This is a genomic window from Halomonas sp. MMH1-48 (assembly GCF_022348105.1).
In the GTDB taxonomy this organism is placed as follows: domain Bacteria; phylum Pseudomonadota; class Gammaproteobacteria; order Pseudomonadales; family Halomonadaceae; genus Vreelandella; species Vreelandella piezotolerans.
On the sequence record NZ_JAKRFL010000004.1, the window covers coordinates 223,615 to 279,553 of the forward strand.

Annotated in this window: 52 protein-coding genes and 1 tRNA gene (2 of these 53 running past the window's edge); 34 read left to right on the top strand and 19 right to left on the bottom strand. The window is 59.8% G+C overall.

All coding sequences use genetic code 11. From position 1 onward, the window contains the following. Positions 1 to 41, top strand: partial view of an urease accessory protein UreG gene (ureG, locus tag MHM37_RS06145; RefSeq protein WP_239296821.1) — the end only. The gene continues 592 nt to the left of window position 1, outside the view; 41 of the gene's 633 nt are visible here — the last part of the coding sequence; the start codon falls outside the window, past its left edge; the stop codon is at positions 39 to 41. Positions 42 to 337: 296 nt separating this feature from the next. Further along, positions 338 to 2,125: a methyl-accepting chemotaxis protein gene (locus MHM37_RS06150; protein WP_239296822.1), complete on the top strand. Its 1,788-nt coding sequence runs from the start codon at positions 338 to 340 to the stop codon at positions 2,123 to 2,125. Here MHM37_RS06150 and MHM37_RS06155 read toward each other — a convergent pair. The 3 genes from MHM37_RS06155 to MHM37_RS06165 are packed head-to-tail and all read right to left on the bottom strand — an operon-like array spanning position 2,122 to position 6,264. Then, complete coding sequence (locus tag MHM37_RS06155; RefSeq protein WP_239296823.1) at positions 2,122 to 4,086, bottom strand: aconitate hydratase; 1,965 nt, start codon at positions 4,084 to 4,086, stop codon at positions 2,122 to 2,124. The genes MHM37_RS06150 and MHM37_RS06155 overlap by 4 nt on opposite strands. Positions 4,087 to 4,146: 60 nt before the next feature. Next, the gene (locus MHM37_RS06160; protein ID WP_239296824.1) at positions 4,147 to 5,055 is read right to left on the bottom strand and encodes a hydroxymethylglutaryl-CoA lyase; all 909 of its coding nucleotides are present in this window, start codon (positions 5,053 to 5,055) and stop codon (positions 4,147 to 4,149) included. Positions 5,056 to 5,067: 12 nt separating this feature from the next. After that, the gene (locus MHM37_RS06165; protein ID WP_239296825.1) at positions 5,068 to 6,264 is read right to left on the bottom strand and encodes a CoA transferase; all 1,197 of its coding nucleotides are present in this window, start codon (positions 6,262 to 6,264) and stop codon (positions 5,068 to 5,070) included. 182 nt (positions 6,265 to 6,446) lie between these two features. Here MHM37_RS06165 and MHM37_RS06170 point away from each other — a divergent pair, with 182 nt between their 5' ends. The 6 genes from MHM37_RS06170 (at position 6,447) to MHM37_RS06195 (ending at position 13,169) form a co-directional block, all read left to right on the top strand. Continuing rightward, the gene (locus MHM37_RS06170; protein WP_239296826.1) at positions 6,447 to 7,358 is read left to right on the top strand and encodes a LysR family transcriptional regulator; all 912 of its coding nucleotides are present in this window, start codon (positions 6,447 to 6,449) and stop codon (positions 7,356 to 7,358) included. After that, entirely contained in the window at positions 7,355 to 8,080 is a 726-nt protein-coding gene (locus tag MHM37_RS06175) for a haloacid dehalogenase type II (protein ID WP_239296827.1), read from the top strand. The genes MHM37_RS06170 and MHM37_RS06175 overlap by 4 nt, the downstream gene beginning before the upstream one ends. Continuing rightward, a complete protein-coding gene (locus tag MHM37_RS06180; RefSeq protein ID WP_239296828.1) occupies positions 8,077 to 8,985 on the top strand; it encodes a LysR family transcriptional regulator in 909 nt (302 codons plus the stop codon). The genes MHM37_RS06175 and MHM37_RS06180 overlap by 4 nt, the downstream gene beginning before the upstream one ends. Positions 8,986 to 9,187: 202 nt before the next feature. Further along, the gene (locus MHM37_RS06185; protein WP_239296830.1) at positions 9,188 to 10,165 is read left to right on the top strand and encodes a TAXI family TRAP transporter solute-binding subunit; all 978 of its coding nucleotides are present in this window, start codon (positions 9,188 to 9,190) and stop codon (positions 10,163 to 10,165) included. Between the two features lie 98 nt (positions 10,166 to 10,263). Beyond that, positions 10,264 to 12,219, top strand: coding sequence for a TRAP transporter fused permease subunit (locus MHM37_RS06190; protein WP_219862186.1), 1,956 nt, complete (start codon positions 10,264 to 10,266; stop codon positions 12,217 to 12,219). Further along, positions 12,219 to 13,169 (top strand): D-2-hydroxyacid dehydrogenase family protein, encoded by a 951-nt coding sequence (locus tag MHM37_RS06195; RefSeq protein WP_239296832.1) that lies wholly within the window; start codon positions 12,219 to 12,221, stop codon positions 13,167 to 13,169. Before MHM37_RS06190 ends, MHM37_RS06195 begins: the two co-directional genes overlap by 1 nt. Before the next feature lie 73 nt (positions 13,170 to 13,242). Here the strand turns inward: MHM37_RS06195 and MHM37_RS06200 are convergent, their stop codons facing one another. The 5 genes from MHM37_RS06200 to MHM37_RS06220 are packed head-to-tail and all read right to left on the bottom strand — an operon-like array spanning position 13,243 to position 19,274. Next, complete coding sequence (locus MHM37_RS06200; RefSeq protein WP_239296834.1) at positions 13,243 to 13,488, bottom strand: formate dehydrogenase subunit delta; 246 nt, start codon at positions 13,486 to 13,488, stop codon at positions 13,243 to 13,245. Between the two features lie 11 nt (positions 13,489 to 13,499). Continuing rightward, positions 13,500 to 14,420: a formate dehydrogenase accessory sulfurtransferase FdhD gene (gene fdhD, locus MHM37_RS06205; protein ID WP_239296836.1), complete on the bottom strand. Its 921-nt coding sequence runs from the start codon at positions 14,418 to 14,420 to the stop codon at positions 13,500 to 13,502. Continuing rightward, positions 14,345 to 17,230 (bottom strand): formate dehydrogenase subunit alpha, encoded by a 2,886-nt coding sequence (fdhF, locus tag MHM37_RS06210; RefSeq protein ID WP_239296837.1) that lies wholly within the window; start codon positions 17,228 to 17,230, stop codon positions 14,345 to 14,347. Before fdhF ends, fdhD begins: the two co-directional genes overlap by 76 nt. Further along, positions 17,227 to 18,783: a formate dehydrogenase beta subunit gene (locus tag MHM37_RS06215; RefSeq protein ID WP_239296838.1), complete on the bottom strand. Its 1,557-nt coding sequence runs from the start codon at positions 18,781 to 18,783 to the stop codon at positions 17,227 to 17,229. The genes fdhF and MHM37_RS06215 overlap by 4 nt, the downstream gene beginning before the upstream one ends. After that, positions 18,780 to 19,274 carry a formate dehydrogenase subunit gamma gene (locus MHM37_RS06220; RefSeq protein WP_239296878.1) on the bottom strand — a complete coding sequence of 165 codons (495 nt, stop codon included), beginning with the start codon at positions 19,272 to 19,274 and terminating at the stop codon, positions 18,780 to 18,782. Before MHM37_RS06220 ends, MHM37_RS06215 begins: the two co-directional genes overlap by 4 nt. A 138-nt stretch (positions 19,275 to 19,412) precedes the next feature. On the opposite strand from MHM37_RS06220, the gene MHM37_RS06225 reads away from it, so the two are divergent. Beyond that, complete coding sequence (locus MHM37_RS06225; RefSeq protein WP_239296839.1) at positions 19,413 to 20,489, top strand: substrate-binding domain-containing protein; 1,077 nt, start codon at positions 19,413 to 19,415, stop codon at positions 20,487 to 20,489. A gap of 46 nt (positions 20,490 to 20,535) precedes the next feature. Next, complete coding sequence (locus MHM37_RS06230; protein WP_239296840.1) at positions 20,536 to 21,588, top strand: GlxA family transcriptional regulator; 1,053 nt, start codon at positions 20,536 to 20,538, stop codon at positions 21,586 to 21,588. A gap of 18 nt (positions 21,589 to 21,606) precedes the next feature. Here the strand turns inward: MHM37_RS06230 and MHM37_RS06235 are convergent, their stop codons facing one another. From MHM37_RS06235 to MHM37_RS06245, 3 genes are read right to left on the bottom strand one after another with little or no spacing between them, the layout of a single operon-like run. Further along, positions 21,607 to 22,869: a TRAP transporter large permease gene (locus MHM37_RS06235; RefSeq protein ID WP_239296841.1), complete on the bottom strand. Its 1,263-nt coding sequence runs from the start codon at positions 22,867 to 22,869 to the stop codon at positions 21,607 to 21,609. After that, positions 22,866 to 23,387 (bottom strand): TRAP transporter small permease, encoded by a 522-nt coding sequence (locus MHM37_RS06240; RefSeq protein ID WP_239296879.1) that lies wholly within the window; start codon positions 23,385 to 23,387, stop codon positions 22,866 to 22,868. Before MHM37_RS06240 ends, MHM37_RS06235 begins: the two co-directional genes overlap by 4 nt. Further along, positions 23,387 to 24,385, bottom strand: a complete 999-nt coding sequence (locus MHM37_RS06245; RefSeq protein WP_239296842.1) for a TRAP transporter substrate-binding protein — start codon at positions 24,383 to 24,385, stop codon at positions 23,387 to 23,389. Before MHM37_RS06245 ends, MHM37_RS06240 begins: the two co-directional genes overlap by 1 nt. A 154-nt stretch (positions 24,386 to 24,539) precedes the next feature. On the opposite strand from MHM37_RS06245, the gene MHM37_RS06250 reads away from it, so the two are divergent. Further along, a tRNA-Arg gene (locus MHM37_RS06250) sits at positions 24,540 to 24,616 on the top strand. Between the two features lie 159 nt (positions 24,617 to 24,775). Here MHM37_RS06250 and MHM37_RS06255 read toward each other — a convergent pair. Next, the gene (locus MHM37_RS06255) at positions 24,776 to 25,048 is read right to left on the bottom strand and encodes an antitoxin (RefSeq protein WP_239296843.1); all 273 of its coding nucleotides are present in this window, start codon (positions 25,046 to 25,048) and stop codon (positions 24,776 to 24,778) included. An 868-nt stretch (positions 25,049 to 25,916) separates the two neighbouring features. Here MHM37_RS06255 and MHM37_RS06260 point away from each other — a divergent pair. Then, complete coding sequence (locus MHM37_RS06260; protein ID WP_239296844.1) at positions 25,917 to 26,738, top strand: 3-keto-5-aminohexanoate cleavage protein; 822 nt, start codon at positions 25,917 to 25,919, stop codon at positions 26,736 to 26,738. 39 nt (positions 26,739 to 26,777) lie between these two features. Then, on the top strand, positions 26,778 to 27,179 hold the full coding sequence (locus MHM37_RS06265) for a nuclear transport factor 2 family protein (protein ID WP_239296846.1): 402 nt from the start codon (positions 26,778 to 26,780) through the stop codon (positions 27,177 to 27,179). Positions 27,180 to 27,249: 70 nt separating this feature from the next. Here MHM37_RS06265 and MHM37_RS06270 read toward each other — a convergent pair whose 3' ends face one another. The 3 genes from MHM37_RS06270 to MHM37_RS06280 are packed head-to-tail and all read right to left on the bottom strand — an operon-like array spanning position 27,250 to position 30,230. Next, positions 27,250 to 28,551 (bottom strand): amidohydrolase, encoded by a 1,302-nt coding sequence (locus MHM37_RS06270; protein WP_239296848.1) that lies wholly within the window; start codon positions 28,549 to 28,551, stop codon positions 27,250 to 27,252. Positions 28,552 to 28,570: 19 nt separating this feature from the next. After that, on the bottom strand, positions 28,571 to 30,025 hold the full coding sequence (locus MHM37_RS06275) for a sodium:solute symporter family protein (RefSeq protein WP_239296850.1): 1,455 nt from the start codon (positions 30,023 to 30,025) through the stop codon (positions 28,571 to 28,573). Next, complete coding sequence (locus MHM37_RS06280) at positions 30,018 to 30,230, bottom strand: DUF3311 domain-containing protein (protein WP_139525930.1); 213 nt, start codon at positions 30,228 to 30,230, stop codon at positions 30,018 to 30,020. Before MHM37_RS06280 ends, MHM37_RS06275 begins: the two co-directional genes overlap by 8 nt. Positions 30,231 to 30,397: 167 nt before the next feature. Here MHM37_RS06280 and MHM37_RS06285 point away from each other — a divergent pair, with 167 nt between their 5' ends. Further along, the gene (locus tag MHM37_RS06285) at positions 30,398 to 31,285 is read left to right on the top strand and encodes a LysR family transcriptional regulator (RefSeq protein ID WP_239296852.1); all 888 of its coding nucleotides are present in this window, start codon (positions 30,398 to 30,400) and stop codon (positions 31,283 to 31,285) included. A 40-nt stretch (positions 31,286 to 31,325) separates the two neighbouring features. Here MHM37_RS06285 and MHM37_RS06290 read toward each other — a convergent pair whose 3' ends face one another. Continuing rightward, the gene (locus MHM37_RS06290; protein WP_239296854.1) at positions 31,326 to 32,231 is read right to left on the bottom strand and encodes a LysR family transcriptional regulator; all 906 of its coding nucleotides are present in this window, start codon (positions 32,229 to 32,231) and stop codon (positions 31,326 to 31,328) included. A gap of 203 nt (positions 32,232 to 32,434) precedes the next feature. Here MHM37_RS06290 and salA point away from each other — a divergent pair, with 203 nt between their 5' ends. The 19 genes from salA to MHM37_RS06385 all read left to right on the top strand — a co-directional run bounded on the left by salA (position 32,435) and on the right by MHM37_RS06385 (position 52,022). Continuing rightward, complete coding sequence (gene salA / locus MHM37_RS06295) at positions 32,435 to 33,733, top strand: salicylate 1-monooxygenase (RefSeq protein WP_239296856.1); 1,299 nt, start codon at positions 32,435 to 32,437, stop codon at positions 33,731 to 33,733. 339 nt (positions 33,734 to 34,072) lie between these two features. Then, positions 34,073 to 35,188, top strand: coding sequence for a muconate/chloromuconate family cycloisomerase (locus MHM37_RS06300; protein ID WP_239296858.1), 1,116 nt, complete (start codon positions 34,073 to 34,075; stop codon positions 35,186 to 35,188). Positions 35,189 to 35,236: 48 nt separating this feature from the next. Further along, a complete protein-coding gene (gene catC / locus MHM37_RS06305; RefSeq protein ID WP_189463586.1) occupies positions 35,237 to 35,527 on the top strand; it encodes a muconolactone Delta-isomerase in 291 nt (96 codons plus the stop codon). A gap of 63 nt (positions 35,528 to 35,590) precedes the next feature. Beyond that, entirely contained in the window at positions 35,591 to 36,565 is a 975-nt protein-coding gene (gene catA, locus MHM37_RS06310; RefSeq protein WP_096921903.1) for a catechol 1,2-dioxygenase, read from the top strand. 80 nt (positions 36,566 to 36,645) lie between these two features. Continuing rightward, the gene (locus tag MHM37_RS06315) at positions 36,646 to 38,013 is read left to right on the top strand and encodes a Rieske 2Fe-2S domain-containing protein (RefSeq protein WP_239296860.1); all 1,368 of its coding nucleotides are present in this window, start codon (positions 36,646 to 36,648) and stop codon (positions 38,011 to 38,013) included. Between the two features lie 32 nt (positions 38,014 to 38,045). Beyond that, complete coding sequence (benB, locus tag MHM37_RS06320; RefSeq protein ID WP_096921910.1) at positions 38,046 to 38,534, top strand: benzoate 1,2-dioxygenase small subunit; 489 nt, start codon at positions 38,046 to 38,048, stop codon at positions 38,532 to 38,534. 24 nt (positions 38,535 to 38,558) lie between these two features. Beyond that, complete coding sequence (gene benC, locus MHM37_RS06325) at positions 38,559 to 39,584, top strand: benzoate 1,2-dioxygenase electron transfer component BenC (protein WP_044630806.1); 1,026 nt, start codon at positions 38,559 to 38,561, stop codon at positions 39,582 to 39,584. Continuing rightward, positions 39,581 to 40,381, top strand: coding sequence for a benzoate diol dehydrogenase BenD (benD, locus tag MHM37_RS06330; protein ID WP_231125687.1), 801 nt, complete (start codon positions 39,581 to 39,583; stop codon positions 40,379 to 40,381). Before benC ends, benD begins: the two co-directional genes overlap by 4 nt. Positions 40,382 to 40,455: 74 nt before the next feature. Further along, a complete protein-coding gene (locus MHM37_RS06335; protein ID WP_239296862.1) occupies positions 40,456 to 41,703 on the top strand; it encodes a benzoate/H(+) symporter BenE family transporter in 1,248 nt (415 codons plus the stop codon). Between the two features lie 503 nt (positions 41,704 to 42,206). Then, complete coding sequence (catA, locus tag MHM37_RS06340) at positions 42,207 to 43,181, top strand: catechol 1,2-dioxygenase (RefSeq protein ID WP_096921903.1); 975 nt, start codon at positions 42,207 to 42,209, stop codon at positions 43,179 to 43,181. A gap of 80 nt (positions 43,182 to 43,261) precedes the next feature. After that, positions 43,262 to 44,629: a Rieske 2Fe-2S domain-containing protein gene (locus MHM37_RS06345; protein ID WP_239296860.1), complete on the top strand. Its 1,368-nt coding sequence runs from the start codon at positions 43,262 to 43,264 to the stop codon at positions 44,627 to 44,629. A 32-nt stretch (positions 44,630 to 44,661) separates the two neighbouring features. Beyond that, on the top strand, positions 44,662 to 45,150 hold the full coding sequence (gene benB, locus MHM37_RS06350; protein WP_096921910.1) for a benzoate 1,2-dioxygenase small subunit: 489 nt from the start codon (positions 44,662 to 44,664) through the stop codon (positions 45,148 to 45,150). A gap of 101 nt (positions 45,151 to 45,251) precedes the next feature. Continuing rightward, a complete protein-coding gene (locus MHM37_RS06355) occupies positions 45,252 to 46,424 on the top strand; it encodes an ABC transporter substrate-binding protein (protein WP_239296864.1) in 1,173 nt (390 codons plus the stop codon). A 64-nt stretch (positions 46,425 to 46,488) separates the two neighbouring features. Then, positions 46,489 to 47,349 carry a branched-chain amino acid ABC transporter permease gene (locus MHM37_RS06360; protein ID WP_044630589.1) on the top strand — a complete coding sequence of 287 codons (861 nt, stop codon included), beginning with the start codon at positions 46,489 to 46,491 and terminating at the stop codon, positions 47,347 to 47,349. Between the two features lie 12 nt (positions 47,350 to 47,361). Further along, positions 47,362 to 48,417, top strand: a complete 1,056-nt coding sequence (locus MHM37_RS06365) for a branched-chain amino acid ABC transporter permease (RefSeq protein ID WP_239296866.1) — start codon at positions 47,362 to 47,364, stop codon at positions 48,415 to 48,417. A gap of 2 nt (positions 48,418 to 48,419) precedes the next feature. Continuing rightward, complete coding sequence (locus tag MHM37_RS06370; protein WP_044630591.1) at positions 48,420 to 49,187, top strand: ABC transporter ATP-binding protein; 768 nt, start codon at positions 48,420 to 48,422, stop codon at positions 49,185 to 49,187. Continuing rightward, a complete protein-coding gene (locus tag MHM37_RS06375; RefSeq protein WP_239296868.1) occupies positions 49,184 to 49,915 on the top strand; it encodes an ABC transporter ATP-binding protein in 732 nt (243 codons plus the stop codon). The genes MHM37_RS06370 and MHM37_RS06375 overlap by 4 nt, the downstream gene beginning before the upstream one ends. A 78-nt stretch (positions 49,916 to 49,993) precedes the next feature. Beyond that, positions 49,994 to 51,181 (top strand): benzoate/H(+) symporter BenE family transporter, encoded by a 1,188-nt coding sequence (locus MHM37_RS06380; RefSeq protein WP_139525919.1) that lies wholly within the window; start codon positions 49,994 to 49,996, stop codon positions 51,179 to 51,181. A gap of 34 nt (positions 51,182 to 51,215) precedes the next feature. Further along, positions 51,216 to 52,022, top strand: coding sequence for a universal stress protein (locus MHM37_RS06385; protein ID WP_139525918.1), 807 nt, complete (start codon positions 51,216 to 51,218; stop codon positions 52,020 to 52,022). Between the two features lie 20 nt (positions 52,023 to 52,042). Here MHM37_RS06385 and MHM37_RS06390 read toward each other — a convergent pair whose 3' ends face one another. Next, entirely contained in the window at positions 52,043 to 52,945 is a 903-nt protein-coding gene (locus MHM37_RS06390) for a LysR family transcriptional regulator (RefSeq protein WP_096921917.1), read from the bottom strand. A gap of 174 nt (positions 52,946 to 53,119) precedes the next feature. Between MHM37_RS06390 and MHM37_RS06395 the strand changes: the two genes are divergently transcribed. Beyond that, positions 53,120 to 53,560 carry a universal stress protein gene (locus tag MHM37_RS06395; RefSeq protein ID WP_044630596.1) on the top strand — a complete coding sequence of 147 codons (441 nt, stop codon included), beginning with the start codon at positions 53,120 to 53,122 and terminating at the stop codon, positions 53,558 to 53,560. A gap of 128 nt (positions 53,561 to 53,688) precedes the next feature. Here MHM37_RS06395 and MHM37_RS06400 read toward each other — a convergent pair whose 3' ends face one another. Beyond that, the gene (locus tag MHM37_RS06400) at positions 53,689 to 54,732 is read right to left on the bottom strand and encodes an ABC transporter substrate-binding protein (RefSeq protein ID WP_239296870.1); all 1,044 of its coding nucleotides are present in this window, start codon (positions 54,730 to 54,732) and stop codon (positions 53,689 to 53,691) included. Next, positions 54,732 to 55,939: the 3' portion of a sensor histidine kinase gene (locus tag MHM37_RS06405; protein WP_239296871.1), read on the bottom strand. The gene runs 202 nt beyond the window's last position; only the last 1,208 of its 1,410 coding nucleotides appear in the window; the start codon falls outside the window, past its right edge; it ends in the stop codon at positions 54,732 to 54,734. The genes MHM37_RS06400 and MHM37_RS06405 overlap by 1 nt, the downstream gene beginning before the upstream one ends.

The following is a 55,939-nucleotide window of genomic DNA, read 5'->3' on the forward strand; positions in this document are numbered from 1 at the left end:
GCATGCTGGAGGAGCGACGCCCGCAGGTGGCCACGGCCTAACTGCTCACGACGCTCGACGCATAAAAAAGCTGCCCAGCCCGGGAAACCCGGTGCTGGGCAGCGTTGTTTCGTGGCTGGCACCGCGCCAAAACGGGCCGTCCCTGGCCACCACTCCGTCACAGTGAACCGATAATCGATCGATAACCTTAACCCATGTTATGAAACGGCTGTTCATACGCTAATTTACTGTCCATAAACTAAAAAACGCATCCCAAGCTAAAGCTGATGGCAAGTAGGTCGATAATGAATTTACAAAAATTCAAATATCTGACCACGACTCCATTGGAAGAAACGTCATGACGAGTAATCCCCCCTCCACGCTGAAAAAGCGCCGTTCGAGTCTGCAAACCAAAGTACTGATGTTGGTGCTCCTTCCTTTGCTGCTGGTCACCGTTGCGCTGGTGTCGTTTGATGCGTATAGCCGCACGCAAGATACTCAGGAGATGTTGGCCGAACAGCGCAACATGTTGATCGAAGAGCGCCGAGCAGCCGTCCAAGACATTGTCCAAGTGGCCATGACGGCCATTGCCCCCATCTATGAGGCAGCAGGGCCTAACGATGAAGCGGCGAAACAGGAAGTGGCCAGTATCATCCGTGCTATGCGGTTTGAAGATAACAACTATCTCTTCATTTATGACTTCGACGGTAACAATATCGTCACGGCACCCGCTCCAGAGCGAGAGGGAACCAATATGATCGATGCGCAAACGCCCGATGGCACCTATTTGATTCGTGACATCATCGAGCTTGCTCGTAGCGGAGGTGGTTATTATAGCTACGTATGGGATCACCCCGGCACGCAAGCCATGGAAACGAAGCACTCGTTCGTGGGGCGCCTCGAAAAGTGGGATTGGCTGATCGGTGCGGGGGTCTACGTGGTGGATATGGAAAACGCCTTGGCCGAGATCGAAACACGGGCGATGAGCGATTTACGTGACTCTATCGGGATCACTGTCCTGATGGCGGCTGCCTTGTTCATCGCGATAGCCATGCTGACGTATGCTTTCGTTCGTCGTTTGGTAGGCCCGATCAAACGTGCTGCTGATGCCATGCTTGATATTGCCCAGGGTCGTGGTGACCTAACCCGTCGTCTTACCATAGAGAGCAACGACGAAGTGGGGAATCTCGCTGTCCAGTTCAACGCCTTTGCTGGCCGCATGCAGGATACCCTGCGCGACGTACGCCGCAGCACCGTAAGCGTCTATCACTCGGCGGGCGACATTTCCCACAGCTCGGAAGAACTGGCGACGCGCACCGAGCAGGCAGCGGCCAACTTGCAAGAAACCTCGGCTTCCATGGAAGAGATCACGTCCACCGTGAACCACAGCGCCGATAATGCCCAGCAGGCCAACAAGTTAGTGCAGTCCACCGCCGAAGTGGCGCACCAAGGCGAAGAGGCCATGGGGCAGGTCGAGCGCACCATGCGCGATATCAACGACTCCGCCTCGCGTATCAGTGACATCATCACGATGATCGACGCGATTGCCTTCCAGACCAATATTCTGGCGCTTAATGCCTCGGTCGAAGCCGCCCGCGCAGGGGAGCACGGTCGTGGGTTTGCGGTGGTGGCTCAGGAGGTTCGCACGCTAGCCAGTCGCTCCAGTAACGCGTCGAAAGAGATCCGCGAGCTGATCGATGCATCCGTACAGCACACCCACACCGGTGCGGAGCTGGTCCGCAGCGCAGGGGCCACCATGCGTGACATCGTCGAAAGCGTCTCGAAGGTCACTGACGTGATCGGTGAAATCAGCGCGGGGGCCAAAGAGCAGAGCAGTGGTATTGGTCAGATCAACACCGCCGTGGCCGAGATGGACACCATGACGCAGCAAAACGCCGCCATGGTGCAAGAGGCCACCACCGCCGCAGCGGACATGCGCCGCCACGCCGAGCACCTGAACGAACTGATCAACTCGTTCGTGCTGGGAGAAGACAGCGCCTCAGCGCCGTCACGCAGCGGGGCGCGCCAAGCGGTGCCCGCCAACGGCGCCAACGGCAAGGGCGCGGCCCAGGAGCTCAAGCGTCCAGCACTGGCCGCCAAGCCGTCGTCTGCCGATCACAGCGCAGACGACTGGGAAGAGTTCTAAGCGTGACGCTGGCGCAGGTGGTTGATCACGCCACCTTGGGTTATTAGCTCACGCTGGCGGGGGCTGAGCCCATGATGTAGCGTCAGCTCGCCTTTACCGGGGACATGCGCGGTCAGCGTGTCCCCGCACTCCAGTTGCCCATAGAGATCTTCGATCACCAAGCGGTCGCCCTCTGCGAGTTGGGTACTGTCTTGCTCGCGGGTAAACGTCAGTGGTAGAGCCCCGAAGCAGATCAGGTTTTGCCAGTGAATCCGCGCAAAACTCTTCGCGACCACCACCTGTAGCCCCAAATAGCGTGGCACCAGTGCGGCATTCTCGCGGCTGGAGCCTTGCCCGTAATTCGCCCCGCCAATAATTGCGTGCCCGCCCTGGGTGCGGGTGCTGTCTGCGCGCTCGGCGTAGGTCGGGTCGACCGCCTCGAACGTGAACGGCGCCGACGCATACACGCTGCTCCAATACGGCAGCACCCGCTGTCCGGCGGGCATGATGTCGTCGGTGGAGATATTGTCTCCCGTGACCAGCAGGACGGGAATGTCGAGACGATGGGGCAGCGGGCTGAGTTCTGGCAGCGCGGGGGTGTTGTCGGTTTTCTGCAGCGCTTTCAACCGGGCTTCTTCAAGGGGAAGCGGAGCCTTGAACATGTCACGGTCCACCTTGACCTGGACGGGCTCCTGGGGGCGGGGGTAAGGCATGTCGAGGGTTCGCGGGTCGGTGATGACACCCTGGATGGCCGAGGCCGCCGCTGTTTCAGGGCTGCACAAGAACACGCTGTCTTCCCGCGTGCCGGAGCGCCCGGGAAAATTGCGCGGCACGGTACGCAGACTGTTGAGCCCCACGGCGGGTGCTTGGCCCATCCCGATACAGCCATTACAGCCCGCCTGGTGCAGCCGAGCGCCGCTGGCGACCAGGTCGGCCAGGTAACCCTGCTCGATGAGCGAGGTCAGCACCTGGCGGGAAGAGGGATTGATATCGAGCGAAACTCCGTCGGCCACCTGCTTGCCGCGTACAATCTCGGCCACCACGGCAAAATCTCGAAACCCCGGGTTGCCCGACGACCCGATGTAGGCCTGATGCAGCGGCTGGCCTGCGGCCTCGCGCACGGTGACGACGTTATCGGGGCTAGATGGTAGCGCAATCATGGGTTCCAACTGGCTGAGATCGAGCGTTTCGTGCAGGTCGTAGTGGCAGCCGGGTTCGGCGGCCAGCGCCACCCAGTCGGCTTCCCGGCCTCGGGAGGCTAAAAAGCGCCGGGTCTCTTCGTCACTGGGGAAGACCGTGGCCGTGGCCCCCATTTCGGTGCCCATGTTGGCCAATACATGGCGGTCCATGGCAGAAAGATGCGCAAGCCCCGGTCCGTAATACTCGATCATGGTGTTTTTGCCACCCGCCACGCCGTGGCGTCGCAGCAATTCCAGCACGATGTCCTTCGCCGAGACCCAATCGGGCAATTGACCTTCCAGTTTGATGCCCCAAATTTTCGGCATGGTGATATACAGCGGTTCGCCCGCCATCGCCATGGCCACTTCGATACCCCCCGCGCCAATCGCCAGCATCCCGAGCGCACCCGCCGCCGTGGTGTGGCTGTCGCAACCGACGATGGATTGGCCCGGCACGCCAAAGTTTTCCATATGCACCGGGTGGCTAATGCCGTTGCCGGGGCCTGAATACCACACGCCAAAGCGCTCGCAGGCGCTTTTCAAAAACAAGTAAGTTTCGGCGTTCAGGTTATCGGCCTGCACCAAGCCGTGGTCGATGTACTGCACGCTGGGCTCGGTATGCACACGATCGAGCCCCATGGCTTCTAGTTCTAACATGACCAGCGTGCCTAACACGTCTTGCAGCAGGGCTTGGTCGATGCGAAGGGCAATTTCACTGCCTGGGGTTAGCTCGCCGCTGACGAGATGGCGTTGGAGCAGTTGCTGGGCAAGATTTAACGGTTGAGCAGAGGAGGTTGAGGTCATGGTCAGTTATCCGATTGTCGTTGTTATCGAAAGCTCAGAGGAGGTAGGGGAAAAACGTATTCAAGGCAGGGCGTAACGACGATCTGCGCTGCCGGCTTTCACCACTTGTCCGGGCGTTTCATGGCCAATCAATGCCGGTAGCGTGGCGGATATGTCCAGCAAGGCAGGCAAATTCACGCCGGTGGCAACGTCCATTTGCTCGAACATATGCACGAGGTCTTCGGTGCACACATTGCCCGTGGCACCAGGGGCAAACGGGCAGCCGCCCAAGCCGCCCAGCGAGGCATCGAACCGGGTAATGCCCGCTTGCCACGCCGCTAAGGCGTTGGCCAGCCCCATGCCGCGGGTGTTGTGAAAATGCAGCGTAAACGGCACGCCGGGAAAGCGTTCCAGCACTTGGCGGCAAAGCGCCTCTACCTGGGCGGGGTTTGCCACGCCGGTGGTATCGCACAGCGTGACGCCCTCGACGCCCAGCGCTAGCTGCTGCTCGACGAGGGAGAACACGCGTGCCTCGGGCACTTGCCCCTCGAACGGGCAGCCAAAGGTGGTGGAGAGCGAAGCGTTGATGAAGACGCCGCTACCGCGCACCGCCTGAAGGATGGCGCCGAACTGTGTCAGCGACTCTTCCGGGGTCATGCGCAGGTTGGCGCGGCCGTGGGCGTTGCTGGCCGACATGACCAGGTTGATCTCGTCCACGCCACACGCCATTGCCCGCTCGGCCCCTTTGAGATTGGGCACCAGCACGGTCACGTCCACGCCCTCGCGGCGCTGGATGGCGCTCACCACGTCGGCGGCATCGCGCAGGTTGGGAATGGCTTTGGGCGAAACGAAAGACGTCGCTTCGATACGCGCAATGCCGGTGGCGGTGAGGGCATCGATCAGCGCAATTTTCTGCTCGGTAGGGATGAAGCGCTCTTCGCTCTGAAAGCCATCGCGCGGGGCCACTTCGTTGATTTGTAACGTCGTCATGGGGGTCTCCACTTAGATGATGCCCGCTTGGCGTAGCTTGTCGCGGGTGGCGGCATCGATGCCCAGCTCGTCGAGTACGTCATCGGTATGCGCGCCGAGCGACGGCCCGCCTTGCCCCAGCCTGCCGGGCGTGGCACTTAATTTGGGCAGCACGCCCGGTACCTTGAGCGGGCGGCCATCGGCGCGGGTGACGGTTTGAATCATCTCCCGGGCGAGGTAGTGGGGGTCGTTGGCGATATCGGCGGCGGTGTAGGGGAAGCCCGCCGGTACGCGGGCGTCGTCCAAGGCGCTGAGAATATCGTCGCGGCGGCGGGTCTGGGTCCAGGCTTCGATGGCCGCGTCGATCTCGTTGGCGTGCTGGCTGCGGCCATCGTTGTGGGCCATGGCAGGATGGTTGGCGAGGTCGTCACGGCCAATCACGCCCATCAAACGCTTGAAGATGCTGTCGCCATTACCAGCAATCAGTACATACTCGTTTTCGCAGGTGCGATAGGCGTTGGAGGGGGTAATACCGGGCAGCGCGCTGCCGCTCGGTTCCCGCACCTGGCCGGTGGCATCGAACTCCGGCAGCAGGCTCTCCATCATGGCGAACACGGATTCGTACAGAGCGACATCGATCTCTTGCCCTAGGCCGCTGCGCTGGCGCTCTTGTAGGGCCAGCAGCGTGCCAATGACCGCGTAAAGTGCCGAGAGCGAATCGCCAATGCTCACGCCTACGCGTACCGACGGCTCACCCGCGTGGCCAGTTAAATAGCGCAGCCCGCCCATGGCTTCACCAATGACCCCAAAGCCTGGCTTGTTGCGGTAGGGGCCGGTTTGGCCAAATCCGGATACGCGCACCATAATCAGTTTAGGATTGATCGTGGAGAGGGCCTCATACCCCAGCCCCCAACCCTCTAGCGTGCCCGGGCGAAAGTTTTCGACAATGACATCGGCCTCGGCGGCCAAGCGGCGCACCATCTCTTGCCCCTCTTCGCTGCGCAGATCCAGCGTGACCGAGCGCTTGGTACGGCTTTGCACATGCCACCACAGCGAGGTGCCCTCTTCGAGAATACGCCATTTGCGAAGGGGATCGCCGGTGCCGGGCGGCTCGATTTTGATCACGTCGGCGCCAAATTCGCCCAACAGCTTGGTGGCGAACGGCCCGGCGATGAGCTGGCCAAGCTCTACGACTTTAAGGCCATCGAGAGGAAGCTGGCGGGTGGTCATAATGAACGCTCCTGGTAATGCTGAGCCGTCGCGTCAGCGTGTCTGTATGCCTTGTTGTTCCTCAAGCATCTGTGAGCCTGCTGAGCATCACAATTAGGCAATCAGGAACTAGACGTTCGCCAGCGACGAACCCTTTCGCAGGCGACCGGTACGGCCTACTCCATAACGACGTGGTAAACGTGATGCTGCGATTCGATTTTGTAACGTTGAGGCTGTTCGTCGCGATTGCCGACGAAGGGCGATTGACCGCCGCTGCCGAGCGCGAACACCTGGCGCTGGCGGCCGTGAGCAAGCGGGTGAGCGATTTAGAAACGCTGGTGGGCACCGAGCTTCTCTATCGCCGCCCCCGCGGCGTGGAGCTGACCCCGGCGGGGCGCGCGTTTCTACACCACGCCCGACGTATTTTGGAAGACGTGGCACGGCTACAGGCGGAGCTGAGCGAGTATGGGGAAGGGGTGCGGGGGCATGTGCGCATTCACTCCAATACCTCGGCCATCATTGCGTTTTTGCCGCAAGACTTGAGCGCCTTTGCCATGGAGTACCCGCAAATCAAAATCGATTTGCAGGAGCGCACCAGCAGCGAGGCGATTACTGCCGTGCGCGATGGCGTGGCGGATATTGGCATCTTCGCCAGCCACGTCGCTGCCGACGAGCTGGAAGTGCGTCCTTACCGGCGCGATCAGCTGGTGCTGGTGACTCCCCACGACCATCCGCTGGCGGTGCATGACAAACTCTATTTACATCAGGCCGCTGAGTACGATTTTGTCGGTTTGCAGCAGGATGCCTCGCTGCAATCCCTGCTCCACGAGCAAGCGAGCCAAGCGGGACGCACCCTGCGCATGCGTATACAGGTGCGCAGCTTCGATGCCATTTGCCGCATGATTCATTACGGGATGGGCATCGGCGTATTGCCGCAGCGCACGCTGTACCGCGATTTGAACGATCTCAAGCTGCGCATGATACCGCTGGCCGACGACTGGGCCACCCGCGAGCTGGTGATCGGTATGCGCCACTACGCAGCGCTGCCCGTAGTGGCTCGCCACTTGGTCGATCACTTGCTCACTTCCACAGGCACCATCGGAGAGACTCCATGACAACAACAGGCATTGCCCACGAGATTAAAGCGCTCACTTTCGATGTGTTCGGTACGGTGGTGGATTGGCGCGGTAGCGTCATCCGCGAAGGTGAACGGTTGAACCAGGCCAAAGGGCTGACTATCGACTGGGCGCGGTTTGCCGACGAGTGGCGAGCTGGTTACGCCCCCGCGATGAACCGCGTCCGCCAAGGCGAGCTGCCCTGGACCAAATTGGATGACCTGCACCGCATGACCCTCGACCGACTGCTGGTCGCCTTTGATATTGCCGAGCAGTTGGATGACGCCGAAAAAGCGCATCTCAACCGCGTGTGGCACCGCTTGAGGCCCTGGCCAGACAGCGTGGACGGTCTAATGCAACTCAAACAGCGCTATATCTTGGCTACGCTCTCCAACGGCAATGTTTCGCTGCTAGTGAACATGGCGCGCCATGCGGGGCTACCCTGGGACTGCGTGCTCTCCTCGGAGCTTGCCGGGCACTATAAGCGCGACCCGGAGGTGTACCACATGGCGGCCAATCTCCTCGACCTGAAGCCGTCGCAAATATTGATGGTCGCCGCCCATCAAGACGATTTGCAGGCCGCTCACCGGGAGGGTATGCGCACCGCCTTCGTGAAGCGCCCGTTGGAGTTTGGGCCCGATGCCACGCCGGACTTGAGCGTCGACCCCTGCTTCGATTTGGTCGCAGAAGACTTCCTCGACTTGGCGCGGCAGCTCTCATGAAACTCGATCCCACCTCGCTCAAGCTGTTCGTGAAAGTGGCCGAGCTGGGCACCATCACTGGCGCGGCGGATGCATCGTTCATGGCGACCTCTGCGGTGAGTAAGCGCCTGAGCGAGCTGGAGGCGTACTTCAATACGCCGTTGCTCAAGCGCAATAACCGGGGCATCGAGCTAACGCCTGCGGGCAGCGCACTGCTCAATCTTTCCCGAGGCGTTCTGCACAACTTAGAAGACCTCGACCTGCAGATGCGCGATTACGCCAGCGGCCAGCGAGGCATCGTGCGGGTCTTCGCCAATATGTCGGCGATCACCCAATACCTGCCCCATGAAATGCGTGCCTTTTTCGAGCGGCATCCGGATATTGGCGTGCAGTTGGAAGAGAAGGTCAGCCCGATCATCACCCGTGAAGTGATGAACAACAACGCCGACATCGGGGTCTGCGCGCAGATGCTGCACGGCTATGACCTGATCGAGTTCCCCTACCATGTCGATGATTTGGTGCTGGTGGTGCCCCAGCATCACCCGTTGGCCACGCGGGAGAAGGTGTTTTTTCAAGAATGTTTGGACTACCCCCACGTGGGTCTACACACCGCCAGCGCAATTAACTTAGAGATCATGCGGGCGGCCAGCCTAGCCAACAAAACGCTACGTATTCGTATTCAGGTGACCAGCTACGATGCGCTCTGCCTGATGGTTCAGGCGGGGCTAGGCGTCGGCGTGCTGCCTCGTGGGGCGATTCGTCAGTACGTGGATGGGCTCAACGTGACCGTGTTACCGATCGAGGACGACTGGGCACGGCGCAAGCTGAGTATTTATGTCAAAGATTTAGACCGACTTTCCATGGCGGCGCGAGTGCTGGTGGAGCATTTGACTCAGGCCGCCAACGGCGCTTCAACGACGCTTTGACGCCACGTTGGTGGCGCTGCTTTCGCGTTTGGAGAAGGCAGGTTCATCAATGACCAATGTACAGCTCTCTGGATTGGCGGTATCACTTTAGTCACCGTTAAGCGACTCCCCTTGCTGACTCGGTTCTCGGGAGAGGTGCAGTTCAGGCCTCCCACAGCACACAACATCACAACATGCTTCCCGACGCTTTGAGGACATAACAATGATGACGCTAAAATTACGCCACGTACTTCCTGCTTCTCTGCTGGCCGTCAGCGCGCTGACCGCTGCGACTGCCCAAGCGCAAACGGCACTCAACATGGGTTCGGTGCCGACGGGCACGGGTTGGTTCTTTGGTATTTCTGAAGGCGCACGGGTGATCAGCGCCAACACGCCTTACGAAATTACCGTGCGGGAAACCGGCGGCACCCGCGAAAACGCCATACGCCTCACCAACGGTGAACTGGATCTGGCCTTCACTGAGGCGTTAGTGGGCTACGAACAGTACAACGGAGAAGGCCGCTTTGCCGATATGCCCAACCCCGATGTGCGCTTGGTGTACTGGATTGCGCCTTCGACCATGCACTGGGCCGTTCGTCAGGACAGTGGCATCGAGACCTTCGAAGACCTCAACGGTGAGCGCTTCAACCCCAGCAGCATCGGCGGGGGTGGCGAGTACATCACCGAGCAGGTGTTCGGCATCCTAGGCATCGAGCCCGATTTCCAGCGCATGCGCGTCAACGATGCGGCGGAAGGGGTCACCGATGGTCGTTTAGTGGGCTTTAGCTATAACGGCGTACCGCCCATTCCGCTGTTCACCGAAGTGCACTCCTCGCGGCCGCTACAGCTGCTGTCACTCACCGATGAGCAAGTATCGACGGTGACCGCTGAGCTGCCCTTCCTGTCGCCCGCCATCGTGCCGGCCGACACCTACACCGGCATGAGCGAAGCGCAGTCGCTGGGCATTTACATGGGCATTGCGGCCACCACCGACCTCGATGCCGACACCGTGTATGAACTCACCAAAGCCTACTGGGAAAATCACGACGAAGTGGCTGCTTCCTTCAAACCTGCGGGCAGCGTCGATCCTCAAACCGTGGTCGATACGGCCACCTTCCCGCTGCATGCTGGCGCGCTGCGCTACTACCAGGAATTAGGGCTGGAGATCCCCGCCGACATCATTCCACCTGAAGCGCAGTAACCCGCCCATGCCCCCCGCTCCTCTACGGGCGGGGTGGTTTGCTACTAGCCTGACGCGCCGCCTAGCCTCCCCTTGATAGGCGGCGCGGGAGTTCCCCCATGGAAACCGCAAAAGAATCAGTCGTCGAAAAATACCAGGAGGATGCAGGCAAGCGGCAGCTTACCGGCGCCTGGTTTATGGTGGCCCGCACGGCGGCGGTGGCAATGGCCATTTTCCACCTCTATACCGCCGTCACTGGGCCGGTGAACACCCAAAATGCGGTGCATTTGCTGTTTGCGCTGCCGTTGATCTTTCTGGCGTACCACTGCCGCGTGCGGGATACCCAGCGCATTCCGTGGTTCGATGTCATTCCGATTTTATTGAGCGTGGTGATCAGCGCCTATTACGTTTATCACTTTGATCGCATCATTTATCAGCTGGGCTACTTAATGCCCACGACGCTGGATCTTGTCTTCGGCGTGAGCGCGATTCTACTGTTGCTGGAAGCCTGCCGTCGGGCGATTGGCCTCGCGTTCCCCATTTTGGTGTTGATTGCGTTGGCCTATGCCGCCTTTGGGCAACATCTGCCTGGCGTCTGGGGGCACGGTGGGTTCCGCTGGGATGACCTCGTTGCCACCTTCTATTTAGGGCCGACCGGCATTTTCGGCAGTCTGATGCGCACCTCGTCTACCGTCATTGTCGTGTTCATCATGTTTGGCGCGCTTTTGGTCACCACCGGTGGCGGTGACACCTTCATGCGTCTCTCCAATGCCGCGACGGGCGGTATGGCAGGTGGCCCTGCCAAAGCCGCTACGCTGTGTAGCGCGATGTTCGGCAGCATCAGCGGCAGTACCGCCGCCAACGTCGCCACTACCGGCGTATTCACCATTCCGCTGATGAAGAAAAACGGCTACAGCGCGCGCTTTGCGGCCGCCACGGAGGCCTCTGCCTCGACGGGTGGGCAAATCCTACCGCCGATCATGGGCGCCGCGGCGTTCGTGATGGCCGATGTCATCTCCACGAGCTATTTGGATATCATCAGCGCCGCGCTGATTCCTGCGCTGTTGTTCTACCTTGCCATTTGGATGAGCGTTCACTTCGAAGCCAAACGCCTGGGGTTGAACCCGATTCCGAAAGACCAGCGCCCGACGCTGCGGGAGGGGCTTTTCAATGTCGAAACCCTGCTGCTGCCGCTGGTGGTGCTGATTACCATGCTGGTGCTGCGCTACACGCCCACTACCGCCGCCGTGGCGGCTTACTTCACCGCCATGGGGCTGTACCTGGTGTCGCCGCGCAGCCAAGGCACGCTCTGGGAGCGGGTGAAATCGCTACCGGCCGCGTTGGAAGCCGGGGCAATGACCGCGGCGATGATTGCGGTCATCATCGGCAGCGTAGCGATCATTGCGGCGGTGATCAGCATCACCGGGCTTGGGCTGAAAGTCTCCTCGCTGATTTTGATGGTGAGCGGCGGTGACGTGCTGGTCACACTGCTACTAGCGATGGTGGTGGCCATCATTCTCGGTATGGGCTTACCCACCGTGGCCGCCTATATGCTGGCGGCGTCAGTGGTCGCCGCTGCGTTCGTCGAGGCGGGCTTGCCGAGCCTCTCTGCTCACCTCTTCATTCTCTACTTTGCGATTTTGTCGGGTGTGACGCCTCCGGTGGCGCTGGCGGCCTACATTGGCGGGGCGATTGCGGGATCCCACTGGTTCCGTACGGCACTGACAGCGACGAAAATTTCCTTGGGCGGTTTCCTGATTCCGTTTATGTTTATCTACCATCCGCCGCTGCTCGGGCAGGGCTCCAAGCTGGACATCGCCATGGCGGTGGCCTCGGGAGTGCTGGGCATCATCGCCTTGGCGGCCTCGACGATCGGCTACTTTGCCCGCCCCTGCTCCTGGATAGAGCGCGGTTTGCTGCTGTTTGCCGCGCTGATGCTGATCAACGGTCAGGTCATGACGGACGTCGTAGGTATTGCCGTCATCGTCGGCATCTTCGCCTGGCAGCGGTTTTTCAGCCATGCCGCTAAAGGGGATCGCTCTTTAGCGCGTTCACCGAGCAAGGAGCCGCTTTGATGCACATCGTCATTCCCGATGATTACCAGGATTGCGTGCGTGAACTCGATGCCTTCGCCAAGCTGGCGGGGCACCGGGTCACCATTTACAACGACACCGTCAGCGAGGAAGACGCGCTGGTCGAGCGCTTTCAAGACGCCGACGCGCTGGTGCTGATTCGCGAGCGCACGCCGATCACCGCGTCGTTGCTGGCGCGGCTACCCAAGCTCAAGCTGATCAGCCAAACCGGCGGCGGCGCGGCCCATGTGGACATGGCCGCCTGCCGCGAGCACGGTGTGGTGGTACTGGCCGGTACCGGCTCGCCCTTTGCGGCGGCCGAGCTGACCTGGGGGCTGGTGCTCTCGGCCATGCGACGCATTCCCGAAGAGATGGCAAACCTCCAGGCAGGCCGCTGGCAGCGGACCCTGGGCACTGGCTTGAAAGGGCGCACGCTGGGCGTATTTGGCTACGGCAAAATTGGTCAGTTGGTCGCCCGCTACGGCCAGGCGTTTGAGATGAACGTGCTGGTATGGGGACGTGAAGGCACCCGCCAGCGGGCCGCTGCGGCGGGGCTTGAGGTCGCGGCCTCGCAAGAGGATTTCTTCCAGCGCAGCGATGTGCTCAGCCTGCACCTGCGCTTGAACCCGGAAACCCGCGGCATCGTCACGGCCGCGAATTTGGCCAGCATGAAGCCAACCGCCGTGCTGGTGAATACCAGCCGCGCGCCGTTAGTGGAGGCGGGCGCGTTGGAAGCAGCGCTGAAAGCGGGTCGCCCTGGCATGGCCGCCGTGGACGTGTTCGATGAAGAACCGGTGGTGGAACATACGCTGCTGGCGCTGCCCAACTTTCTGGCCACGCCTCACCTGGGCTATGTAGAGAAAGATAGCTACGAGCTCTATTTTGGCGATGCGTTCAATAACGTACTGGCGTTCGACGCAGGCCAGACCGGGCATAATTTGGCTGAGGCTTGATCTGTCCCATCATGACGACGCAAACGGGGGTGGTCGACTGGCCACCCCCGTTTGTATCTGCGCGCCCGATTTACTACCCCGCCTGGCGCTCGGCGAGCCGCTCACTGAGTAGAACGACGGCACGTTTCGCCAGTGGAGAGAGCTCGGTATCGTCGTGCTCCAGGGTGGCGACCAGGCGCTGCTTCATCGAGCGCGCCCAGAACGTCTCCAGATGACGGCAGGTGGCGGCAGCGGCAGCCTCCTCATCGCGGCCGCCGCCCAGGTTGGCGGCGATCTGATTGGTCATGTTGACCAGCTGCATTTCGTGGTTCGACGACATGGTGTGGCTCCTTAGCCATGGGCCACCGCCGCCGTGGCGGGGCGATGATAGATCAAGTGGCGGCCGGGCCGTGCAAAGCCTGCCAGAAAGAGCCCTGCGGTTTGGGCCTGCTCAACGGCCAGCGACGTCGCCGCCGAGACGGCCACCAGGGCGCCGATGCCCACGCTGGCACATTTATGGACCATCTCGTAGCTGGCACGGCTGGTGACCAGTACGAAGCCGCTGGCCAAAGGCGCGTTCTCGCGCGCTAGGGTACCGATCAGTTTGTCGAGGGCGTTATGGCGCCCCACGTCCTCGCACACCCGCTGAACGCGTCCCTGCAGATCGCACCAGGCCGCGCCGTGGCTGGCGCCCGTCACGGCCTGGAGCGGCTGGTGGGCGAACAGCTCCTGAAGCGCGCGCTGGATGGCGGCGTCGCTCAGCGACGGCGCGGTGACCGCTGGAATCGGACGGATGGCCTGCTCCAGCGCTTCGGTGCCGCACAGCCCGCAGCCGGTCCGCCCGGTCAGGCTGCGCCGCCGCTGCTTGAGCTCGGCCATTCGCTGACTGGCAATGGTGAGGTGAATGGCCAGGCCGCCGGATGCTTCGTGAACCTCTAGGTCGTAGCACTCGTCGACGCTGTGCAGAATGCCTTCGGTCAGGCTAAACCCCAGCGCGAACGCCTCCAAATCCGTCGGGCTGGCCATCATCACCGCGTGCGAAATTCCGTTGTAGACCAGCGCGACCGGCTGCTCCAGGGCCAGGCCATCCTCGTGGGTGTCGGCATGCCAGCCGTTGCTGCCGCGGCGCTCCTCCACCGGCAGGCGCATGAGCGCGGCCTCGGCCGAAGCCGAGGCATGGCGGGCGTCCGCTGCGCTCATGACGCCTCCTGGTGCGCCTTGGCCAAATGGTCGCGCTGGGCCTGATCGAAGGCGTTGAAACGCTGTTGCCAAGCCGATGGCTGGCTGACTTTTTCTACCTGCACGGCGGTCACTTTGTATTCGGGGCAGTTGGTGGCCCAGTCCGAGTTGTCCGTGGTGATCACGTTCGCCCCGCTACCTGGATGGTGGAAGGTCGTATAGACGACTCCGGGCTGCATACGTTCGCTGAGTCGGGCGCGCAGCACCGTCTGGCCTGAGCGGCTGGTAATACCCAGCCAGTCGCCGTCGCGCACGCCGCGTACCTCGGCGTCAGACGGGTGTAGCTCCAGCACGTCCTCGTCGTGCCAGTACTGGTTGTCGGTGCGCCGGGTCTGGGCGCCCACGTTGTACTGGCTGAGAATGCGGCCGGTGGTGAGTAGCAGCGGGAAGCGGCGGTTGGTGCGCTCTTCCGTCGCCACGTACTCGGTGATCGCAAAGCGGCCCAGGCCAATGGGGAATTCGTGCTCGTGCATGGTCGGCATGCCCAGCGGGTAGTCGGCGTTACATGGCCACTGCAGGCTGCCGTGCTCCTCCAGCTTGGCGTAGCTAACGCCCGCGAAACTCGGGGTGAGCTGCGCGATCTCATCCATGATCTCGGAGGGGTGGGTATAGTGCATCGGGTAGCCCAGGGCGTTGGCCAGCGCCTGGGTGACTTGCCAATCTTCCATACCGGCTAAGGCGGGCATCACTTTACGTACCCGGTTGATGCGCCGCTCGGCGTTGGTGAAGGTGCCGTTCTTCTCCAGGAAGCTCGATCCCGGCAGCAGTACGTGGGCGAACTTGGCCGTCTCGTTGAGGAAGATATCCTGCACGATCAGGCAGTCCAGCGACGAGAGCGCTGCCTCGACGTGCTGGGTGTTGGGGTCGGACTGGGCAATGTCCTCGCCCTGTACGTAGAGCGCCTTGAAGCTCCCTTCGATGGCGGCATCGAACATGTTGGGAATGCGCAGGCCCGGCTCGTCGTCGAGCTTCACGCCCCACACGGCCTCGAAGCGGCCACGGGCGATGGGGTCGGCGACGTGCTGGTAGCCCGGCAGCTCGTGGGGGAAAGAGCCCATGTCGCAGGAGCCCTGCACGTTGTTCTGGCCGCGCAGCGGATTCACACCCACACCTTCACGGCCGATGTTGCCGGTGGCCATGGCGAGGTTGGCGATGCCCATCACCATGGTCGAACCCTGGCTGTGCTCGGTGACGCCCAGGCCGTAGTAGATCGCGCCGTTATCGGCGGTGGCGTAGGTGCGTGCCGCTTGGCGAACGGCCTCGGCGGGCACGCCGGTGATGTTTGCGCTGGCTTCCGGCGAGTGGCGCGGGTCTTCGATGAAGGCGCGCCAGCTCTGGTACGCCTCGCTATCGCAGCGACGGGCGACGAATGCCGTGTCTTCGAGGCCTTCGCTGATCACCACGTGGGCCAGCGCGTTGACCAGCGCGACGTTGGTGCCCGGGCGCAGCGGCAGGTGCTGCGCCTCGCCCATGTGCGGCGTTTTCAAGAGATCGATACGGCGCGGGTCGGCGACGATCAGCTTGGCGCCCTGGCGCAGGCGCTTGCGCATTTGCGAGGCAAACACCGGGTGGGCGTCGGTGGGGTTGGCGCCGATCACGATGATCGCGTCGGCCTTCATCACCGAGTCGAAGGTTTGCGTGCCGGCCGACTCGCCCAGCGTGGTCTTCAGGCCGTAGCCGGTGGGCGAGTGGCATACCCGCGCGCAGGTATCGGTATTGTTGTTGCCGAACGCCGCACGAATCAGCTTCTGAACCAAATAGGTCTCTTCGTTGGTGCAGCGGGAAGAGGTGATCCCCCCGATGCTTTCGCGACCGTAGCGCGCCTGGGTCTCCTGTAGGCGGCGGGCGGCGAAACCGATGGCCTCCTCCCAGGAGACGCTGCGCCAAGGCTGGTCGATGCTGTCACGGATCATGGGCTCGCGGATGCGATCCTTGTGCGTGGCGTAGCCGAAGGCGAAACGTCCTTTGACACAGGAGTGACCGTGATTGGCGTCGCCGCCTTTGTAGGGCACCATGCGGATCAGCTTGTCGCCCTTCATCTGCGCTTCGAAGGAGCAGCCCACGCCACAGTAGGCGCAGGTGGTCACCACGCTTCTGTCCGGCACGCCCTGGTCGATCACGCTCTTCTCCATCAGCGTGGCGGTGGGGCAGGCCTGCACGCAGGCGCCGCAGGAGACGCAGTCCGAGTCCATGAAGGCGTCGTTCTGGCCCGCCGACACCTTGGAGTCGAAGCCCCGGCCGTCGATGGTCAGCGCGAAGGTGCCCTGCACCTCGTCACAGGCGCGCACGCAGCGCGAGCAGACTATGCACTTGCTCGGGTCGAAGGTGAAGTAGGGGTTGGATTCGTCCTTGACGGCTTCCAGGTGGTTCTCGCCGCTGAAGCCGTAGCGCACCTCGCGCAGGCCGACGCTGCCCGCCATGTCCTGCAGCTCGCAGTCGCCGTTGGCCGGGCAGGTCAGGCAGTCCAGCGGGTGGTCGGAGATGTAGAGCTCCATCACGTTGCGGCGCAGCTTGGCGAGCCGCGCGTTTTGTGTCGTTACCCTTATGCCTTCCGCTACTGGCGTGGTGCAGGAGGCGGGCAGGCCACGACGCCCTTCGATTTCGACGGCGCACAGACGGCAAGAGCCAAACGCCTCGAGGCTGTCAGTGGCGCAGAGCTTGGGGATGCTGATATCGGCAAGGGCGGCGGCGCGCAGTACGGAGGTGCCTTCCGGCACGCTAAGGGTGACACCGTCGATCTCGAGGTTGACGCTGGCCGCACCGGCGGCTGGCGCGGGGGTGCCGAAGTCGCGGCTGAAGTCGACGCTGTTGGCCTGACGGCGGGGATCGAAATGTTGGATCATGAGTACTCTCCATTCGCCGGGCGCTGGAAGTCGCCGGGGAAGTGTTTCAACGCGCTCTGTACCGGGAAGGGGGTCATGCCGCCCATGGCGCAGAGCGAGCCATCCACCATCGTGTCGCAAAGGTCGCTCAGCAGCGCGAGGTTGGCCTCACGATTGTCGTCCGCGCGAATGCGGTCGATCACCTCCACGCCACGGGTCGAGCCAATGCGGCAGGGGGTGCACTTACCACAGGACTCCACCTTGCAGAACTCCATCGAGAAGCGCGCCTGCTCGGCCATGTCGACGCTGTCGTCGAACATCACCACGCCGCCGTGACCAATGCCTGCGCCTACCTCGGCGAAGGTTTCGTAATCCAGCGGCATGTCCCACTGGCTCTCGGGCAGATAGGCGCATAGCGGGCCGCCTACCTGGACGGCGCGCAACGGCTTACCGGTGAGCGTGCCGCCACCAAACTCCTCCATCAGCGTGCGCAACGTGGTGCCAAAGGCCAGCTCCACCAGTCCGCCGCGCTTGACGTTGCCCGCTAGCTGCAGGGCCAGCGTGCCTTTCGAACGGCCCATGCCGTAATCCGCGTAGGCGCTGCCGCCCTCGGCAAGAATGAACGGCACGGCGGCCAGCGAGAGAACGTTATTGACCACGGTGGGGCGGCCGAAGAGCCCCTCGATGGCGGGTAGCGGCGGTTTGAAGCGCACCAGGCCGCGCTTGCCCTCCAGGCTTTCGAGTAGCGAGGTTTCCTCGCCGCAGATATAGGCACCGGCCCCCAGGCGGACTTCCAGATGGAAGGTGTGGCCGCTCTGGCGAATGTCGTCACCCAGGTAGCCCGCTTGTTCGGCGCGGGCGATGGCCTCGTCGAGCACTTTTTTCGCCAGCGGGTACTCCGAGCGCAGGTAGATATATCCCTGGGTGGCGCCCACGGCGAGCCCGGCGATGGTCATGCCCTCGATGAGCATGTAGGGGTCGCACTCCATGGCCAGTCGGTCGGCGAACGTACCGGAGTCGCCCTCGTCGGCATTGCAGACGATGTACTTCTGGTCGGCGGGAGCATCCAGTACCGTTTGCCACTTGATGCCGGTGGGGAACGCCGCCCCGCCGCGCCCGCGTAGCCCGGACGCCTTCACTTCATCAACGATGGCCTGAGGCGTCAGCGTTAGCGCGGCCTCCAAACCGGCGAAACCGCGGTGGGCTTGATAGTCGTCGATGGAGAGCGGGTCGGTGATACCGATACGGGCAAAGGTCAGGCGCTGCTGACGGGCGAGGTGCTCGATCTCGTCGACCGGCCCCAGCGCTAGCGGGTGACTAATGCAGCCTTCCAGCAGGCCGCTATCGAGCAGCTCGGGGACGTCGCTAGGCGTGACCGGCCCGTAGGCGAAGCGCCCTTTGGGGGTCTCCACCTCGATCATGGGCTCTAGCCAGAACAGCCCTCGCGAGCCGTTGCGCACCAGCGTAATGCCCTCGTGCCGGGCGGCGGCGTCGCGCTCCAGGCGGCGCGCGATGGTATCGGCACCCAATGACAGCGCGGTGGTTTCACGGGGAACGAAGACGCGCACGCTCATGAGATCATCTCCAGGGGTTGCGTCTGTAGCTCGTCCATCAGGTCATCGAACGCCTCGGGCGTGATGCGGCCGCGTACCTCGTCATTCACGCGGACCGACGGGCCGCAAGCGCAGTTGCCCAGGCAGTAAACGGCTTCCAGGGTGATCTCTCGATCCGGGGTGGTCTGGTGGTAATCGACCCCCAGGCGCGCCTTCACGTGGGCCTCGAGCGCCCGACCGCCCACCGCCTGGCAGGCTTCGGCGCGGCACACCTGTACCACGTGGCGGCCCGGCGGAGTGGTGCGAAAATGGTGATAAAAGGTAATGACGCCGTGCACCTCCGCGCGGGTCGTGTGCAGCGACTCGGCGATCAGGGGAATGGCGTCGGACGGCACGAAGCCAAAGCGATCCTGCAGCGCGTGGAGGATCGGCAGCAGCGCGCCTGGTAGGTGTTTGAGCGCATCGATCTCGGCTTGGATCGACGGCAGCGACCATTTTGGAGACCCGTTCATCATGTCTCTCCCCGGTGCAAATTGTTGATTATAAATATGCACGTTTTTGCCTATATTTGAATGGTCATTTCGCGTGCATCACGGTTAATTTCACGCTAGCATCAAGTTACGAGCTAAAAAATATGAAAGTTTGTGCCAATGAAAAAAATCTCCGTCATCCCTAGCTGGTGCTTTCGAGACGAAGCGGGAAATCAGCTCGATTTACAGCTACTTCGCCTGCTGGGCGCGGTATATCGATGGGGTAAGTTAACCCAGGCGGCCGAAGAGGTGGGTATCTCATACCGGCATGCCTGGAACTTATTGCGTCAGGGGGACGATTTTTTTGGCGTGCCGCTCGTGGAACTCCAACGGGGACGCGGCGCCAAGCTATCGCTGCTCGGCGAAAAACTGCTGTGGGCCGAACAGCGCGCGATGGCTCGTCTAGGGCCACAGCTGGAGAGTCTCGGCTCGGAGCTCAACCTCACCATTCAGCAGCTTTGCCAGGGAGCCTCGTCGGTGCTGCGCCTGCACGCCAGCCACGGCTTTGCGGTGGAGCTGTTGCCCAAGCACCTGGAAGCGCTGTCGCTGGACCTGCAGTACTGTAGCCCCCATGAGTCGCTGGCCGCGCTCGAACGGGGGGCGTGCGACGTGGCTGGGTTTCACCTGCCGCGCGGCTCGGTCGGTGAGCGCGTGCGGGCCACCTATGACGGTCTACTCAAGCCCCAGCAGCATCAGGTGATCGGCTTCATCGCCCGCACCCAGGGGCTGATGGTGGCCCCAGGAAACCCGCTGGGTATCGACGCGATCACCTCGCTGAACGCGAGTGGCATTCGCTTCGTGAACCGTCAGCTCTCGTCCGGCACGCGTTCGCTGCTAGACTGCCTATTGGAAGAGTCGCAAGTACCTAGCCACCAGATTCGCGGCTTCGATATCGAGGAGTACACCCACTCCGCCGTCGCCGCCTACGTGGCAGCGGGCATGGCCGACGTCGGTTTTGGGGTGGAGGCGGCCGCGCAAAAATTTGGTCTCGATTTCATTCCGCTGGCCACCGAGGATTACCTGCTGGCCTGCCACCACCGTGCATTGAAAGAACCCCGCGTTCAGCTCTTTCTGAAAACGCTGCGCGGGGCGCCTTTCCGAGAGGCCGTCAGCCAGCTACCGGGCTACGCTCCTAGCCGGTGCGGTGAGGTGATGTCGGTAGACGAAGTGCTCGACGCGATCGACCCTCCTTCGTAAACGAGGTTCGAGAAAAACCACGGCTGCCAATGAACATCGAGGCCACATGCGAGACCGGTTCTCCAGCACGTTAAAGAGCAAGAATTTGCCCTACATTACACCTTCCGATGAGCGTGACACGCCCCATGGCACGCGTCGCGTCGCGTTCGTGTTGCTGGAGCACTTCTCGATGATGGCGTTTACCGGCGCGGTGGATGCGCTGGTGACCACCAATCTGATGAAAGCCGCCACGCTGTACGACGTGGTGGTGGTGGGCGGCGAGTCGGGTGCCACGGTGTCCGATTTGGGCATCGAGGTGGCCACCGACCTGTCGCTCGACGCGTTCGATAGCGCCGCACCGCCGGTCGATGTGTTGATCGTTTGCGGGGGGCTGCGCGTGCAGCCCAAGTCGACGCCGCTGCTACGCAACCGGCTGAGAAGCGCCGATGCTCAGGGCATCGTGCTGGGTGGGCTGTGGAACGGTGCCTATTTTCTGGCGGAGGCGGGACTGCTGAGCGGTTATCAGTGCGCTTATCATCCGGATGGCCGGGCGATGATGGCCGAGCAGTTTTGGGATGTCGCCGTGACCAGCCGTAGCTTCATCGTGGACCGCAACCGGCTGAGCTGCGCCGGTGCCAGCAGTTCGCTGAGCATGATGCTCGAGGTGGTGCGCGCGGACTGCGGCAACGCCGTGGTCGCGGCGGTGGAGGAGATGTTGAGTTGCGACAAAGGGCTCGATTCGCCGGATATTTCGACGCTCAACGTCGACCAAAACCCGACCCTGCCCGAGAAGCTCAAAGTCTCCTTGCAGCTCATGAAAAACAATATCGAAGAGCCGCTGACGATTGCCGAAATCGCCAACTGGGTCAACATTTCGCGACGTCAGTTAGAGCGTATGTTTTGCACGTACGTCGATGCCAGCCCCTCGCGCTACTACATGGAGCTTCGCTTGACCCGCGCGCGGCAGCTGCTGCAGCAAACCAACAAGCCCGTGGCCGAGGTGGCGGTGGCCACGGGCTTCGTCAGCATCTCCCATTTTCGCAGCTGTTTTTATCAACTGTTCGACGTCACGCCCGGCCAGTTTCGGAAGTCGTGCCAAGCCAGCGGCCACGCGCAGTAAATCGCGCGGTGCTTGGCGTCAGCTTCCCGACCAGCCCAGCAGGATAGGCACGTAAACCACCAGCAGCAGCACGCCAATCAGCCCTAGCAGATAAGGGATGATGGCGCGGGTGATCCGCTCCAGCGGCAGTTGGGTCACGGACGACGCCACGTACAGGTTGATCGCCACGGGCGGGGTAATCATGCCAATCGATAGCCCCACCACGATGATCAGCCCGAAATGGATCGGGTCGATGCCCAGCTGCAGCACCAGCGGCAGCAGTACCGGTGTGAGGATGATCAAAGCGCTGGCCGTTTCGATGAATACCCCAGTGAGCAGAATGATTCCCACGATCAGTAGCATGATCACGTAAGGGTTGGTGGAGAGCGACAGCACCGCTTGGGCAATCGCGCCGGGCACCTGCCAGCTAGAGAGCGTCCAGCTCAGCACCGCTGACATCGCAATCACCAGCATGATCACCGCCGTGGTCATCGCCGAGCGAATCAACAGCTTGTACACCTGTGGCAGGGTCAAGTCGCGATACACGAAGAGCGACACCAGCAGGGCGTAGTTCACCGCCACCACGGCGGCTTCCGACGGCGTGAAAATCCCCGAAAAGATGCCCCCTAGAATGATCACCGGGGTCATCAAGCCCCAGCTCGCGGCCTTGAGCGTGCGCCACATGGTGGCCAGCGACAGCGGGGTTCCTTTCGGGTACTGGCGTTTGTACGCCTGGGTAATGGCGATGGCCATGAGGGCCACGCCCATCGCCAGCCCCGGCACAAAGCCGTTCAAGAACAGTTCGGAAACCGACTGCTGGGCGATGACCGCGTAGATGATCATCGGCACCGACGGGGGGATCACCACGCCAATGGTACCGCTGGCGGCAATCAGGCTGGCCGCCGAGGCGGGGTCGTAGCCTTTGCGCTTGAGCTCCGGCACCAGGCTCGAGCCCACCGCCGCCGTGGTGGCCGCGCCGGAGCCGGAAATGGCCGCGAAGAACATGCCCGCCATGACGGACACCACCGACAAGCCGCCGCGCATGAAGCCCACCAGCGAATCGGCAAAGCTCACCAGACGCTCGCTAACCTTGCCCTGGGCCATTAAATCCCCGGCCAGGATGAACATCGGAATGGCCACCAGAGCAAAGGAGTTGATGCCCTGGAACATCTGCTGGGTGACCACCATCAGCGGCACGCCGGATTGATACAGCGCGTAGAGCGTGCTGGCGCCAATCGCAAAGGCAATCGGCACGCCTAGCAGCATGAACAGAAAGAACAGCCCGAACAGCAGCAGGGTCATAACGACGCCTCCTGGGACGGGGGCAGCTCGCCGTTCACCAGCAGCTCGACCATATCGACCAACGCATACCACGCCATGATCGCCGCGCAGACGGGCATCACGGCGTAGACATAGGTCATCGAGAGCCGTAGCGAAGCGGATTTCTGGAAGCTCTGCACCTGCATGTAGCGGTAGCCGATGACGATCAGCGTGATCATGAACGCCACCACGATCGCCAGCGCCGCCAGCCTGGCCAGCTTGCGCATCGGGAGGGGCAAGGCATCCACCGCGAAACTGACCGCGATATGTCGCCCGCGCTGAAACGCCAGCGTGGCCGCTAAGAAGGTGATCCACACCAGCAGAAACCGCGCGACCTCTTCGGTCCAACCCACGGCGCTGAACAGCACCCGCGAAACGATCTGTAGCGTGATCACACCGATCAACGCCGCCATGCCCGCAAACACCACGGGCTGGATGATGGCATCCAGCCCGCGTTCAATGCGTTGCAGCAGCGTCAACAGAGGCTGTGCAAACGATATCACTGTTGCAGCGCCTCCTGAATACGCGGCAGGTAGTCACCGAACTGCTCACCGTACTTCTCGTACACCGGCGCAACGGCGGATTGGAAGGCTTCCATGTCCGGCGTGTCGTTGATCTCCATGCCCGCGTCGCGCAGCGCCTGCAACTGCTCCGCTTCCATCTCTGCGTTCACTTGGCGCTCGTGCTCGGCAGCTTCCTGGGCGGCTTCTTCCAGCACCGCTTGGGCAGCCTCGGGGAGCTGGTTCCAGGCGGGCATGCCCATCACGAAGATCGCTGGTGCGTAGGTGTGGCGCGAGAGCGTCATGTAGTTCTGGGTTTCATCCAGGTTGAACGAGTGGATCACGTTCACCGGGTTCTCCTGGCCGTCGATGGTGCCCTGCTGCATGGCGGTGAGCGCTTCGGTCCAGGCCATGGGGATCGCATTGGCCCCCAGCTCGCGGAAGGTGTCGGTGTAGACCGGGTTTTCCATTACGCGGATGCGCAGGCCGTCCAGGTCTTCCGGCGAGTTAACGGCGCGTTCGCTGTTGGTCAGGTTACGAAAACCGCGTTCGGCGTAGGCCAAGCCTTTTAGGTTCACGTCCGCCAGCTTATCCAACAGCTCCTGGCCGATGGGGCCATCCAGCACGCTATAGGCGGCTTCCGGGGAAGGGAACAGGAACGGCAGTTCGAAGACCGCCATCTCTTCGACAAAGTTGGCCACCGGCCCGTTGGTGATCACGCCCATGTCCACGGTGCCGATCTGCATGCCTTCCAGCAGCGTGCGCTCATCGCCCAGCGAGGCGTTGGGGAAGATCTCGATATTCACCTTGCCATCGGTGCGCTCTTCCACCAGCTCTTCGAACTTGGTGGCGGCGATATGGAAGCCATCCTGCTCGTTGACCACGTGGGCCAGGCGCAGCGTGACCGGGTCCATATCCGCAAAATCGTTGGCGTTCGCGGCGCTGACCAGCGCCAGTGAGATGCCCAGTGCCAGCGTACTACGTGCAAATGTTTTCATTTATTATGTTCCCAATATGACCAAGGGGGTTAAGAGGTGCAAAAGTGCCCACAGAGCATGCACCACCGCAGGGAAAACGGTCAATCACAAGGCGGCCTAAAACCGCCCCGCCGCTAGACACGGCCCGCCCACACGGGTACGATACGCACCCAAAGCGCCCGTAGCTCAGTTGGATAGAGTGTCGGCCTCCGAAGCCGAAGGTCGCAGGTTCAATTCCTGCCGGGCGCGCCAAATTGACAAAACGGCCTGCGATTTCTCGCAGGCCGTTTTTGTTTGGCTGGCTTCGCTTATGAGCGATTATTTAGAATAATCCCATGCAGCCCTTGTAGCATGTGCCCCATGTAATGAAACCTAAGGCGCTACGTCATAGGCGCCGCAACAGTGTATTAGTTACCGATCCTCATGTAAGCGGCCTTCCACGTACTTGTGAAGGATACTGGCAACCAGTGTTTGATAGGGAATACCTTCGGCCAGCGCCTTCTTCTGGAGCCCCCTGAGATCCTTGGAAGAAAGCCTGATGTTGATACGGGCATCTTTTTTGAACATAGCGTCGGCGTACTGTTGATGCCGCGCTTTCCTATCCTTTACATCTGGTGCGCGCTGTATTTCATCTGCTTCAAAAGCATCCAGAATTTCCAGCTCTTCTTTATCCAACCTGCTCATTTCGGACCTCCCAAATAGGTTTTGGTCGCCTTCCGGCTCGGGATGATCGTTTTCAGAAAAACCTCATCCTCTGACTCCACGAAGGGTACGAGGTATACATACTCCTCTATCTCAATCACATGGATTTGTTGACCCGGATACCGCTCCTGATTCGGATGCTCAAACGTATCTAGGATACCTCCGATCGAGATGTGAAAAACCACATCCTCAAACGAGATATCCCTTTCCACTTGGAGAAGTTTGTTCTTCTCTGGGTTCCATGTGATCGTTTTCATAGGTGGAGCGTAGCACGTTGTGTGCTTTTTGTACTCAATTCCTGGCACCTCGTTAGGAATTTTTACCACTCAGTTGGGCCTTTATTGCCTCAACCTGTACCAAAAGGGAGCGCTTTGATACGTCAATGGCCCTCGCTCGGCAATAAGGACTAATCGTGAAATCCATTAGTCGTAAGCCATACGTCGCACGGACGAGCAAGAATACGAGGTGTTGGCAGCCTTCTCCCAAAAAGATGGGGAGTGGATAGCCCCTGGAAGCTCGGTTCATCGTTTCTGTTATGTAGGGAGGGTGTGTGCTTGGGCGGTGCGGTTTGTCCGGGTATGCACATCAACCTGAGAGGTATTGGCGGCATTGTGCGTCCGTCGTGACACTGATCTGCACGTTATTTCATGCAGGTCATTGCCATGTCGCACTCCACTGGGGACGTTGAGCCAGCGCCCTCTACTGAAGCCTCGGCTTTCAAGCCGATGTCTCTTTCTAACCCGTGACACTCGATGTCGTTGGTCGCCCTGCCGATTTGACGATTCCAGATAGACGGCCTAGAGTGTTCGTTATGCAAATTAATGTTCGCGATAAGAACAAAGAGGCTTCTATGTCCCAGCCCTGTATTATCTGTGTCGCCATTACCGGCAGCCTGCCACGCAAAGAGAACAACCCAGCCGTACCGATTACGGTCGAGGAGCAGGTTGAGAGCACCCAGGCAGCGTTCGAAGCAGGGGCGACCATTGCCCACTGCCATGTGCGCAACGATGACCAAACCCCCTCATCTGACCCAGAAAAGTTTGGCCGCCTGATGGAAGGGCTTAAGAAGCACTGCCCGGGAATGATTATTCAGCTCTCCACCGGCGGGCGTTCCGGGGCAGGAGAAGCCCGGGGTGGGATGCTCCCGCTGAAGCCTGATATGGCCAGCCTCTCGGTGGGCTCCAATAATTTCCCCAATCGTGTCTACGAGAATCCGCCCCAACTGGTGGAGTGGTTGGCCGATGAGATGCTCAAGTACGGCGTCAAGCCTGAAATCGAAGCGTTCGACCTGTCGCATATCCACCAGGCAGTGAGTCTTTCCCAGCAAGGCAAGCTAAAGACGCCGCTCTATGTGCAGTTTGTCATGGGTGTGAAAAATGCGATGCCAGCGGACAAACCCACCTTCGATTTCTACATCGAGACGCTCAAGCGGCTGGCGCCGGATGCGCAGTGGTGCGGTGCAGGCATTGGAGCCAACCAATACCTACTCAACGAGTGGTCGATTGCGGCTGGCGGCCATACGCGTACGGGGCTCGAAGATAACGTGCGCTTGGATAGTGACACCTTGGCGCCCTCCAACGCGGCCTTGGTCGAGCGCACCGTAGCCCTTTGTGAAAAGTATCGGCGCCCGGTGGCCACTTGGCAGCAAGCGCGTGAGATGCTCGGGCTATAACGATAAAAAAACAACCACTTGATAAGCAGGAGTGACGAGATGGCGGATACCACTGTGGTCGGTGATGCACCTGACATCGACGAGATCAAACGAGTCGTGCAGCTATATGTCGGTGGCTTTCGAGGCAGTAGGCAAAAGCTGGAGGAGGCGTTTCATCAGGAGGCGTGGATTTTTGCGCTGGACGCGGAGGGTGCCTTGGCGACCGATCTCATTAGCGACCGTTTTGAGCGATGGGCGAATAGCCAGCGGCAGGTCAAGAGCCGTTTCATTGCCATTACCCAGGCCGGAGAGGTCGCCAGTGTGCTGCTAGGCTTCGATAATAGCGACAACCTTGAAGATTCTTGGGTCGATGTGATTGCGCTGATCAAAATCGATGGTAAATGGAAAATTACCAATAAGACGGCTGCGCACAGCAGCCGCGCATCCTGGGCCCAGCCGTAAACGCGCGGCAAAGGCATACCGACGGAATAAAACGGCAGGGCCTCGCACTGCCGTTTCGTTTTTAACGCTGCTACGTTAGATATGCCATTGCGCCTACGACCATGGCTTCGATACCTGTGCGCAGTGTTACGTCATTGCCTGGGAAGTAGTAGGGCGAATGAGGCATTTCTAGATGACGCATTTTCTGTGAGACGTTCGTTCCTGGGGTGTTTGCCCAGCGTTCTGCGGGGGTGGCGCCAATAAACCAGTACACGTATGGAATATCCCCGCCACCAAAACCGGCTGCTTTTGCATTCCCAAAAAACGGAAAATCTTCGCTGCCGTTAAGCCGTGGCATGTCATAAAGGTTGGCGTCACCGAAATGCTCTGCGTGGGCGCGACGTACATGCTCAGCCGCTATAGCGTCGTTGTTCAAGGCGATGGTTTCATTGAGCACTTTTAATGTCGGTGGCTTGGGTGCTCTTCCCGCATCGCACTCCGCACGAACGATACGCTCGATCGACTCAACCACTTGGCTGTGTAATGCGTCATCAAAGCTGCGGATATTGATCTCAAGCTCTGCCGAGTGCGGAATGATGTTGGCCTGGGTGCCTGCGTGAAGTTTGCCGACCGTGACCACCACGGTCTCCTCCGGCGGAACCTCGCGAGCAACGACGGTCTGCAGGCGAGTGACCACATGGGCGGCAATGACCACGGGATCCACCGTTTGGGCGGGCATGGAGCCGTGGCCCCCGTTGCCGTGTATGGTAACGGCCAAATTGGTGCAAGCGGCCATAGCGCTACCCGGACGGTGTCCAACGGTGCCTGCAAGAGCGGGCATATTGTGCTGGCCAAGAATAATGTCTGGGCGAGGGAAGCGCGTATAGAGACCGTCATCAAGCATTGCTTTTGCCCCGCCAAATATCTCCTCGGCGGGCTGACAAATCAGCATCAAGGTGCCGGCCCATTGCTCTCTCAGTCCTGCCATGACGGCCGCGGTGCCGACCATGCAACTGCTGTGTAGGTCGTGTCCGCAGGCATGCATCAATGGCACTTCGCTACCATTTTCTGAGATAGCCGTTTCACAGCTGGCAAAATCTAGTCCCGTCTCTTCCTTGATGGGTAAGGCATCCATATCGCCGCGGAGCATGACCGTGGGGCCCTTGCCGTTGCGCAGCAATGCCACGACACCCGTACCCCCAACGTTGCGGCTCACCTCATAGCCAAAACTTTCCAAAGCGTCGGCGAGCCGTGCGCTGGTCTTATGTTCCTGAAAGGGCAGCTCGGGCGTTTGGTGTAACTGGCGGTAGAGCGACTGAATATCGTCGAATGCTGCCTCTAGTTGAGAGGCGATGGCTCTCTTTAACTCTAAGTGGCCTGTCTGGATACGCATGCTGTTCTCCTGGCACTTATTAAGTATGGGAAGGGGTGGGATCGGTAACAGTGGGCTTGGTGAGCCACTGCCAAACCACCACGACAGCGACGTTGAGCAGCATCGCCCAGACGCCAGCGTGCCAGCCAAAAGGAGAGCTCCAGGCGAACTCCATCAACAGGTAGGCCACGCTGCCAAAAAGAGCACCCGCCATCACGCTGGCGCGGCGCAGCTGTGGCATGAACAGCGCTCCGATCACCATAGGGAATAGCTGGACAATCAACCCGTAAGCGCCGAGTAGCAGCAGTACCAGGGATGAGGGGTTAGCCAGTGCAAACAGGTAGGCAATCAGCGACAGGGCGAGTACGCTCCAACGTGTTGCGCTGACGACCGCCTTCTCGCTGGCGTCTTTCATCATGGTGGGGCCGACCACATCGCGGACTAATACCACCGCCGCGGTATGCGCTAAGTTGGCGCCGGTCGACATAGCGGCGGCCAGCGCGCCAGAGAGCATTAAGCCGATAACCCAGGGCGAGAAGTTGGCCACGTCCATCACCATGCGCAGTAGCACTGTGTCGGAGCGCTCTAATGGTGTGTCAGCAAACACTAAGATGCCAGCAAAGCCAATAAACAGCAGCGGTACCAGTAGGTAGGCGTAGAGGGGGTAAAAGACGCTGACTTTGCGCAGCGTTTTGCCGCTATCAGCCGAGTAGAACTTCATAAACAGATGCGGCCACATGGCGCCGCCGAACGCGCTGACCAATACCGCCGTGCTGAAGTAGCCCCAGTTCATGCCCGTCGCGCCTGGCATGGTGAGGTACTCGGGCATCGTCAGTTGTATTTGGCTGAACATGTCGCCCACACCGCCGTAGAGGCGTTCGGAGATGCTAAGACCCAGGAACCAAGCGATGGCTATCATCATGATGCCCTGAATGAGGTTGGTCCAACCGATGCCGTGTAGGCCACTACAGAAGACATAAGCAGCAACCACTAAGAAAGCCAGCAGCGCACCCAGCCAGAAGGGGATCAACTCATCCGTTGCTGCCTGAAACAGCAGGCCTGCACCGGCAATCTGGATGGTGAGGTAGGGCACCAGTGCTAACACGCCAATCACGCCCGCCAACATGCCCAGCGATTTGCTTTGGTAGTAATCGGCAATCATATCGCCTTGGGTGAGGTAACCTCGCTCGCGACCTAGCTTGGCTACACGCGGCCCCATGGCCCAGATGGTGATGGGAACCAGGGAGAGGTAGGCGAGGATATAGAAGGCTGGCGCGCCATGCTGATAGCTCCAGCCCGGAGCGCCCAGGAAGGCGAAGGCGGAGAAGGTTTCAGCGCCAAGAATGAAGAACAGGATCACGACGCCCACGTGGCGACCGCCCGCGACATAACCTTCCAAGCTGGAGTTTTCCTGACCGCGAGCGCGAAGCCCCACCCATAGAATCAAGGCGAGATAGGTCAAAGTGATGCCGACAACAATGATCGAATCATTCATGGCGTCCACCTCCGTGGCGAACGGCAAAGGCGACCCACATGCCGATAAATAGAATCAGCATCCACAGGATGTACCAGAAAAATAGAAAGGGCAGTCCGAGCACGGTGGGTTCGATACGATTGGCGATCAGTGCGCCGGGCCAGATCATCGCCAGGGTGCACACCGCAAAATGCAACCCCGTTACAAGGTGGTACTTGTTGTTCATAGCAGAGTCCTGCTCGCCATGGCGAGTCTTGTTATGAGTTGTTGCTTCACTATGAAACAAGAATAGAGATACCAAAAATATAGATTTTAGATGCTAGCCATATCATATGGGTATGTTAAGTAGTAGGTTGAAGAAGAAAAGTGACTGATTGGGGGGAGATAAAAACAATGGAATTTCGCCAGTTGGAGTACTTTATTGCCGTGGTAGAAACAGGCTCAATTTCCGCTGCTAGCCGGAAAGTGTATGTTGCGCAGCCAGCGCTGACTCGCCAGATGAGGTTGTTGGAAGAGGATGTAGGTACCCAGCTTCTATATCGCCATGCTCGGGGGATTCGGCCGACGGTTGCGGGGCAAGCACTTTATAGCGAAGCCACACGGATGCTAGACGAGCGCTCTGATATCAAAGCGCGACTACTGGCACTTGGGAGCGGTCAAACGGGCAAGCTCAGTCTAGGAGTCACCGTCACGCACTTATGGGTTCCCGGAGTAGCCAAGCTCATGGGCGGCTATCGTGGTCGCTTTCCTCATGTGGCGCTGGATGTCTTTCCGCTACTTTCCGGCCCACAGTTGGATAGGCTGCAACAGGGCACCCTTGATGTCGGTATTCTTTATCTTGATGATCATGCACAGTCAGATATCGAAGCACGTTTACTGCAGCACGACTACCTGATACTTGCCGTACCCACTACCTCGACATGGGTGCAAGTGCCACCTAAAAAACTAGCAGAGCTTGCCGATGCTGAATTTGTCTGGGGGTACCGCAGCATTTCACCGGTCTATTACGATCGGGTGGTGGCGCATTTTTCGCGGTTCAACTTTGAGCCTCGTGTGGTGCAGTATGGCGCTGATAATATTACGATTCTTAGTATGGTGGCGGCTGGATTAGGGTTGGCAATCGTACCGGCCGCTAGCCGAAGTCACCCCATGCCCGGCATTCATTTTATTGAGCTGGATGAGCTAACCGCCTGTGATATGCCTCTGTGGCTAGCGTGGCGAGCGGGTAATGTATCGCCGGTGCTCGATAATTTTATCCAAATGGCTACAGAGGGGTTTTAACAAGACCGACCTCTTTAAGGTAGATGCCGCTCTAGGTGGCTTACTCGGAAAACATGCTAAATATAACCCCCCGCAGCCAGCGGTTGCCGGGGTCTTGATGGAAACGGCGATGCCAGAAAAGATTGATGGGAATGTCTGGAAAGGCCAGCGGGTGCTCGCGAACGGTGAGGCCAAATCGTTCGCACGTCGCTTCGGCCAATTTATTCGTAACCGTCACGACGAGATCGCTGCTGCCCACGATGTAGGGGATGGCAGCGAAATGCGGCAGCGTCAATCTCACCGGGCGCTGAATGCTCGCGTTGGCGAGCTGCTCTTCTACCACGCCATGACCGGTACCGCTCGCGACGATGACGGCATGATGGGCCGAACGAAACTCCTCGAGACCAAAATCGCCCGTGGCGAGTGGGTGGTTGTCACGCATCAGGCAAACATAGCGCTGCTCGAATAGCCGCTGTTGATAAAAGCCAGCGCCCAGCTGCGGTATCAGCCCAACGGCTAGATCGATCTGCCCCTCTTCCATCTCATACTTCAGCGCGTGGTGGCTGCTGTGAGCGGTGTGGAGCGAGACACCGGGAGCCACCTGGGATAAATGCTGCAGTAAACGGGGCAGGAAAACGATTTCCCCAATGTCGGTCATGTTGAGGTGAAAGGTACGGCTACTAAGGGCTGGGTTGAAATCGTTGTGTAGGTTCAGCGTGTCATTCACTCTCGCTAACGCGTCGGCAAACCCGGGATAAAGCTGGCTTGCGCGGGGCGTGGGCTGTAACCCTTGCGAGGTGCGTTCGAAGAGTTCGTCGTTCAATAGAAGACGTAAACGCTTCAAGGCATGGCTGACCGCAGGCTGGGTAATGCCCAGGCGTAGCGCGACACGCTGTGTGTTTTGCTCCTGGTAGAGCAGATCGAACACCACCAGCAAGTTGAGATCGATATCGGCAAGCTTGATCATCACAATGGCCTCTGACGGGCATGCGACGATTGTCTACTTCTGTCGCGGAGTGCTAGCTCAACTCTTTGTTTCATATAGTTATTAGCGCCGTTTATAGTTTGAATGAAGAGGGCTGTGTGGTGGCCATTGCCTCCTCCTAATAGCGTTATCAGTAGAGCGTGAGGCTCGACATGATAACGATACACTGTGAAAGGGAGTGAAGCATGCACGTCAAACATACCCAGCCAAAACGTCTCTCCATTGGCATTGTGGGGGGCGGGATCGGTGGCGTCGCCTTTGCCGTTGCGCTGTCGCGAGATAGCGGCCTTGATGTCCAGCTATTCGAAGCCGCTCCCCAGTTCTCCGAAATCGGCGCTGGGGTCTCCTTTGGCCCCAATGCGGTACGAGCCATTCAGCTGTTGGGGTTGGAAGCGGCCTATCAACGTATTGCCGACGCCTCACCAGCCCCCTTCGAAGATGTGTGGTTCGAGTGGCGCCGAGGCAGTGATGATACCTACTTGACGGCCAGCCTAGCGCCGGGCGTTGGCCAATCCTCGGTACACCGTGCCGACTTCCTGGATGCGATCGTGGCCCATCTGCCGGAGGGCATCGCGCATTTCGGCAAACGCTGTGTCGCGGTGACGCAAGACGCCGCTAGCGCCACTGCCCACTTCGATGATGGCACGCACTTTACGGGGGATGTCATCATCGGCTTTGACGGCATCAAATCGGCGGTTCGCTCCCATGTATTACCGCCCGACCAGTTTGGCGATATTGCGCCCTTCTGGAGCGGTACTTACGCGTATCGTGGCATGATCCCCACCCACACCTTAGAGACAGCGCTCGAGGCTAATGGCAGCGAGAAACGTTTGGCATGGGTGCCGCAAATGTATCTCGGTAAAGATCGCCATATTTTGACGTTTCCGGTCAAACAGTCCCAGCTCGTCAACGTCGTAGCCTTCATCACGGACCGCTCGGTTCCTCACCCGCGACTACCCGATGGGGAGGAGTGGGTTCAGGCCGTCAGCCAGCAGGAAATGTTACACGTCTTCGAAGGCTGGAGCCCGGCTTGCCAGGCTATTCTCGCATCCATCGCCGAACCAACGCGCTGGGCGCTGCATGAGTTGCCCGAGCTTCCCTTCTATCAGCGCGAGCGGGTCATGGTTGTCGGCGATGCCGCCCATGCGCTCGTGCCCCACCAAGGGGCGGGGGCCGGACAGGCGCTCGAAGATGCCTACGTGCTGGCGACGCTACTGACAGACGTCCGCTGCGATCATCGCCGTGTGAGCGACGTGTTGGCCGCTTTCGAGCACGTGCGCCATGCACGCACGTGTCGAGCGCAGCGTACTTCCCACGACGCCGGCGATGTCTATGAATATTCGGGAAAAGGCATTGGGGGCGATGAGAGCAAGCTCATCCACGATCTGGAAAATCGCTTCGACTGGCTGTGGAATCACGATCCACACGACGATGTCATTGCGGCTCGGCAGTATCTCGAAACCGTATCTCGAGACCGTCTCTAGAAACTCCGCTTGAGGCGAGTGCGCGTCGAGCAACACGCTTGGATCATTCTTTTGTCTTATGGCGCTCTGTATCACGGCGAAGTGATTGCGTGGCTCTTTAACACGCGGTTGCGTATCGATACGCGCTTTATCCGGCGCTGAGCGCCCCTGGCGAGGGCACGTCTCGTGCAGCGGCTCTCGCACTCGGGGTTATGGGGAAAAAGTGGCTGAATAGCCGAGCCTGTCATGCGCTTGTGATACCTCCTTGGTATGGACGCGCACTTAAACAATATTGGTTCCGGCTTGCACGGGCACGCAAACTGCTCGATAGCGAAACGATTGCCTGATGCCGGAGCTGCCATGTCAACTGTTATCCAACGAATAGAGACGCTTCTGGTCGATTTACCGACCATCCGTCCTCATAAACTATCGATGACCACCATGGCCTGCCAGACCATGGTGATCATCCGCATGCATCACTCAGACGGTATCGAGGGGTTGGGCGAAGGCACGACCATCGGCGGCCTAGCCTATGGCCCGGAGAGTCCCGAGAGCATCAAGCGCAACATCGATACGTACTTGGCACCTCTGCTGATTGGCCAGCCTTCCCAGAACATTCACCACGCCCGCGCGCTGCTCAATCGGCATGCGCGCGGCAACATGATTGCTAAATCCGCACTGGAAATGGCGCTGCTCGATGCCCAAGGCAAGCGCCTGGGGTTGAGCGTGGCCGAGCTGCTGGGAGGCGTGCGTCAGGAGCATATCCCCGTGCTATGGACGCTCGCGAGTGGCGATACCGCGAAAGATATCGATGAAGCCATGCTGCGTTTAGAGCAGCGTCGGCACTGTGACTTCAAATTGAAAATTGGCGCCAATCCCGTGGGCCAGGACGTCCGCCACGTAGCGGCCATCAAGGAGGCCTTGGGAGACCGGGCGAGCGTGCGCGTCGATGTCAATCAAGCGTGGGACGAATCCACCGCCGTTCGCGGTATTCAGTCGTTACAAGAGGCGGGTATCGAGTTGATCGAGCAGCCCATCGGCGCGCGTGAGCATGCGGGGTTGGTGCGTTTGGCGAACCGCTTCAATGTGCCCATGCTCGCCGATGAGGCCGTCCAGGATGCGCGTGACGGCCTTGATTTGGTATGCAGCGGCTTCAGCGGAGCCTTTGCACTGAAACTCGCCAAGTCGGGCGGGATTTACGGCGCACTGGAGCTCGCGCATGTCGCCCAGGCGGCTGGCATCGGCCTGTATGGTGGCACCTTGCTGGAAGGCACGATCGGTACCGCCGCGTCGCTGCATACGTGGGCAACACTACCGACCATGACCTGGGGAACGGAAATGTTCGGCCCGCTCTTGCTGCAAGACGATATCGTGGTGTCGCCTCTCGACTACAACGAATTTGGGGTGGCCTTACCGCCTGGGCCAGGACTGGGGATCACCTTGGATGAAGATAAGTTGGCGCACTACGCGCGCTAGCCAACGCGCCGCACGCAAAGACCGGAAACGAAAAGGAGAGCCATCGATATGCTGTTTCAAGTCGAGATGACCGTCAAATTGCCGACCGATATGCCCGCCGAGCAGGCCGCGAATATCAAGGCAACCGAAAAAGCGTACTCCCAGGACCTGCAGCGCCAAGGCAAATGGCGCCACCTGTGGCGGGTGGCCGGTAGCTACTCGAACGTCAGTATCTTTGACGTGGAGGACAATGCCGAGCTTCAAGAGCTGGTCAGTAACCTGCCACTGTTCCCCTACATGGAGATCAGCGTCAAGCCGCTTTGCCGCCACCCCTCGTCCGTACGTGACGACGACAGCTAATGCTCGGCGGAGCGCGCCAAGGTACTGAGCCATAACATCTATAATAATGTAGCGAGCTATCTCATGACCGTAAAAATCTTCGACACGCCCGAGGTTCAAGACTTTCTCAACGCCGTGGCCGGCCTGGACCAGGCAGGCGGCAACGACCGCGCCAAGCAGATCGTGCATCGCCTGGTGGGCGACCTGTTCAAACTGATCGACGACTTCGATGTCACCGAAGAAGAGTATTGGGCCGCCGTGAACCTGCTCAACGCGCTGGGTAGCCAGACCCAGTTCGGCCTGCTCTCGCCGGGGCTGGGGTTCGACCACTTCCTCGACATGCGCCACGACGCCATCGACGCCGAAGCCAAGCGCACCGGCGGCACCCCGCGCACCATCGAAGGCCCGCTCTACGTGGCCGGCGCCCCGGAAGCTGACGGCTTCGCCCGGATGGACGACGGCAGCGACCCTGACGGCGAGACCATGTGGCTGACCGGCCAAGTGCGCGACGTGAACGGCCAGCCGATCCCCGGCGCCAAGGTCGAGATCTGGCACTGCAACTCCAAAGGCGGCTACTCGTTCTTCGACCCTTCCCAGGACGAGTACAACATGCGCCGCACGATCTATGCCGACCGCGACGGCCGCTACACCGCCCGCAGTATCGTCCCGTCGGGCTACGGCGTGCCCGAAGGCGCCCCCACGGACGTCGTGCTCAAATCGCTGGGCCGCCACGGCCAGCGTCCGGCGCACATTCACTACTTCGTCTCGGCCCCCGGCCATCAACACCTGACGACTCAGATCAACCTCGCCGGTGACCCCTACACCTTCGACGACTTCGCCTTCGCCACGCGCGAAGAGCTGGTGGTGCCCGCCGAGCGCATCGACGACCCCGCCGAGATCGCCCAGCGCGATCTGGACGGCCCCTTCGCCCATGTGGTGTTCGATGTCGAGTTAGCGCCCACCGACGCCGCCGAGCTGCAGGTACGCCACGCCCGCCCCCGCGCCAAGGAAGACGAGCAGGACCTGGCCAGCCAACTGGCCGGTACGGCCAAGGTATAACCCCCTGTTTAAGAGGCGGGTCTTCCCCTTGGCCCGCCTTGACGCCCTAACAGCGCGACATCCTAACGAGGAGAGCGATCATGACCACACAGCTTGATCAACTCGAAGCCCGCGTGCGCGGAGCGGTACAAGACGACCCGGATCACGGCATTTTCCGCTGCCACCGCAGCATGTTCACCGACCCCGCCTTTTTCGAGCTGGAGATGAAGCACATCTTCGAAGGCAACTGGGTCTTTCTGGCCCACGAGAGCCAAGTGGCCGAGCCGGGCGACTACTTCACCACCACCGTTGGTCGTCAGCCGATCGTCATCACCCGCGACAAGCAGGGCGAGTTGCACGGCTTGATCAACGCCTGCGCCCACCGCGGTGCCACCCTATGCCGCCGCAAGCGCGGCAACAAAGGCACCTTCACTTGCCCGTTCCACGGCTGGACCTTCAAAAACGACGGCCAGCTGCTCAAAGCCAAAAACGAAAAGACTGGCGCCTACCCCGACCAGTTCAAGCAAGACGGCTCCCACAACCTCAAGCGCCTACCGCGCTTCGAGAACTACAAAGGCTTCCTGTTCGGCAGCCTCAGCGACGACGTGCTGCCCCTCGAGCAGCACCTGGGCGAAACCACCAAGGTCATCGACAACATCGTCGACCAAGCCCCCGAGGGTCTGGAAGTGCTGCGTGGCACCTCCTCCTACACCTACACCGGCAACTGGAAACTGCAGGCCGAAAACGGCGCCGACGGCTATCACGTCAGCTCCGTGCACTGGAACTACGCCTCCACCATGGAGCGCCGCAACTACGACGCCGGTGGTACCAAGGCGGTGGACGCCGACGGCTGGTCGAAGAGTAAAGGCGGCTTCTACTCCTACGAAAACGGCCACATGATGCTCTGGACCCGGCTACTCAACCCCGAGGTGCGCCCGGTCTACCAAGAAAAAGAGTGGATCCAAGAGCAGCTAGGCGAGGCGCGTGCCGACGCCATCGTCAATCAGACGCGCAACCTCTGCCTCTACCCCAACGTCTACCTGATGGACCAGTTCTCCACACAGATCCGCGTGCTGCGGCCCATCGACGTCAACAAAACCGAAGTCACGATCTACTGCTTCGCCCCCAAAGGCGAGTCGGCCGAAAACCGTCGCGTACGTATCCGCCAATACGAAGACTTCTTCAACGTCTCCGGCATGGGCACGCCGGACGACCTCGAAGAGTTCCGCGCCTGCCAAGAAGGCTATAACGGCGCGTTGGCCGAATGGAACGACCTCTCCCGCGGCGCCCAGCAATGGATCGAAGGGGCTGATGAGAACGCCCAGGCCATCGACATGAAACCGCTGCTCAGCGGCGCCTCCCCCGAAGACGAAGGGCTCTACGTGCTGCACCACCAACACTGGGTCAGCGAAATGCTGCGCGCCATCGACAAAGAGCGTCGCCAGTTCATCGCCACGGCGACCGCCTAAACGTCCGATGCCAGAAGAGAGGAGAGAACGCCATGAGCATCAGCTATCACGACATCCAAGCCTTTTTATACCGCGAAGCGCGCCTACTAGATGACCGCGAGTGGGACGAGTGGCTTGCGCTGTATCGTAAGGACGCCGAGTTCTGGATGCCCGCCTGGGACGACGATGATCAGCTCACCCGCGATCCGCACAGCGAGATCTCGTTGATCTACTACCCCAACCGCGAAGGGCTGGAAGATCGGGTCTACCGGATCAAGACCGAGCGCAGCGGGGCGAGCACGCCGGAGCCGCGCACCACGCACCAGGTGACCAACCTCGAAATCTTGTCGCAAGACGACCAGACGGCCGAGCTGCGGTTCAACTGGCACACGCTGAGCCACCGCTACAAGAAGACGGACAGCTTCTTCGGCACGAGCTTCTACACCCTGGACGTCTCGGGTGAGCGCCCGCTAATCACAAGAAAAGTCGTGCAGTTGAACAACGACTACATCCATCAAGTCATCGACGTGTATCACGTGTGACTCGATGGGAGAGGAGATTTCATCATGAGCTATACCATTGCCCTCAACTTCGAAGACGGCGTGACGCGTTTCATCGGCTGTAAAGAAGGGGAAACCGTTCTTGACGCGGCTTACCGCCAGAAAGTGAATCTTCCGATGGACTGTTCCGACGGCGTATGCGGCACCTGCAAAGGCCACTGCGAGCAGGGCGAGTTCGATATGGGCGACGAGTATCTGGAGGAGGCGCTCTCTGATGAGGAAGCGGCCGAAGGCCAAGTGCTGACCTGCCAGATGGTGCCCTCTTCAGACTGCGTTATCCAAGTGCCCGTCGCGTCTACGATGTGTAAAACCCAGGTGGGCAAGGTCGAGGGAACGGTCGCTGCCGTCGAGCAGCTCTCCGAAGACAGCATCGAGCTGGTAGTCGAACTGGAGGAGGGTCAGGAGCTTGCCTTTTTGCCTGGCCAGTACATCCATATCGACGTGCCTGGCACGGAGCTGCATCGCTCTTACTCTTTTAGCTCTCAGCCAGGCGATCAGCGGGCCACGTTCCTGATTCGCAATATCCCCAATGGGGTGATGAGTGGCTATCTGACCGACCGTGCCGCCGTGGGTGACAAGCTTACACTGACAGGCCCGTTAGGCAGCTTTTACCTACGTGAAGTCACGCGCCCGATACTGATGCTGGCAGGCGGTACGGGGCTGGCACCCTTTTTGTCCATGCTAGCGCAGCTGGTCGAGAAGGGTTGTGATGCGCCCATCCACATGATTTACGGCGTCAATAAAGACGATCATCTGGTAAAAATCGACGCCTTGGAGGCGATCGCGGAGAAGCTGCCCAGCTTTAGCTACGCCACCGTGGTGGTGGATGAGGCCAGCGAGCACCCGCGAAAAGGGTATGTGACCCACCATATGGATGCCGCCGTGATGCATGAGGGGGATGTGGATGTGTACTTGTGTGGGCCGCCTCCGATGGTCGACGCAGTGCTCAAGCATTTCGACACGGAAGGCATCGAACCGCAAAGCTTCTACTATGAAAAATTTACGCCTAACCAAGCGGGAGCGTCATCATGAGCGATCAACGTTTGGATAGGGCTCGGTTTCAGGACCGAGTAATGATCGTCACCGGGGCCGCTCAAGGGATTGGGCGGCGGGTGGCCGAACGTGCGGCGATGGAAGGCGCACGCCTGGTGCTGGTAGACCGCTCTGACTATATCCACGAGGTCGTGGAAGACATCCGTCAGGGCAGTCGTGAGGTGGTGGCGGTACAAGCAGACCTGGAGACCTGGGCAGGTGCCGAGCAGGCGATGCAGTCGGCGGTCACCGCGTTTGGGCGTATCGATATTTTGATCAATAACGTGGGGGGCGCCATCAATTTCAAACCCTTCACGGAGTTTAGCGAAGCGCAAATTTCCGCAGAGATCACCCGCTCCCTGATGCCGACGCTATGGTGCTGCCGCGCGGCGCTGCCAACGATGGTGTCCCAGGGCGCGGGTGTGATCGTCAACGTCTCTTCCGTGGCGGCACGCGGGATTCATCGTATCCCTTACTCGGCGGCCAAGGGCGGTGTCAACGCACTCACTGAGTCGCTGGCTTTTGAGTACGCTGAGGCGGGCATTCGTGTCGTGGCGGCGGGCATTGGCGGCACCGAAGCGCCACCCCGTCGCATCTCTCGTGGAACGCCCGAGCCCAGTAATGACACCGAGCGCGCTTGGTTCCAAGCCCACATCGACCAGACCAAGCAAAGTTGTTTGATGAAGCGTTACGGCACGCTCGATGAGATGGCCGCCCCCATTCTGTTTCTGGCGTCCGATGAGGCGAGCTACATCACAGGGAGCGTTCTACCGGTCGGTGGGGGTGATCAAGGCTAATCGAACCGTTAGCCATCGTCGTAAACCCGTTGTCAAAATAACGCTAAATACTACAAAAACCCCTGGAGCACACCGTGAAACATATAGAAAAAGGCGTGAGCCTACGGCATGCGCCTCGCGATTTTCTACGTGACCTCAATGCTGACAATGCCAGTACAGGGTTAGTCGCCGGCATCTTAGGTCTCAGCGTTGGCGTCGTCCATATCAGTGCGGGCACGTCAGCAGGTCTCGCCCCCTCCTTCATCATGATCTGGGTCATCAGCTATTTGATGATCAACGGTTTGTTTGGGCTGTTCATGCCCGCTTACTACCGTCTACCGCTGCCGATGGCAAATTCCATTCCAGGCGCGCTGATGTTTGCCGCGGTCATTCCGGTGATCGGGCTAGAAGCGGCCTTGGGCGCTGGTCTTATCGCTGGCATCATTACGCTGATAGCGGGCGTGACCGGTGTCATGGGCATCGTGATGCGGTTGATACCGATGCCGATTGTGATGGGCATGGTCGGCGGTATGCTGCTTAGCTTTGGGCTCAACATGGTCAAGCCGCTGGAAAACGCGATGGTGCCAGCCGCGATCATGATGTTGGCTTTCTTTATCTCGGCGAGAGTCTTGCGCAAAATTCCCCCGCTCATCATCGCCATGGCGGCAGGGCTTGCTTACCTGACAGTCACCGGAGTGGATCTTTCGGGAATCCAAGCGACCATCCGGTTTCCGGAGTTCATTCTGCCGACGTTCACTCTGGAGGCGTTTCTCACCTATGGGTTGCCGCTCGCGATTATCCTGGTCGGGATGGAGACGCCGGCAGGCGTGGGCTTGGTCAAAGGAATGGGCTATAAGGACGCGCCCGCGAACGCGATCACGGCCGTGGGTGGCATCGGAACCATCGTGTCATCGTTCTTCAATCTACACAGTACTTGCATCGCGGCACCCATGACCGGGGTATGCGCCTCACCGGAGGCCGGTGCCCATGACAAACGCTGGGTCGCAGCGGTCATTGCCGGGGCTATTTTTATCGTGGCGGCGCCTTTCTATGGTTATGTGGTCAGCCTGCTGGAAGCCACGCCTCGCTACTTCATCACCATCATCGCTGGCTTGGCGCTGATGCGTGTCATCACGTCCTCCATGACCATTGCGTTTGCGGGCAAGAAACACGAAGTAGGAGCGCTGTTCGCCTTTTTAATTGCCGCTTCTGGTATTCAAATATTGGGAATCGGCGCAACGTTCTGGGCCCTGGTCCTTGGAGTGGTAGTATCGGCTATTTTTGAAACCAAAGATTTTGACGTCATGTTTACGCGTAGAGCGGCCCAGAAACATAGCGGATAGCAAGTTCTGCTTTGTTACTCTTTTGATGCGTTTGGCCCGTACATGCTTAGGCAGTGCGGGCTTTTTTCTATGGATGTCCGTTGAGGCCTTTGTGCTTTGGTCGTATCCCACCCCGACTTTGGACAGAGTGTGTTGGCCGTTCCTAGCCCATCCTTACCTGCGCGACGGGATATACTCGATAATGCGTCGAAAGGTGGGTTTATTTGTTAGCTTGCTATCCTTGTTTTTGGTTTTTTATTAAATAAAAACAAAAGGTTGTGCTTTTCGTGTGATGTCCTGTGTGCGACCGCACAAAAAACGAACGCTGCTTGAGATACCTTCGAAGTATGGGTGAGAACTCAAACGATATTGGTCTGTTAATGGGTGCTTGTTCGATATTGTCGTGAAGAGTACAGAGACACAGTGTCCTCATGTCCTAAGTAGATACTCAATCACTTCATCGACAAACGTCCATTCGGTGATTGGGAGATAAATAACGATAAAACTAACAATAGGCTTTAACCATGACCGTAAAGATCTTTGACACGCCCGAGGTTCAAGACTTTCTCAACGCCGTGGCCGGCCTGGACCAGGCAGGCGGCAACGACCGCGCCAAGCAGATCGTGCATCGCCTGGTGGGCGACCTGTTCAAACTGATCGACGACTTCGATGTCACCGAAGAAGAGTATTGGGCCGCCGTGAACCTGCTCAACGCGCTGGGTAGCCAGACCCAGTTCGGCCTGCTCTCGCCGGGGCTGGGGTTCGACCACTTCCTCGACATGCGCCACGACGCCATCGACGCCGAAGCCAAGCGCACCGGCGGCACCCCGCGCACCATCGAAGGCCCGCTCTACGTGGCCGGCGCCCCGGAAGCTGACGGCTTCGCCCGGATGGACGACGGCAGCGACCCTGACGGCGAGACCATGTGGCTGACCGGCCAAGTGCGCGACGTGAACGGCCAGCCGATCCCCGGCGCCAAGGTCGAGATCTGGCACTGCAACTCCAAAGGCGGCTACTCGTTCTTCGACCCTTCCCAGGACGAGTACAACATGCGCCGCACGATCTATGCCGACCGCGACGGCCGCTACACCGCCCGCAGTATCGTCCCGTCGGGCTACGGCGTGCCCGAAGGCGCCCCCACGGACGTCGTGCTCAAATCGCTGGGCCGCCACGGCCAGCGTCCGGCGCACATTCACTACTTCGTCTCGGCCCCCGGCCATCAACACCTGACGACTCAGATCAACCTCGCCGGTGACCCCTACACCTTCGACGACTTCGCCTTCGCCACGCGCGAAGAGCTGGTGGTGCCCGCCGAGCGCATCGACGACCCCGCCGAGATCGCCCAGCGCGATCTGGACGGCCCCTTCGCCCATGTGGTGTTCGATGTCGAGTTAGCGCCCACCGACGCCGCCGAGCTGCAGGTACGCCACGCCCGCCCCCGCGCCAAGGAAGACGAGCAGGACCTGGCCAGCCAACTGGCCGGTACGGCCAAGGTATAACCCCCTGTTTAAGAGGCGGGTCTTCCCCTTGGCCCGCCTTGACGCCCTAACAGCGCGACATCCTAACGAGGAGAGCGATCATGACCACACAGCTTGATCAACTCGAAGCCCGCGTGCGCGGAGCGGTACAAGACGACCCGGATCACGGCATTTTCCGCTGCCACCGCAGCATGTTCACCGACCCCGCCTTTTTCGAGCTGGAGATGAAGCACATCTTCGAAGGCAACTGGGTCTTTCTGGCCCACGAGAGCCAAGTGGCCGAGCCGGGCGACTACTTCACCACCACCGTTGGTCGTCAGCCGATCGTCATCACCCGCGACAAGCAGGGCGAGTTGCACGGCTTGATCAACGCCTGCGCCCACCGCGGTGCCACCCTATGCCGCCGCAAGCGCGGCAACAAAGGCACCTTCACTTGCCCGTTCCACGGCTGGACCTTCAAAAACGACGGCCAGCTGCTCAAAGCCAAAAACGAAAAGACTGGCGCCTACCCCGACCAGTTCAAGCAAGACGGCTCCCACAACCTCAAGCGCCTACCGCGCTTCGAGAACTACAAAGGCTTCCTGTTCGGCAGCCTCAGCGACGACGTGCTGCCCCTCGAGCAGCACCTGGGCGAAACCACCAAGGTCATCGACAACATCGTCGACCAAGCCCCCGAGGGTCTGGAAGTGCTGCGTGGCACCTCCTCCTACACCTACACCGGCAACTGGAAACTGCAGGCCGAAAACGGCGCCGACGGCTATCACGTCAGCTCCGTGCACTGGAACTACGCCTCCACCATGGAGCGCCGCAACTACGACGCCGGTGGTACCAAGGCGGTGGACGCCGACGGCTGGTCGAAGAGTAAAGGCGGCTTCTACTCCTACGAAAACGGCCACATGATGCTCTGGACCCGGCTACTCAACCCCGAGGTGCGCCCGGTCTACCAAGAAAAAGAGTGGATCCAAGAGCAGCTAGGCGAGGCGCGTGCCGACGCCATCGTCAATCAGACGCGCAACCTCTGCCTCTACCCCAACGTCTACCTGATGGACCAGTTCTCCACACAGATCCGCGTGCTGCGGCCCATCGACGTCAACAAAACCGAAGTCACGATCTACTGCTTCGCCCCCAAAGGCGAGTCGGCCGAAAACCGTCGCGTACGTATCCGCCAATACGAAGACTTCTTCAACGTCTCCGGCATGGGCACGCCGGACGACCTCGAAGAGTTCCGCGCCTGCCAAGAAGGCTATAACGGCGCGTTGGCCGAATGGAACGACCTCTCCCGCGGCGCCCAGCAATGGATCGAAGGGGCTGATGAGAACGCCCAGGCCATCGACATGAAACCGCTGCTCAGCGGCGCCTCCCCCGAAGACGAAGGGCTCTACGTGCTGCACCACCAACACTGGGTCAGCGAAATGCTGCGCGCCATCGACAAAGAGCGTCGCCAGTTCATCGCCACGGCGACCGCCTAAACGTCCGATGCCAGAAGAGAGGAGAGAACGCCATGAGCATCAGCTATCACGACATCCAAGCCTTTTTATACCGCGAAGCGCGCCTACTAGATGACCGCGAGTGGGACGAGTGGCTTGCGCTGTATCGTAAGGACGCCGAGTTCTGGATGCCCGCCTGGGACGACGATGATCAGCTCACCCGCGATCCGCACAGCGAGATCTCGTTGATCTACTACCCCAACCGCGAAGGGCTGGAAGATCGGGTCTACCGGATCAAGACCGAGCGCAGCGGGGCGAGCACGCCGGAGCCGCGCACCACGCACCAGGTGACCAACCTCGAAATCTTGTCGCAAGACGACCAGACGGCCGAGCTGCGGTTCAACTGGCACACGCTGAGCCACCGCTACAAGAAGACGGACAGCTTCTTCGGCACGAGCTTCTACACCCTGGACGTCTCGGGCGAGCGTCCGCTAATCACAAGAAAAGTCGTGCAGCTGAACAACGACTACATCCATCAAGTCATCGACGTGTATCACGTATAAGCCGCATCGATGAGACAGGGACATCGCTGATCGTGTCTTCCAACAACGCGAAGCGCGATGGACATAACAATCTAAAACAACACAATCCTGGTGAATCCATAATGAAAAATGTCAAAAAGACCACTCTCGTTGCTGCTCTGGGTACCACTCTGACGCTGTCGGCCATGGGCCTTTCGGCGAATGAAGTTCCCGTGAAACTGGGGCTGATGCTGCCTTATTCAGGCACCTATACAGCGCTGGGCGAAGCCATCACTAACGGCTTGAAGCTGGCCATCGAGCAGGAGGGGGGACAGTTGGGCGGTCGCGACGTCGAGTACGTCGAGCTGGATTCCGAAGCCGATCCTTCCAAGGCCCCGCAAAACATGAGTCGTTTGGTCAACGGCGACAACGTGGATTTCGTGATAGGCCCGGTGCACTCAGGCGTGGCGATGGGCATGCTGCGTGTGGCCAAACAAACCGGCGCCATCACGATCATTCCCAATGCGGGGCTTGGGGCGGCGACCAACGAGCTGTGCATGCCGAACGTGTTTCGCACCTCCTTTAGCATGTGGCAAGACAGCTATCCCATGGGAAAAGTGGCCTACGAGCAGGGGCACAGAAACATCGTGACCATTACCTGGGACTACGCGGGTGGGAAAGAGGACCTAGCGGGCTTTGAAGAGGCCTTTACCGCGGCAGGTGGTGACATCGTTCAGCAGATTCTCGTGCCGTTTCCGAGCACCGAATTCCAGAGTTACCTGACGCAGATTGCCAGCCTTCAGCCGGATGCCGTGTACACCTTCTTCGCGGGGGGCGGTGGTGTCAGCTTCGTGAGGGATTACGCGGCGGCGGGGCTCAACGAGAGCATCCCGCTGCTGGGGTCCGGGTTCCTTACCGAAGGTAATCTAGCCGCCCTGGGCGATGCGGGTGAAGGCGTCATGACCACGCTTCATTACGCAGAGACGCTAGAAAACGACGCGAACCGCTCGTTCGTGGCCGCCTATGAAGACGCCTACGGAGAAGCGCCGGATACGTACGCGGTGCAAGGCTACGATACCGGCATGATGCTAGCCCAGGCGCTCAATGTACTCGGTGGAGACACGTCAGACCGCGATCGACTAATCGATGTCTTGGCAAATGTTCAGTTAGCTAGTCCGCGCGGTCCGATGAGCTTCTCGGATTCCCACCACCCCATCCAGAATGTCTACCTCCGCGAGATTCGTGACGGCAAGCACGAGGTCGTCAGCATTGCTGCCGAGAATCTAGAAGTGCCCGACGACGCCTGTCAGATGTAACGACACTTCGTACAGCTTGGGAGCGGGGCAATCCCGCTTCCCCTTTTATGCTCGGAGGGGTCTTATGGATCTCGCATTTTTTGGTGTCCAGCTGCTCAATGGGCTCCAGTATGGGTTGCTGCTGTTTTTGATAGCCAGTGGGTTAACGCTGATTTTTGGGATCATGGGCATCATCAATTTGGCCCATGGTGCCATGTACATGATCGGTGCCTATTTGGTGTATGACCTGACCATGCGTTTCGGCAACTTCTGGTTGGCCATCTTGGTTGCGATCCCCATCGCTATCGCACTCGGCCTGGTCATCGAGCGGCTGTTTCTCGACACGCTCTACAAGCGCGACCATCTCTATCAAGTGCTGCTGACCTTTGGGTTGATTTTAGTGCTCAACGAAGCCCAGCGAATCATCTGGGGCGGCGACGTGCATCGCGTGCCGGTACCTGCGCCGTTCGACGCCAGTATCCAACTCACCGACAACCTGCAGTATTCGGTCTATCGGCTCTTCGTCATGGGCGTTTGTCTGGTGTTGGCCGGCGTCATCTATGGCGTCATTCGCCATACCCGTCTGGGCATCATCATCCGGGCCGGTGCCGTGAATCGCGACATGGTGGAGGGGCTCGGTATCAATGTCCGTACGCTCTTCACACTGATTTTTAGCGTGGGTGTGGCGCTCACCGCCTTTGCCGGCATGATTGCCGCGCCACTCACGTCGATTGCCCCCGGCATGGGTGACAGCATTTTGATCACCTGCTTCGTGGTCGTGGTCATCGGGGGGATTGGCTCCATCAAGGGTGCCTTTTGGGGTGCCATCATCATCGGTATGGCTACGACCTTCGGCGCTGTGCTCATTCCCAGTCTCGCCAGCATGGTGATCTATCTGATCATGGCAGCGGTTCTTTTGGTGAAACCGCGCGGTCTTTTCGCGTGAGGAGAACAAGCAATGTTACATAAATATCCCAAGCGCGTTGCCTACCTCATGTTGGTACTGACGGCTTTAGTGGCGACCTTCCCGCTGTGGGGCGAGGTGGTCTTCGGCAATCAGGCCAATTTCATGCTGGAGAAGCTTACCTTGATGCTGATTCTCGCGCTGTTTGCCATGAGCCTCGATTTGCTCGTAGGCATCGTGGGTCTGGTCAGCCTGGGGCACGCGCTCTTTTTCGGATTGGGCGCCTATACGCTTGCCCTCGCCAGCCCTGACTTTAGCCCGGCCTCCATGTGGTGGATGCTGCCTTTGGTGATCGGCGTGTCGGCCTGCGTTGGGCTCATCGTCGGCCTCTTGGTCATTCGCACCAAAGGTATCTTCTTCATCATGACGACGCTGGCGTTCGGTCAGATGCTTTACTACTTCATTAGCACGTCCCAGTTCGCGGGGGGCACCGATGGTGTCTTCATTATGTTCCGCCCCAGCTTGGCCGTGGGCGATACCCTGCTAGTCGATTTGGATGATCCTTACAGTTTCTTCTATTTCTGCTTGGTAACGCTGTTGGCGGGATACCTCTTTCTGCGCTGGCTGACCCGCTCCTACTTCGGTCAGGTGCTAGACGGCATTCATGATAACGAGCACCGCATGCAGGCCCTGGGCTATGCCACCAGTGGTTACAAGCTGATCGCTTTCGTGATTGCCGGGGTGATGGCCTCGATTGCCGGCATGCTGGCGGCGATGCAGTACGGCTTCGCCAATCCGGCCCAGCTCGGCTGGCACACGTCCGGTGAGGTACTGATGATGCTGATTCTGGGCGGTATGGGCACCATCTTTGGCCCCATTCTAGGCGCCTTCGCGTATGAAATACTGCTGTTCGTCTATGAGCATGCCACGACACATTGGCCCATTTTGATGGGGCTGACCATCATCGTGGCAGTGTTGGTGCTGCCGCGCGGTGTGGCAGGCCTGATGATCGCGCCTCCCTGGGCACGCAAACGCCGCACAACAGCCAGTGAAGCGCCGGAAAAGACGATCGTCTCCGCCCAGCCCGTGACACAGAGTAAGGTGGACTAGCCATGAGTGATGACATCGTATTAGCCACCCAGGGCTTGACGCGTCGTTTTGGTGGCCTCGTTGCCGTCAATGACGTGAACTTTGATGTGAAAGCCCACGAAATACATGCCATTTTGGGCCCCAACGGCGCCGGCAAAAGCACCTTGATCAATTTGCTCTCCGGTGAGATCCCCCCGTCGGAAGGTCAGGTGCTCTATCGACAAAAAGCGATTCAAGGCAAAAGTGCTCGCCAAATTGCACGCTTGGGCATTGGTCGCAGCCATCAGAAAACCAATATCTTTCCACGCCTTAGCTGCTTGCAGAATTGTGAGCTAGCGGCACGCATCCATATGGGCGGCGTGTTGGGTAGCTGGCGTTCCCGTCACACGGCGCAGCAGGTGAGCGAGCGCGCCCAAGAGGTGCTGGAAACCTGTCAGCTGAACCACCGGGCGCATACGACCGCCGCGGACATGAGTTACGGCGAGCAGCGCCAGCTTCAGATCGCCATGGTGCTGGCAACGGCACCCTCCTTGATGCTGCTAGACGAACCGATGGCCGGCATGGGGCGTGAAGAGACGGCGCAGGTCACGGAGCTGCTCGCCAGTTTGACCGACCGCTACACCCTGGTGTTGATCGAGCACGATATGGACTCGGTTTTCCGCTTGGCCAATCGCATCACGGTTATGGTCGATGGCTGTGTTCTCGAAAGTGGCCCGACGGAGCAGATACGTACCAGCGACAAGGTACGCGATGTTTACTTGGGACGTCACGACGAAGGAGTAACCGCATGACCACAGAAGCCACCGTGACTCCCCTGATCGAAGCCCGCGGGCTGCACGCCTACTATGGCGAAAGCCATGTGTTGCACGGCGTCGATGTGACCCTAATGCCCGGAGAGACGCTCAGTTTGTTAGGGCGTAACGGTATGGGAAAAACCACCACGTTGAAGTCGATCCTCGGTTTTGTACCACCACGCCGTGGGGACGTTTATATCAAGGGCGTGTCGACCGCGAAACGACGCCCATGGCAGTTGATGCGCCAAGGAATCGGCTACGTACCCGAAGGGCGCGGAATCTTTCCCGGGATCAGCGTGCGTGAGCACCTCATCATGGCGGCACGCCCCAATGAGCGGGGTGAGACCCCCTGGACCATGGAACGCGTACTGGACACGTTTCCGCGCCTGGGCCAACGCATTAACCATGATGGCGCGCTGCTGTCGGGCGGGGAGCAGCAGATGCTCTCGATTGGCCGAGCGCTGACGACGAACCCCGATCTGATGATCCTCGATGAAGCCACCGAAGGCTTGGCGCCGCTGATACGCGATGAAATCTGGAACATCATTCGCACTATCAAGGCCACGGGCATCTCGACGATCATCGTCGATAAAAACATCGATAATCTGCTGGAAGTGGCTGAGAAGCACTTGCTGTTAGTGAAAGGCGAAGTGAAGTACAGCGGTGACTCAAAGGGGCTCAGGAATAACCCAGGACTGTTGGAAACGCACCTGGGCGTTGCGTAATGGACGGCCTGGCCGAGCTCTCTTTGCCAGGCCATTACACAGGGTAGTGACCCTTAATCGCGTTGGGATACTGTGGGTATGCAATTACACAAAGACTGGTCGGTGTCTGCGATCACCGCAGGCTTCGTGGCCGTGCTGGTCTCGTACTCTGGACCGCTGGCCATCTTTTTTCAGGCCGCTCAGAGTGCTGACATCTCGAGCACGATGATGACCTCCTGGGTCTGGGCCATCTCCATGGGGGCCGCCATCTCGGGGATTTTGCTGAGCATGTGGTTGAAGGTGCCGGTGGTGACCGCGTGGTCGGCGCCGGGAACCGCCCTGTTGGTGACGCTTTTTCCAGAGCTGTCGCTCAACGAAGCGGTGGGCGCTTACCTGACGGCCGCCATCCTGTTATTCGTGATCGGCATCACCGGATCGTTCGATCGTATCATCCAGCTGATTCCTCCCGGCATTGCCAGTGCCATGATGGCCGGCATCTTGTTCCAATTCGGCGTCGGCATCTTCGAGTCGTTGCGCAATGTGCCGACGTTGGTGATTGGAATGATGATCGCTTATCTGGTTTTCAAACGTCTGACGCCGCGCTACAGCTTGATTTGCCTATTGTTGGTCGGTGTCGTGTTGGCGGTTCTCTTGGAGGGAGCCAGCCTCGAGGGTGTCGGCGTTCAGTTGGCGCAGCCGCAGTTCATCCAGCCCGATTGGACATGGAAGGCGACCTTGAGCTTGGCGATACCGCTGGTACTCGTCAGCCTGACGGGCCAGTTCCTACCGGGCATGGCGATATTGCGTACCTCGGGCTACACGACGCCTGCCAAGCCCATTGTCACGGTGGCCAGCGTAACGTCGCTGCTGACAGCCTTTTTTGGCGGCATCACGACGGTGATCGCGGCCATTACCGCCGCAATCTGCACCAGCAAAGAAGCGCATGAAGATCCGGACAAGCGCTACGTTGCCGGCGTGGCCAACGGTGTGTTCTATCTCGTGGGCGGTCTGTTTGCAGGCACCATCGTGGCGCTATTTACTTCGCTGCCGAATGCCTTCGTGGCGGTACTGGCGGGACTGGCGTTGATGGGGGCGATAAGCAGCAACATCAGCGCGTTCGCCGCCGAGAAGAGCCACTTGGAAGCCTCGGTGTTGACCTTCGTCGCCACGGCATCCGGGGTGAGCTTTTTGGGGCTCGGGTCGGCTTTCTGGGGCGTGGTCGTTGGCGGACTGGCGTACAACCTACTGCACCGGCGCTTTGCGCCACTGAACAATGACACGCAATAACAACAAAGGCGGCTGACACCGTCACTGGAGAGGAATGATGAAGACGATCGTCGTGGCTATTGATGACAGTGAAGGAGCGGTGACCTCCATCGAATTTGGTCGACGCCTCGCGTCGCAGCTGGGCGTAGAGATGAAGGCCGTCTCCGTGGTGCTCGAACAAGCAGACGTCAGTTCACGTTCGGCGCTGCTAAAAGCACGCCTCAAGGCGCAACGTGTCGACGATATGGCGCTGGAAGTGATTGCTCATCACAGCGTCAAGGACTACCTGGGAGCGCTGGCCAATCGGGAGGAGGTGGGGGTATGCATGATGGCTCATGGACGTCGCCCGGTGCCGGAAATGCTGATCGGAAGCGTGACGGCTGGCGTGGTTCGGCGTTCTCGACGGCCCGTTTTTTTATGCGGACCACGTTATAGTGGTCGCGCTCACCAGCACGTCGATGTATTGGCGGTATGTGTCGATGGGTCTGCACTCTCTGAAAAAATGCTGCCCCATGCGGCCGAACTAGCCAAACGATTAGGCGCGCGCTTACAGCTGCTACAAGTACTCGATACCCCAACGTTCAACAAACCGACATCGTTGGCCCCCGCCGATGTCTCGGAGTCGGCGTATTTATCGGGGTTGGCGCGCCGCGTTGGAAAAGACCAAGCACTGGAGGTTGACTGGGAGGTGCTTCATGGCGACCCAGCGGCGTCTATCGTGAGCTACCTAGCAGATAGTCACCATACCATGCTGGCGATGACGACCCATGGCCGCAGCGGCCTTTCTCAGGTAGTGGCAGGCAGCGTCAGTCACGAGGTCGTTCATGAAGCGCCGTGCCCGGTCGTCGTGCTCCGTCCCTAGTGCGATCGATGCGTGTGAGGCTACGGATACCGTCCCGAGCGTCGGTTATCGACTAGCACATCCAAAATGGCATTGGCCGTTTGCATGACGTGAGATGGCTTTTCACCACGGCGACGGCTACAGATAACGGGGGAAGTGATACTGCTATCCGCTAAATAGACATAGGTGATGCCATCTCGCTGCACACGCTTGACTTGTTCCGGTACGAGCGTGATGCCAATGCCAGAAGCGACGAGGCTGAGTGCCGTTTGCACCTCGTTCGCTTCTTGAAAGACCTGAACCTTCAAGCCTCGCCTACGAAAAATGCCAAGTACCATGTCGGCTAAGCTCGGGCGTGGTTTGGCGGGAAAGAGAATGAGGGGGTAGCGGGCAAGCTCTTCACAGCTGGGGGTTGTTCCTTCGAGCGGGTGGCCGCTGGGTAACGCCGCGATAATGGGCTCCTCGAAAAGAATGTCCTGCTCCACATCGGGGTCGTCGATTCTGATACGGCCAAACCCCATATCGATCCGCCCGGCTTTCAAAGCCTGAATTTGCTGCACCGTCGTCAGCTCCGCTAACGATAGCTCGACATTGTCCATTTGTCTTAAATCACGCACGAGCGTGGGCAACTGCCCATAGAAAACCGAAGGCACAAAGCCAATCCCAAATAGCTGACGTTTATGGCGCGCCATATGGCGAGTAGCCTCCACCGTAACATCGACTTTTTCTAATATTTGTATGGCGTGTTGTTGAAAGAAAATGCCTGATGGGGTGAGCTGTAGGCCTCGTGAACTGCGCTCGAACAGTTCCGTGCCTACCTCTTGCTCCAACTGCTTGATCTGACGAGAAAGCGGAGGTTGCGACATATGGAGCCGCTCTGCGGCAGACGTGAAGTTTAGCTCTTCGGCAACCACGCAGAAGTATCTAAGATGGCGTAGCTCCATTATACCTCCTGGGTATGGCTTTCTGTCCGAAAGATATTGGAGAAATGCCAATGGAAATGGCATTTTCTAGCTATAATTAATCTTTCTGGCAGAGCGCTCAAAATACCTAAAAAGTATAAGCTATCAGTTTTGCTGAAGGATATTTCTCATACTTTAGTCAATGTCGGAGATGTTATGTATACCAAGATTTTGGTGCCTATCGATGGTTCTGTACACTCACAGCATGCGCTGTCCGTGGCGTGCAAATTGTCAGAGCAAAACAGTACGAAGGTTTACGTGCTGCATATTCCTGAGGTGGTTGGTAACACTACCAAGCTGATCTGGGGTGTCGGCGCGCTTGCAAGTGATGCAACGTCCGAACACTTGGCGTCAGCGGGCGAGGCACTGCTTGAAGAAGCCGAAACGTTTGCTAAAGCGAAAGGCATCCGCAATATCGAGACAATGATCGAACAAGGCAGGCCTGTCGATATCATATTGGAAGTATCAAGGCGCGAAGGCGTCGACGTGATCGTGATGGGTAGTCGCGGACTCAGTGATTTAGGCGGTATGGTCGCGGGAAGCGTATCGCATAAGGTAGGGCACTTGGCACAATGTGGCGTTATTACAGTTAGTTGAGTTGTCCGTCTGGCGCCCAACGAACCCATGGGCCGATGTCAGGTATTCAGAGAACTTTTTTATTTACCTCAAAATATGACCCGCCTTGAGTACCACCATAGCGGACGCTGGGCTTCCATTAGCAGTCATCACTGATCCCCCTCACGCCAAGAGCGGTCGAACTCACGCGCCCAGCGCGCCATGAACGCTTGGCGGCGTTGGGGGTCGACGAAAGCCAGCACCGAGGCGTTGAGTGGAATGGGGTAGAGGCGGTCGCCGACTTGGTCGCGAAGGCGCTGTGCCGTATAGGGCCCTATGATGTCGGGGCGGACGCTGAACAGCGGGGTTTGTGCTGCGAGCACCCGCTGGCCATCACGGCTGAGCAGAAAATTCATGAAGGCTCGGGCGGCGCGAGGGTTGGGCGCATCACGGTGGATGAAGCCGGTGCGCATTACCACCAAGGCGTAATCCTGGGGAACCTGAACGATCACCTCGGGATGCTCTTGGGCCCACACCATGGCGTAGGAACCCAGCAGGTTATAGCCCAGCCAGTAGCGTCCTTCCGATAGCCCTTCGAGCATCGTTCGGGTATTGGGGGCGAGGTGCGCATCGTTTGCGCCAAGCGCGGTGACCAGGTCCCAAAAACGCTCGGTATAGCGCGCATCTTGCTGAAAGAGCGTGTAGCCGATCCCGCTCTCGGACGGCGAATAGGTGGTGACCCTGCCTTGCAACGTATCGCGCTGGGTCTCCAGTAGACGCTGTAAATCCGCATGGGTATGCGGCGGCAGCATATGGCGCGCTAGATCGAGCCGGTAGGCCATGACGATCGGCTCGAAGGTAAACCCAAACACCTCATTACGCCATTTCGCCCATTCGGGCCACTCGTTGGCCAGCTCGGAGTCCAGCCGTTGGGCGTAGCCTTGATTGATGCGGTTCATCTGCCAAGGCATGGCGGAGCTGATCACCACATCGGGCGGCGGGTCGGCCGCCACGACTAAGCGGTCCACTTCCAAGGTGCTCCTGTCACGGTAGCTCAGCTCGATGCCCGGGTGGGCCTGCTCGAAAGTGGCCAGCAGCGGTGCGACCACCTGCCGATCCAAGGCGGCTTCGACCACGAGTGGCGTGACGGCCAGGCTGGGCAAGGACGCGAGCGAGCCCCCTATCAGTAACGCCACTACCCATACACGCTGCATCACGCTGGCTCCTCTGACGGTTGAACTGACGGTGGAAAGTGCACCTCGATGCGTAGCCCGTGGGGGAGGCGCTCTTTGATCTCGAGCGTGGCCGCGTGGCGCTGTGCAATGTTATCCACAATGGCAAGGCCCAATCCCGAGCCGTGAGTATCCTGGCGTCCGCCGCGCTCGAAGGGTTGCTGCAATCGATGGCGAACCTCGGCGTCCACCCCAGGGCCATTGTCGTCGATGTACAGCACGAGCCCATCGTCGTTGGCGTAAAGGCCTAGCGTGATTTCGCTGCCCGGCGGCGTATAGCGCAGCGCGTTATCGATGAGATTACCCAGCAGTTCGCGCAGCGCCCAGGCTTGCCCCTGCACGACCATCGGCTCACTAGGCAGCTCTGCGAGCCCAAGATCATGCTGAGCCGCCATGTCGCGCTGGGCCCACTCGAGCACGCTGTCGCGGAGCAGCGCCCCCAGGTCGAGCGGCTGACTCTCTTCTGCCTCCTCCATGTGACGAAGTCGCGCCAGGCTGAGCAGCTGTCCGGCTAGACGGCTGGTGCGCTGGGCACCCTCGTGGACATCGACAAGCGCCTGATACCACACGTCGGGAGCATGACTCTGCAGCGCCAGTTCGCTGGTGCTTTGTAGGCCGGCCAGCGGCGTTTTGAGCTGATGGCTGGCGTCGGCCGTAAAGCGGAGTAAGTTGTCGCGACTCTTGCGCTGTCGGCTGAACAGAGTATCCAATGCCTCGACCATCTCGCGCAGCTCTTCCGGAACCTGCATATCGAGGGGGCGCATGTCGTCGGCCTGAAGTTGGCGCAGACGATGGCGCAGCTGGCGCATGGGGGTGAGCGCCACGCGCATCGCCAGCAGCATCAAGAGAGCGGCCAGCAGCACCATGGCGACGAAGCGGAGGATCGCGCGCTCGAAGAGTTCATGGGTCAAGACGCGTCGACCTTCGGTCGTATGACCGACCCATATCTGTACCGGGTCCTGAATGTCCCAGCCAGCCGAGTCGTATTCACGCCCATGCAGCCGCCACCGCGTGCCAGCCTGGGTCGTGTCCCGCCAAATCGGGGCGTCCGCTGCCGCGGCCTGATCGGCCTCGGGAATGACGATGTCGAGGTTATCCGAAATGCGTCGCCCATCGTGATCGAGCACGGTGTAGAAAACCCGCTCCTGATGGGCGGTGGCGAGAATCTGCAGCGCAGCGAGGGGAATGC

What these genes read in the sequence shown, in the direction of transcription:
- MHM37_RS06155 (WP_239296823.1), bottom strand. Translation starts at nt 4,086, where the DNA reads ATGACCTCAACCTCCTCTGCTCAACCGTTAAATCTTGCCCAGCAACTG.
- MHM37_RS06355 (WP_239296864.1), top strand. Translation starts at nt 45,252, where the DNA reads ATGAAAAATGTCAAAAAGACCACTCTCGTTGCTGCTCTGGGTACCACT.
- MHM37_RS06315 (WP_239296860.1), top strand. Translation starts at nt 36,646, where the DNA reads ATGACCACACAGCTTGATCAACTCGAAGCCCGCGTGCGCGGAGCGGTA.
- MHM37_RS06300 (WP_239296858.1), top strand. Translation starts at nt 34,073, where the DNA reads ATGTCAACTGTTATCCAACGAATAGAGACGCTTCTGGTCGATTTACCG.
- catA (WP_096921903.1), top strand. Translation starts at nt 42,207, where the DNA reads ATGACCGTAAAGATCTTTGACACGCCCGAGGTTCAAGACTTTCTCAAC.
- MHM37_RS06220 (WP_239296878.1), bottom strand. Translation starts at nt 19,274, where the DNA reads ATGAACGGGTCTCCAAAATGGTCGCTGCCGTCGATCCAAGCCGAGATC.
- MHM37_RS06215 (WP_239296838.1), bottom strand. Translation starts at nt 18,783, where the DNA reads ATGAGCGTGCGCGTCTTCGTTCCCCGTGAAACCACCGCGCTGTCATTG.
- MHM37_RS06395 (WP_044630596.1), top strand. Translation starts at nt 53,120, where the DNA reads ATGTATACCAAGATTTTGGTGCCTATCGATGGTTCTGTACACTCACAG.
- MHM37_RS06365 (WP_239296866.1), top strand. Translation starts at nt 47,362, where the DNA reads ATGTTACATAAATATCCCAAGCGCGTTGCCTACCTCATGTTGGTACTG.
- MHM37_RS06225 (WP_239296839.1), top strand. Translation starts at nt 19,413, where the DNA reads ATGAAAAAAATCTCCGTCATCCCTAGCTGGTGCTTTCGAGACGAAGCG.
- MHM37_RS06180 (WP_239296828.1), top strand. Translation starts at nt 8,077, where the DNA reads ATGAAACTCGATCCCACCTCGCTCAAGCTGTTCGTGAAAGTGGCCGAG.
- MHM37_RS06190 (WP_219862186.1), top strand. Translation starts at nt 10,264, where the DNA reads ATGGAAACCGCAAAAGAATCAGTCGTCGAAAAATACCAGGAGGATGCA.
- fdhF (WP_239296837.1), bottom strand. Translation starts at nt 17,230, where the DNA reads ATGATCCAACATTTCGATCCCCGCCGTCAGGCCAACAGCGTCGACTTC.
- MHM37_RS06165 (WP_239296825.1), bottom strand. Translation starts at nt 6,264, where the DNA reads ATGACCACCCGCCAGCTTCCTCTCGATGGCCTTAAAGTCGTAGAGCTT.
- benB (WP_096921910.1), top strand. Translation starts at nt 38,046, where the DNA reads ATGAGCATCAGCTATCACGACATCCAAGCCTTTTTATACCGCGAAGCG.
- MHM37_RS06360 (WP_044630589.1), top strand. Translation starts at nt 46,489, where the DNA reads ATGGATCTCGCATTTTTTGGTGTCCAGCTGCTCAATGGGCTCCAGTAT.
- catC (WP_189463586.1), top strand. Translation starts at nt 35,237, where the DNA reads ATGCTGTTTCAAGTCGAGATGACCGTCAAATTGCCGACCGATATGCCC.
- MHM37_RS06245 (WP_239296842.1), bottom strand. Translation starts at nt 24,385, where the DNA reads ATGAAAACATTTGCACGTAGTACGCTGGCACTGGGCATCTCACTGGCG.
- salA (WP_239296856.1), top strand. Translation starts at nt 32,435, where the DNA reads ATGCACGTCAAACATACCCAGCCAAAACGTCTCTCCATTGGCATTGTG.
- benC (WP_044630806.1), top strand. Translation starts at nt 38,559, where the DNA reads ATGAGCTATACCATTGCCCTCAACTTCGAAGACGGCGTGACGCGTTTC.
- MHM37_RS06375 (WP_239296868.1), top strand. Translation starts at nt 49,184, where the DNA reads ATGACCACAGAAGCCACCGTGACTCCCCTGATCGAAGCCCGCGGGCTG.
- MHM37_RS06185 (WP_239296830.1), top strand. Translation starts at nt 9,188, where the DNA reads ATGATGACGCTAAAATTACGCCACGTACTTCCTGCTTCTCTGCTGGCC.
- catA (WP_096921903.1), top strand. Translation starts at nt 35,591, where the DNA reads ATGACCGTAAAAATCTTCGACACGCCCGAGGTTCAAGACTTTCTCAAC.
- MHM37_RS06385 (WP_139525918.1), top strand. Translation starts at nt 51,216, where the DNA reads ATGATGAAGACGATCGTCGTGGCTATTGATGACAGTGAAGGAGCGGTG.
- MHM37_RS06275 (WP_239296850.1), bottom strand. Translation starts at nt 30,025, where the DNA reads ATGAATGATTCGATCATTGTTGTCGGCATCACTTTGACCTATCTCGCC.
- MHM37_RS06290 (WP_239296854.1), bottom strand. Translation starts at nt 32,231, where the DNA reads ATGATCAAGCTTGCCGATATCGATCTCAACTTGCTGGTGGTGTTCGAT.
- MHM37_RS06230 (WP_239296840.1), top strand. Translation starts at nt 20,536, where the DNA reads ATGCGAGACCGGTTCTCCAGCACGTTAAAGAGCAAGAATTTGCCCTAC.
- MHM37_RS06175 (WP_239296827.1), top strand. Translation starts at nt 7,355, where the DNA reads ATGACAACAACAGGCATTGCCCACGAGATTAAAGCGCTCACTTTCGAT.
- MHM37_RS06370 (WP_044630591.1), top strand. Translation starts at nt 48,420, where the DNA reads ATGAGTGATGACATCGTATTAGCCACCCAGGGCTTGACGCGTCGTTTT.
- MHM37_RS06380 (WP_139525919.1), top strand. Translation starts at nt 49,994, where the DNA reads ATGCAATTACACAAAGACTGGTCGGTGTCTGCGATCACCGCAGGCTTC.
- MHM37_RS06390 (WP_096921917.1), bottom strand. Translation starts at nt 52,945, where the DNA reads ATGGAGCTACGCCATCTTAGATACTTCTGCGTGGTTGCCGAAGAGCTA.
- MHM37_RS06255 (WP_239296843.1), bottom strand. Translation starts at nt 25,048, where the DNA reads ATGAGCAGGTTGGATAAAGAAGAGCTGGAAATTCTGGATGCTTTTGAA.
- MHM37_RS06170 (WP_239296826.1), top strand. Translation starts at nt 6,447, where the DNA reads ATGCTGCGATTCGATTTTGTAACGTTGAGGCTGTTCGTCGCGATTGCC.
- MHM37_RS06235 (WP_239296841.1), bottom strand. Translation starts at nt 22,869, where the DNA reads ATGACCCTGCTGCTGTTCGGGCTGTTCTTTCTGTTCATGCTGCTAGGC.
- MHM37_RS06195 (WP_239296832.1), top strand. Translation starts at nt 12,219, where the DNA reads ATGCACATCGTCATTCCCGATGATTACCAGGATTGCGTGCGTGAACTC.
- MHM37_RS06280 (WP_139525930.1), bottom strand. Translation starts at nt 30,230, where the DNA reads ATGAACAACAAGTACCACCTTGTAACGGGGTTGCATTTTGCGGTGTGC.
- benD (WP_231125687.1), top strand. Translation starts at nt 39,581, where the DNA reads ATGAGCGATCAACGTTTGGATAGGGCTCGGTTTCAGGACCGAGTAATG.
- MHM37_RS06150 (WP_239296822.1), top strand. Translation starts at nt 338, where the DNA reads ATGACGAGTAATCCCCCCTCCACGCTGAAAAAGCGCCGTTCGAGTCTG.
- MHM37_RS06260 (WP_239296844.1), top strand. Translation starts at nt 25,917, where the DNA reads ATGTCCCAGCCCTGTATTATCTGTGTCGCCATTACCGGCAGCCTGCCA.
- MHM37_RS06285 (WP_239296852.1), top strand. Translation starts at nt 30,398, where the DNA reads ATGGAATTTCGCCAGTTGGAGTACTTTATTGCCGTGGTAGAAACAGGC.
- MHM37_RS06270 (WP_239296848.1), bottom strand. Translation starts at nt 28,551, where the DNA reads ATGCGTATCCAGACAGGCCACTTAGAGTTAAAGAGAGCCATCGCCTCT.
- MHM37_RS06160 (WP_239296824.1), bottom strand. Translation starts at nt 5,055, where the DNA reads ATGACGACGTTACAAATCAACGAAGTGGCCCCGCGCGATGGCTTTCAG.
- MHM37_RS06400 (WP_239296870.1), bottom strand. Translation starts at nt 54,732, where the DNA reads ATGCAGCGTGTATGGGTAGTGGCGTTACTGATAGGGGGCTCGCTCGCG.
- MHM37_RS06200 (WP_239296834.1), bottom strand. Translation starts at nt 13,488, where the DNA reads ATGTCGTCGAACCACGAAATGCAGCTGGTCAACATGACCAATCAGATC.
- MHM37_RS06265 (WP_239296846.1), top strand. Translation starts at nt 26,778, where the DNA reads ATGGCGGATACCACTGTGGTCGGTGATGCACCTGACATCGACGAGATC.
- MHM37_RS06345 (WP_239296860.1), top strand. Translation starts at nt 43,262, where the DNA reads ATGACCACACAGCTTGATCAACTCGAAGCCCGCGTGCGCGGAGCGGTA.
- benB (WP_096921910.1), top strand. Translation starts at nt 44,662, where the DNA reads ATGAGCATCAGCTATCACGACATCCAAGCCTTTTTATACCGCGAAGCG.